The sequence below is a fragment of the Sphingobium sp. OAS761 genome (assembly GCF_024168485.1).
Classification (GTDB): Bacteria; Pseudomonadota; Alphaproteobacteria; order Sphingomonadales; family Sphingomonadaceae; genus Sphingobium.
On the sequence record NZ_JALJVY010000001.1, the window covers coordinates 279,737 to 332,936 of the forward strand.

The 53,200-nt window shown below is 66.5% G+C and carries 61 protein-coding genes, 1 tRNA gene and 1 pseudogene (1 of these 63 only partly in view); 23 read left to right on the plus strand and 40 right to left on the minus strand.

The genetic code is table 11. The features are described 5' to 3' along the window. Nucleotides 1–96: 96 nt before the first annotated feature. From J3E64_RS01405 to J3E64_RS01420, 4 genes are all read right to left on the minus strand, one after another. Nucleotides 97–375 (minus strand): ETC complex I subunit, encoded by a 279-nt coding sequence (locus J3E64_RS01405; protein WP_253338833.1) that lies wholly within the window; start codon nt 373–375, stop codon nt 97–99. 55 nt (nt 376–430) lie between these two features. Next, nucleotides 431–2,875 (minus strand): ATP-dependent helicase HrpB, encoded by a 2,445-nt coding sequence (hrpB, locus tag J3E64_RS01410; protein ID WP_253338835.1) that lies wholly within the window; start codon nt 2,873–2,875, stop codon nt 431–433. Between the two features lie 46 nt (nt 2,876–2,921). Then, complete coding sequence (locus J3E64_RS01415; protein ID WP_253338837.1) at nt 2,922–3,701, minus strand: TSUP family transporter; 780 nt, start codon at nt 3,699–3,701, stop codon at nt 2,922–2,924. A gap of 121 nt (nt 3,702–3,822) precedes the next feature. Then, a complete protein-coding gene (locus J3E64_RS01420; RefSeq protein ID WP_253338840.1) occupies nt 3,823–4,851 on the minus strand; it encodes a polyprenyl synthetase family protein in 1,029 nt (342 codons plus the stop codon). 104 nt (nt 4,852–4,955) lie between these two features. Between J3E64_RS01420 and J3E64_RS01425 the strand changes: the two genes are divergently transcribed. Further along, entirely contained in the window at nt 4,956–5,234 is a 279-nt protein-coding gene (locus J3E64_RS01425; protein WP_253338842.1) for a chorismate mutase, read from the plus strand. Between the two features lie 2 nt (nt 5,235–5,236). Here J3E64_RS01425 and J3E64_RS01430 read toward each other — a convergent pair whose 3' ends face one another. The 3 genes from J3E64_RS01430 to radA all read right to left on the minus strand — a co-directional run bounded on the left by J3E64_RS01430 (nt 5,237) and on the right by radA (nt 8,445). After that, on the minus strand, nt 5,237–6,190 hold the full coding sequence (locus J3E64_RS01430) for a cupin-like domain-containing protein (protein WP_253338844.1): 954 nt from the start codon (nt 6,188–6,190) through the stop codon (nt 5,237–5,239). 339 nt (nt 6,191–6,529) lie between these two features. Next, nucleotides 6,530–7,066, minus strand: coding sequence for a CvpA family protein (locus J3E64_RS01435; protein ID WP_253338846.1), 537 nt, complete (start codon nt 7,064–7,066; stop codon nt 6,530–6,532). Between the two features lie 11 nt (nt 7,067–7,077). Then, nucleotides 7,078–8,445, minus strand: a complete 1,368-nt coding sequence (radA, locus tag J3E64_RS01440; protein ID WP_253338847.1) for a DNA repair protein RadA — start codon at nt 8,443–8,445, stop codon at nt 7,078–7,080. A 173-nt stretch (nt 8,446–8,618) separates the two neighbouring features. Between radA and J3E64_RS01445 the strand changes: the two genes are divergently transcribed. From J3E64_RS01445 to J3E64_RS01460, 4 genes are read left to right on the plus strand one after another with little or no spacing between them, the layout of a single operon-like run. After that, on the plus strand, nt 8,619–9,656 hold the full coding sequence (locus tag J3E64_RS01445; protein WP_253338848.1) for an endonuclease/exonuclease/phosphatase family protein: 1,038 nt from the start codon (nt 8,619–8,621) through the stop codon (nt 9,654–9,656). A gap of 46 nt (nt 9,657–9,702) precedes the next feature. Further along, complete coding sequence (locus J3E64_RS01450) at nt 9,703–10,404, plus strand: endonuclease/exonuclease/phosphatase family protein (protein WP_253338850.1); 702 nt, start codon at nt 9,703–9,705, stop codon at nt 10,402–10,404. Between the two features lie 42 nt (nt 10,405–10,446). After that, entirely contained in the window at nt 10,447–12,780 is a 2,334-nt protein-coding gene (locus tag J3E64_RS01455; RefSeq protein WP_253338852.1) for a patatin-like protein, read from the plus strand. A 23-nt stretch (nt 12,781–12,803) separates the two neighbouring features. Then, the gene (locus J3E64_RS01460) at nt 12,804–13,307 is read left to right on the plus strand and encodes a hypothetical protein (protein WP_253339383.1); all 504 of its coding nucleotides are present in this window, start codon (nt 12,804–12,806) and stop codon (nt 13,305–13,307) included. Between the two features lie 12 nt (nt 13,308–13,319). Here J3E64_RS01460 and J3E64_RS01465 read toward each other — a convergent pair whose 3' ends face one another. After that, a complete protein-coding gene (locus tag J3E64_RS01465; RefSeq protein WP_253338855.1) occupies nt 13,320–13,613 on the minus strand; it encodes a 4a-hydroxytetrahydrobiopterin dehydratase in 294 nt (97 codons plus the stop codon). A 40-nt stretch (nt 13,614–13,653) separates the two neighbouring features. On the opposite strand from J3E64_RS01465, the gene J3E64_RS01470 reads away from it, so the two are divergent. Genes J3E64_RS01470 through J3E64_RS01480 form a run of 3 tightly spaced genes read left to right on the plus strand, consistent with a single transcriptional unit; the run spans nt 13,654 to nt 15,322 of the window. After that, nucleotides 13,654–14,061, plus strand: a complete 408-nt coding sequence (locus J3E64_RS01470; RefSeq protein WP_253338857.1) for a metallopeptidase family protein — start codon at nt 13,654–13,656, stop codon at nt 14,059–14,061. Further along, the gene (gene ccmA / locus J3E64_RS01475) at nt 14,058–14,678 is read left to right on the plus strand and encodes a heme ABC exporter ATP-binding protein CcmA (RefSeq protein ID WP_253338859.1); all 621 of its coding nucleotides are present in this window, start codon (nt 14,058–14,060) and stop codon (nt 14,676–14,678) included. The genes J3E64_RS01470 and ccmA overlap by 4 nt, the downstream gene beginning before the upstream one ends. Further along, nucleotides 14,675–15,322 carry a heme exporter protein CcmB gene (locus J3E64_RS01480; protein WP_253338861.1) on the plus strand — a complete coding sequence of 216 codons (648 nt, stop codon included), beginning with the start codon at nt 14,675–14,677 and terminating at the stop codon, nt 15,320–15,322. The genes ccmA and J3E64_RS01480 overlap by 4 nt, the downstream gene beginning before the upstream one ends. 4 nt (nt 15,323–15,326) lie before the next feature. Here the strand turns inward: J3E64_RS01480 and J3E64_RS01485 are convergent, their stop codons facing one another. From J3E64_RS01485 to J3E64_RS01500, 4 genes are read right to left on the minus strand one after another with little or no spacing between them, the layout of a single operon-like run. Beyond that, the gene (locus J3E64_RS01485; protein ID WP_253338863.1) at nt 15,327–16,223 is read right to left on the minus strand and encodes an SDR family oxidoreductase; all 897 of its coding nucleotides are present in this window, start codon (nt 16,221–16,223) and stop codon (nt 15,327–15,329) included. Nucleotides 16,224–16,246: 23 nt separating this feature from the next. Next, the gene (gene proB, locus J3E64_RS01490) at nt 16,247–17,377 is read right to left on the minus strand and encodes a glutamate 5-kinase (RefSeq protein ID WP_253338865.1); all 1,131 of its coding nucleotides are present in this window, start codon (nt 17,375–17,377) and stop codon (nt 16,247–16,249) included. A 36-nt stretch (nt 17,378–17,413) separates the two neighbouring features. Beyond that, nucleotides 17,414–18,508, minus strand: a complete 1,095-nt coding sequence (gene obgE, locus J3E64_RS01495) for a GTPase ObgE (RefSeq protein ID WP_253338867.1) — start codon at nt 18,506–18,508, stop codon at nt 17,414–17,416. A gap of 30 nt (nt 18,509–18,538) precedes the next feature. Continuing rightward, nucleotides 18,539–19,165 carry a TetR/AcrR family transcriptional regulator gene (locus tag J3E64_RS01500; protein WP_253339385.1) on the minus strand — a complete coding sequence of 209 codons (627 nt, stop codon included), beginning with the start codon at nt 19,163–19,165 and terminating at the stop codon, nt 18,539–18,541. A 63-nt stretch (nt 19,166–19,228) separates the two neighbouring features. Between J3E64_RS01500 and J3E64_RS01505 the strand changes: the two genes are divergently transcribed. Then, on the plus strand, nt 19,229–19,765 hold the full coding sequence (locus tag J3E64_RS01505; protein ID WP_253339387.1) for a GNAT family N-acetyltransferase: 537 nt from the start codon (nt 19,229–19,231) through the stop codon (nt 19,763–19,765). 16 nt (nt 19,766–19,781) lie between these two features. Here the strand turns inward: J3E64_RS01505 and J3E64_RS01510 are convergent, their stop codons facing one another. From J3E64_RS01510 to rplU, 3 genes are all read right to left on the minus strand, one after another. Then, nucleotides 19,782–20,354 (minus strand): GNAT family N-acetyltransferase, encoded by a 573-nt coding sequence (locus J3E64_RS01510; RefSeq protein WP_253338869.1) that lies wholly within the window; start codon nt 20,352–20,354, stop codon nt 19,782–19,784. A 274-nt stretch (nt 20,355–20,628) separates the two neighbouring features. Further along, nucleotides 20,629–20,898: a 50S ribosomal protein L27 gene (gene rpmA, locus J3E64_RS01515; RefSeq protein ID WP_066763545.1), complete on the minus strand. Its 270-nt coding sequence runs from the start codon at nt 20,896–20,898 to the stop codon at nt 20,629–20,631. Nucleotides 20,899–20,930: 32 nt separating this feature from the next. Then, complete coding sequence (rplU, locus tag J3E64_RS01520; RefSeq protein ID WP_253338871.1) at nt 20,931–21,227, minus strand: 50S ribosomal protein L21; 297 nt, start codon at nt 21,225–21,227, stop codon at nt 20,931–20,933. 184 nt (nt 21,228–21,411) lie between these two features. Between rplU and J3E64_RS01525 the strand changes: the two genes are divergently transcribed. From J3E64_RS01525 to ybaL, 3 genes are read left to right on the plus strand one after another with little or no spacing between them, the layout of a single operon-like run. Next, nucleotides 21,412–21,810 carry a hypothetical protein gene (locus J3E64_RS01525; RefSeq protein WP_253338873.1) on the plus strand — a complete coding sequence of 133 codons (399 nt, stop codon included), beginning with the start codon at nt 21,412–21,414 and terminating at the stop codon, nt 21,808–21,810. A 54-nt stretch (nt 21,811–21,864) separates the two neighbouring features. Then, entirely contained in the window at nt 21,865–21,990 is a 126-nt protein-coding gene (locus J3E64_RS20605) for a hypothetical protein (RefSeq protein WP_301286864.1), read from the plus strand. 50 nt (nt 21,991–22,040) lie between these two features. Next, on the plus strand, nt 22,041–23,675 hold the full coding sequence (gene ybaL, locus J3E64_RS01530) for a YbaL family putative K(+) efflux transporter (protein WP_253338875.1): 1,635 nt from the start codon (nt 22,041–22,043) through the stop codon (nt 23,673–23,675). Between the two features lie 161 nt (nt 23,676–23,836). On the opposite strand, the gene J3E64_RS01535 is transcribed toward ybaL, so the two are convergent. From J3E64_RS01535 to J3E64_RS01580, 10 genes are all read right to left on the minus strand, one after another. Beyond that, nucleotides 23,837–25,375, minus strand: a complete 1,539-nt coding sequence (locus J3E64_RS01535; RefSeq protein WP_253338877.1) for a cryptochrome/photolyase family protein — start codon at nt 25,373–25,375, stop codon at nt 23,837–23,839. A 71-nt stretch (nt 25,376–25,446) separates the two neighbouring features. After that, the gene (locus J3E64_RS01540; protein WP_253338879.1) at nt 25,447–27,180 is read right to left on the minus strand and encodes a DEAD/DEAH box helicase; all 1,734 of its coding nucleotides are present in this window, start codon (nt 27,178–27,180) and stop codon (nt 25,447–25,449) included. Between the two features lie 235 nt (nt 27,181–27,415). Then, entirely contained in the window at nt 27,416–28,114 is a 699-nt protein-coding gene (gene rplA, locus J3E64_RS01545) for a 50S ribosomal protein L1 (RefSeq protein ID WP_253338881.1), read from the minus strand. Between the two features lie 4 nt (nt 28,115–28,118). Continuing rightward, nucleotides 28,119–28,550 carry a 50S ribosomal protein L11 gene (gene rplK / locus J3E64_RS01550; protein WP_253338883.1) on the minus strand — a complete coding sequence of 144 codons (432 nt, stop codon included), beginning with the start codon at nt 28,548–28,550 and terminating at the stop codon, nt 28,119–28,121. Between the two features lie 189 nt (nt 28,551–28,739). Then, nucleotides 28,740–29,276 (minus strand): transcription termination/antitermination protein NusG, encoded by a 537-nt coding sequence (gene nusG / locus J3E64_RS01555; RefSeq protein WP_253338885.1) that lies wholly within the window; start codon nt 29,274–29,276, stop codon nt 28,740–28,742. A gap of 35 nt (nt 29,277–29,311) precedes the next feature. Then, nucleotides 29,312–29,515: a preprotein translocase subunit SecE gene (secE, locus tag J3E64_RS01560; protein ID WP_253338887.1), complete on the minus strand. Its 204-nt coding sequence runs from the start codon at nt 29,513–29,515 to the stop codon at nt 29,312–29,314. A gap of 170 nt (nt 29,516–29,685) precedes the next feature. Further along, a tRNA-Trp gene (locus J3E64_RS01565) sits at nt 29,686–29,761 on the minus strand. A gap of 53 nt (nt 29,762–29,814) precedes the next feature. After that, entirely contained in the window at nt 29,815–30,732 is a 918-nt protein-coding gene (locus J3E64_RS01570; protein WP_367398591.1) for a YihY/virulence factor BrkB family protein, read from the minus strand. Nucleotides 30,733–30,880: 148 nt separating this feature from the next. Continuing rightward, complete coding sequence (locus J3E64_RS01575) at nt 30,881–32,104, minus strand: dihydroorotase family protein (RefSeq protein WP_253338892.1); 1,224 nt, start codon at nt 32,102–32,104, stop codon at nt 30,881–30,883. Further along, nucleotides 32,101–33,096: an aspartate carbamoyltransferase catalytic subunit gene (locus tag J3E64_RS01580; RefSeq protein WP_253338894.1), complete on the minus strand. Its 996-nt coding sequence runs from the start codon at nt 33,094–33,096 to the stop codon at nt 32,101–32,103. Before J3E64_RS01580 ends, J3E64_RS01575 begins: the two co-directional genes overlap by 4 nt. Before the next feature lie 104 nt (nt 33,097–33,200). Here J3E64_RS01580 and J3E64_RS01585 point away from each other — a divergent pair, with 104 nt between their 5' ends. The 3 genes from J3E64_RS01585 (at nt 33,201) to J3E64_RS01595 (ending at nt 36,931) form a co-directional block, all read left to right on the plus strand. Beyond that, nucleotides 33,201–34,187 (plus strand): threonine/serine dehydratase, encoded by a 987-nt coding sequence (locus tag J3E64_RS01585; protein WP_253338896.1) that lies wholly within the window; start codon nt 33,201–33,203, stop codon nt 34,185–34,187. A 93-nt stretch (nt 34,188–34,280) separates the two neighbouring features. Next, nucleotides 34,281–34,751: a (2Fe-2S)-binding protein gene (locus J3E64_RS01590; protein WP_253338898.1), complete on the plus strand. Its 471-nt coding sequence runs from the start codon at nt 34,281–34,283 to the stop codon at nt 34,749–34,751. Then, on the plus strand, nt 34,748–36,931 hold the full coding sequence (locus tag J3E64_RS01595; RefSeq protein WP_253338900.1) for a xanthine dehydrogenase family protein molybdopterin-binding subunit: 2,184 nt from the start codon (nt 34,748–34,750) through the stop codon (nt 36,929–36,931). The genes J3E64_RS01590 and J3E64_RS01595 overlap by 4 nt, the downstream gene beginning before the upstream one ends. Nucleotides 36,932–36,963: 32 nt before the next feature. On the opposite strand, the gene J3E64_RS01600 is transcribed toward J3E64_RS01595, so the two are convergent. The 4 genes and pseudogenes from J3E64_RS01600 to J3E64_RS01615 all read right to left on the minus strand — a co-directional run. Further along, nucleotides 36,964–37,725, minus strand: a complete 762-nt coding sequence (locus J3E64_RS01600) for a TIGR02186 family protein (RefSeq protein ID WP_253338902.1) — start codon at nt 37,723–37,725, stop codon at nt 36,964–36,966. Beyond that, the gene (locus tag J3E64_RS01605) at nt 37,725–38,639 is read right to left on the minus strand and encodes a sulfite exporter TauE/SafE family protein (RefSeq protein WP_253338904.1); all 915 of its coding nucleotides are present in this window, start codon (nt 38,637–38,639) and stop codon (nt 37,725–37,727) included. Before J3E64_RS01605 ends, J3E64_RS01600 begins: the two co-directional genes overlap by 1 nt. 57 nt (nt 38,640–38,696) lie before the next feature. Beyond that, a complete protein-coding gene (locus J3E64_RS01610; RefSeq protein WP_253338906.1) occupies nt 38,697–39,758 on the minus strand; it encodes a hypothetical protein in 1,062 nt (353 codons plus the stop codon). Further along, nucleotides 39,755–40,693: pseudogene (locus J3E64_RS01615) on the minus strand (glycosyl transferase family protein); the annotation flags it as partial. The pseudogene J3E64_RS01615 and the gene J3E64_RS01610, both read right to left, overlap by 4 nt. 68 nt (nt 40,694–40,761) lie before the next feature. On the opposite strand from J3E64_RS01615, the gene J3E64_RS01620 reads away from it, so the two are divergent. Then, nucleotides 40,762–41,235, plus strand: coding sequence for a hypothetical protein (locus tag J3E64_RS01620; RefSeq protein WP_253338908.1), 474 nt, complete (start codon nt 40,762–40,764; stop codon nt 41,233–41,235). A 37-nt stretch (nt 41,236–41,272) separates the two neighbouring features. Here J3E64_RS01620 and J3E64_RS01625 read toward each other — a convergent pair whose 3' ends face one another. Together J3E64_RS01625 and J3E64_RS01630 are read right to left on the minus strand one after the other, a co-directional pair. Further along, a complete protein-coding gene (locus J3E64_RS01625) occupies nt 41,273–41,443 on the minus strand; it encodes a DUF1508 domain-containing protein (protein WP_253338910.1) in 171 nt (56 codons plus the stop codon). Between the two features lie 639 nt (nt 41,444–42,082). Then, nucleotides 42,083–43,039, minus strand: a complete 957-nt coding sequence (locus J3E64_RS01630; protein ID WP_253338912.1) for an IS1595 family transposase — start codon at nt 43,037–43,039, stop codon at nt 42,083–42,085. A gap of 106 nt (nt 43,040–43,145) precedes the next feature. Here J3E64_RS01630 and J3E64_RS01635 point away from each other — a divergent pair, with 106 nt between their 5' ends. Continuing rightward, nucleotides 43,146–43,370, plus strand: a complete 225-nt coding sequence (locus J3E64_RS01635; RefSeq protein ID WP_253338914.1) for a DUF6471 domain-containing protein — start codon at nt 43,146–43,148, stop codon at nt 43,368–43,370. Between the two features lie 68 nt (nt 43,371–43,438). Here J3E64_RS01635 and J3E64_RS01640 read toward each other — a convergent pair whose 3' ends face one another. Further along, nucleotides 43,439–44,299, minus strand: coding sequence for a hypothetical protein (locus J3E64_RS01640; RefSeq protein WP_253338916.1), 861 nt, complete (start codon nt 44,297–44,299; stop codon nt 43,439–43,441). A 69-nt stretch (nt 44,300–44,368) separates the two neighbouring features. After that, entirely contained in the window at nt 44,369–44,863 is a 495-nt protein-coding gene (locus J3E64_RS01645; RefSeq protein WP_253338918.1) for a glycosyltransferase, read from the minus strand. Nucleotides 44,864–44,945: 82 nt separating this feature from the next. On the opposite strand from J3E64_RS01645, the gene nhaA reads away from it, so the two are divergent. Together nhaA and J3E64_RS01655 are read left to right on the plus strand one after the other, a co-directional pair. Beyond that, nucleotides 44,946–46,163 carry a Na+/H+ antiporter NhaA gene (gene nhaA / locus J3E64_RS01650; protein WP_253338920.1) on the plus strand — a complete coding sequence of 406 codons (1,218 nt, stop codon included), beginning with the start codon at nt 44,946–44,948 and terminating at the stop codon, nt 46,161–46,163. Between the two features lie 103 nt (nt 46,164–46,266). Further along, nucleotides 46,267–46,446, plus strand: a complete 180-nt coding sequence (locus tag J3E64_RS01655; protein ID WP_253339413.1) for a hypothetical protein — start codon at nt 46,267–46,269, stop codon at nt 46,444–46,446. Nucleotides 46,447–46,454: 8 nt separating this feature from the next. Here the strand turns inward: J3E64_RS01655 and J3E64_RS01660 are convergent, their stop codons facing one another. After that, on the minus strand, nt 46,455–46,853 hold the full coding sequence (locus J3E64_RS01660) for a low affinity iron permease family protein (RefSeq protein WP_253338922.1): 399 nt from the start codon (nt 46,851–46,853) through the stop codon (nt 46,455–46,457). A gap of 63 nt (nt 46,854–46,916) precedes the next feature. Here J3E64_RS01660 and J3E64_RS01665 point away from each other — a divergent pair, with 63 nt between their 5' ends. The 4 genes from J3E64_RS01665 to J3E64_RS01680 all read left to right on the plus strand — a co-directional run bounded on the left by J3E64_RS01665 (nt 46,917) and on the right by J3E64_RS01680 (nt 50,381). After that, complete coding sequence (locus tag J3E64_RS01665; RefSeq protein ID WP_253338924.1) at nt 46,917–47,246, plus strand: hypothetical protein; 330 nt, start codon at nt 46,917–46,919, stop codon at nt 47,244–47,246. A 146-nt stretch (nt 47,247–47,392) separates the two neighbouring features. After that, complete coding sequence (sucC, locus tag J3E64_RS01670; protein ID WP_253338926.1) at nt 47,393–48,592, plus strand: ADP-forming succinate--CoA ligase subunit beta; 1,200 nt, start codon at nt 47,393–47,395, stop codon at nt 48,590–48,592. Nucleotides 48,593–48,705: 113 nt separating this feature from the next. Beyond that, nucleotides 48,706–49,455 (plus strand): electron transfer flavoprotein subunit beta/FixA family protein, encoded by a 750-nt coding sequence (locus J3E64_RS01675; protein ID WP_253338928.1) that lies wholly within the window; start codon nt 48,706–48,708, stop codon nt 49,453–49,455. Next, complete coding sequence (locus J3E64_RS01680) at nt 49,452–50,381, plus strand: electron transfer flavoprotein subunit alpha/FixB family protein (RefSeq protein WP_253338937.1); 930 nt, start codon at nt 49,452–49,454, stop codon at nt 50,379–50,381. Before J3E64_RS01675 ends, J3E64_RS01680 begins: the two co-directional genes overlap by 4 nt. A gap of 71 nt (nt 50,382–50,452) precedes the next feature. Here the strand turns inward: J3E64_RS01680 and J3E64_RS01685 are convergent, their stop codons facing one another. The 6 genes from J3E64_RS01685 to J3E64_RS01710 all read right to left on the minus strand — a co-directional run. Continuing rightward, complete coding sequence (locus J3E64_RS01685) at nt 50,453–50,797, minus strand: glycine zipper 2TM domain-containing protein (RefSeq protein WP_253338938.1); 345 nt, start codon at nt 50,795–50,797, stop codon at nt 50,453–50,455. Nucleotides 50,798–50,904: 107 nt separating this feature from the next. Continuing rightward, a complete protein-coding gene (locus tag J3E64_RS01690) occupies nt 50,905–51,108 on the minus strand; it encodes a hypothetical protein (protein ID WP_253338940.1) in 204 nt (67 codons plus the stop codon). A 115-nt stretch (nt 51,109–51,223) separates the two neighbouring features. Beyond that, nucleotides 51,224–51,427 carry a hypothetical protein gene (locus J3E64_RS01695; RefSeq protein ID WP_253338942.1) on the minus strand — a complete coding sequence of 68 codons (204 nt, stop codon included), beginning with the start codon at nt 51,425–51,427 and terminating at the stop codon, nt 51,224–51,226. 266 nt (nt 51,428–51,693) lie between these two features. Beyond that, on the minus strand, nt 51,694–51,906 hold the full coding sequence (locus J3E64_RS01700; RefSeq protein ID WP_253338944.1) for a cold-shock protein: 213 nt from the start codon (nt 51,904–51,906) through the stop codon (nt 51,694–51,696). Between the two features lie 188 nt (nt 51,907–52,094). Continuing rightward, nucleotides 52,095–53,099 (minus strand): hypothetical protein, encoded by a 1,005-nt coding sequence (locus J3E64_RS01705; protein WP_253338946.1) that lies wholly within the window; start codon nt 53,097–53,099, stop codon nt 52,095–52,097. A gap of 93 nt (nt 53,100–53,192) precedes the next feature. Continuing rightward, nucleotides 53,193–53,200 carry the final stretch of a hypothetical protein gene (locus tag J3E64_RS01710; RefSeq protein ID WP_253338948.1) on the minus strand. 172 nt of this gene lie beyond the right edge of the window, so 8 of the gene's 180 nt are visible here — the last part of the coding sequence; the start codon falls outside the window, past its right edge — the gene reads right to left on this strand; its stop codon occupies nt 53,193–53,195.

The following is a 53,200-nucleotide window of genomic DNA, read 5'->3' on the forward strand; positions in this document are numbered from 1 at the left end:
AAAATGCGGCTTTTGCCGCTTCGACCTGTCCTTTGGCAAGGGAATAAGGCCGCAATCGGGCAGCATCGCGCCCGATTGTGCCAAGGACCGGCCGGGTCAGCGGAAATTGTCGGCGTAGGCCTGAAGCTTCAGCGTCTTGGGGGGCGTTGCGATCAGCGTGTAGGCGATGGCTTCGCGCTCGGCATAGGCGATGGCGGCCTCCTGCGAAGGAAAGGTCAGTTTCAACTGCTGCCTGGTATCGCCCGAACCGGCCCATCCGGTCAGCGGATCGGGCTTCTTCGCTTCGGCGGGCACATATTCCAGCACCCATTTACGGGTCAGCGCCTTGCCGGATTGGAGGGCGTTTTTCTGGATCTGATAGATGCGCGCGGTCATCGCGGTGGGACTCCGTTTGTCGTGATGCTGCGTTGCACCAGCGGGCGCCGCGAAGTCAAGACTTGGCGCGGGCGTCGGCACGCTTGGTTCGCAAGGTTGCGCTGGCCGCGGCGGGATCGTCGGGCCATGGGTGGCGCGGGTAGCGCCCGCGCATTTCCTTCGCCACGTCACGCCAGTTGCCGGCCCAGAAGCCCGGCAGGTCGCGCGTGGTCTGGATAGGGCGGCCTGCGGGCGACGTCAGCGACAGCACCAGCGGGATGCGCCGGCTGCCGATGACGGGATGGTGCGACAGGCCGAACAGTGCCTGGACGCGCAGCTCGACGCGCGGACCGCCTTCGGCCGCGTAATCGATGGCGTGGGTCGACCCGGCGGGCGAACGGAAATCCGGCGGGGCAAGGCGGTCGAGCTGCTGCTTGCCGTCCCAGCCGATCAGGCCTTCCAGCACGCCCGACAATTGCGACCGGTCAATGTCTGACAGGCGGCGTCTGCCGGCAAGCAGCGGCGGCAGCCAGTCGTCGAGTGTGTCGAGCAAGGTCGCGTCGGAAAGTGCGGTCAGGTTCGCGAAGCCCGCGCGGGTGCGCAGGGACAGCGCGGCTTCCGACCAGGGCAGCAGGGCAAGCCCTCCCTGCCGCACGCCGTTCGTCAGGGCCCCTGACACGGCTTGCGGATCGGGGCTGTCGTCCGGCCCTGTCGAGAGGGGCACCGAACCGAGGCGCTTTTCGCGGCGCGCGTCTATTCCCTTGTTGTCGGGGCGGAACGCGACGGTCCTGTATTCCACGACCCGGTCGGCAAAAAGGGCGCCTATGTCCGCTTCGGCAAGCGGCGCGGCGGACAGGATGCGTGCTCCCGCCGCGCTGCCCTGCACCTCTCCCACGGCCAGCCATTCCTCGCGCGCGAGGGCGGAATGCGGATCCAGCCGGAAGCCGCGTCCGCCCACGCTGGCCCAGTCCGCGCCGTCGGCCGACCGCCGCCTCGCCACCCGGTCGGGAAAGGCGAGGGCGAGGCAGACGCCGACCGGATGATCGGTCGACAGCGCGTCCCGGGCATCGGGCGCCATCCTTGCCCAGCGTTGCGCGAGCGCGCGCGCGGTGTTGGCGCGCCGGTCGCTTTCCCGCCGCCAGCGTTGCCGGCGCGACGGCAGGTCGACATCCTGTCCGCCGATCCCCCGTTCGCCGAGCAGCACCGCAATATCGGCCGCGACATCGGCCAGGCCGATTTCTCCCGCACGCACCAGCATGTGCGCGATGCGCGGCGCGAGGGGCAGCTTCGCCAGCGCGCGGCCGTGCGCCGTGATGCGTCCGTCGGCATCGAGCGCATCCAACGTCAGCAGCCGCGTCCGCGCCTCGGCCACGGCGGCGGCAGGGGGCGGATCCAGCCAGCGCAGCCCGCCCGGGTCGGCGAGACCCCAAAGGGCGCAGTCCAGCAGCAGGCTGCTGAGGTCGCTTTCCAATATCTGGGGCGGATCGAACGGGGGCATGCCGGCCGTCGCCGCCGCCTCCCACAGGCGATAGGCCACGCCCGGGCGCTGCCGCGCGGCACGGCCCGCGCGCTGGGTCGCGGCCGCCTGGCTGGCACGCTCCGTCACCAGTCGGGTTACGCCGGCCGCCCGGTCGTAGCGGGGGCGGCGTGCGAGCCCCGAATCCACCACGATCCGCACCCCCTCGATCGTCAGGCTGGTTTCGGCGATGGAGGTGGCGAGAATGATCTTGCGGCGGCCGTCGCGCGCGGGGCGGATCGCGGCGCGCTGGGCCGCCGGGTCCAGACTGCCGTGCAGCCGGTGCACCGTCACATCGCCGCCGTCGAGCCGTTCGGCCGTGCGCTCGATCTCAGCGACGCCGGGCAGGAAGGCGAGCAGGTCGCCCTCGCTTTCCTCCACCAGTGCCCTGCGGATGGCGGCAGTCATTTCGTCCTCGATCCGCTTTTCGGCGGCGCGGCCGATGTGGCGCAGGTCCAGCGGCTGGATGCGGCCCTCGCTCTCGATCACGGGCGCGTCGCCCAGCAACGCGGCGAAGCGCGCGCCGTCCAGCGTGGCGGACATCGGGATGATGCGCAGGTCGGGGCGCAGCGCGCCCTGCGCGTCGAGCGCCAGCGCCAGCCCGAAATCGCTGTCGAGGCTGCGTTCATGCACTTCGTCGAACAGCACCGCCGAAATGCCTGACAGTTCCGGGTCGTCCTGGATGCGCCGGACGAAAATTCCCTCGGTCAGGACGAGGATGCGGGTGCGCGCGGACGAACGGCTGTCCATCCGCGTGGCGTAGCCGACGGTGCCGCCCGGCTGCTCGCCCATCAGTTCGGCGATGCGTTCGGCGGCGGCGCGCGCGGCGAGGCGGCGGGGGGAAAGCAGCAGCACCTGCCCGTTGCACCACGGCTGGTCCAGCAGGGCAGGGGCGACGGCTGTGGTCTTGCCGGCGCCCGGCGGCGCGACCAGCACGGCGTTGCTGCCCGCCCGCAGCGCGGCGAGCAGGTCGGGCAGGACGGCGTGGACGGGCAGGGCGGTCATTGCCGCTTCCCTCGCGCCTTTTGCCGCCGGGCGCAAGGCAGGGCGATCAACCGAACAGGTAGATGTGGATCGGGTTCTTCGGATCCAGCAGCATCTTCGCTGTCAGCGCCAGCGACATGATGATCAGCAGCGGCTTGATGAGGCGCGAGCCGAAACGCATGGCCAGGTGGGATCCGATCTGTCCGCCGACGATGCTGCCCACCGCCATGGCCAGCCCCGCCACCCACAGCACATGCCCGCCCGCCAGCATGGTCAGCAGCCCGGCGATGTTGCTGGCGAAATTGGCCGCCTTGGTCTGGGCGGTCGCGCGCAGGATAGACAGGCCCCCCAGCGCCAGGAAGATGGTGGTGTAGAAGGCGCCGGCGCCCGGTCCGAAAAAACCGTCGTAAAAGCCGACCACCCCGATCAGGCCCGACAGTCCGGCCATCCCCACTCGGGCGTGGCGGTCGGCGTCGCCCAGGCGAGGTGAGAAGGTGAAATAGGCGGCCATCGCGATCAGCAGCGCGGGCATCAGCCCGGCCAGGATCGACGGGTCGACCCTTTGCAGCAGCCATGCCCCGCCGACCGACCCGATGAAGGCGGCGATGACCGGCGCTTTGTAGGTCCTGAGGTCCATGTGCCCGCGCCGCGCATAGGCGATGCAGGCGCCGAAGGTGCCGAAACAGCTTTGCAGCTTGTTGGTGGCGACCGCCGGCACCGGCGGTATGCCGGCCGCCAGCAGTGCGGGCAGGGTGATGAGGCCGCCGCCGCCCGCCATCGCGTCGATACAGCCTGCGGTCAACGCGGCCGCCATGAGGAAGGCGATGGTTTCGGGGGACAGGATCATGAAAGGGCGGGCCTCGATAGCGGTTCGCAGGCCGCCGGTCGCAGCGTCCTTTGCCGTCGCGGCGGGGCTTCGACAGGCTCAGCCCGAACGGTGACTGGAACGAGCGAAGCGGCCCGTCCCCTCAATAGGCGCGTGCGATAGCGAATTCGACCGCTTCGGTAAGGGCGGCTTTCGCCTTGCCGGACTCGAACATGCCCAGTGCGTCGATCGCGCGCTGGCCGTAATGCCGTGCGCGCGCCAGCGTGTCGGCGATGGCACCAGTCCCGCGCAGCAGCGCCGTGGCATGCGCCAGGTCCGCATCGCCCACGCGATGACCGGCGATCGCCGCTTTCCAGAAGGCGCGGTCCTCGGCCGACCCGCGCGCATAGGCGAGGATGACGGGCAATGTCACCTTGCCGTCGCGGAAGTCGTCGCCGGCATCCTTGCCCATCGTCGCCTCGTCCGATTCATAATCGATCGCGTCGTCGATCAGCTGAAAGGCGATACCGAGGTTGCGGCCATAGACGTCCAGCGCCTGTTCCTCCGTCTCGCTGCGATCGGCGACCACTGCCGATATGCGACAGGCGGCGGCGAACAGGGCGGCGGTCTTTGCCCCGATGATGTCGAGATACTGTTCCTCGCTGGTGTCGATCTTGCGCTGGGCGGTGAGCTGGTTCACCTCGCCCTCCGCGATCACTGCGGAGGCGCCCGACAGGATTTTCAGCACCTTGAGCGATTCGGCTTCCACCATGAGTTCGAAGGAGCGGGAAAAGAGGAAGTCGCCCACCAGCACGCTGGCGCTGTTGCCCCATATGATGTTGGCGGTCCTGCGGCCCCGGCGCATGCCCGACCCGTCGACCACATCGTCGTGCAGCAGCGTGGCGGTGTGGATGAATTCGACTGCGGCGGCCAGCTTGTAGTGGCGCGCGCCCGCATAACCGACCAGGTCGGCACAGGCCAGCGTCAGCATCGGCCTCAGCCGCTTGCCCCCGCCTGCGATCAGATGGCCCGCCAGTTCGGGAATCAGCGGGATGCGCGATTGCATCCGGTCCAGGATCACGGCATTCACATGGTTCATGCCGTCGGCGACCAGCGACATGATGGGGGCGAGAGAGGGCGCGTTCTTGCCGCGACCGATCGGATGGACGTTGCCGGGGACGGATGCTGTCATGACCGCGTCCATGTGGCGGTGCAAAAAGCCAAAGGCAAGCGGGAATAGCTTGCCACGCGGCCCGGATAACGCAAAAAGCGCGCGATTCGACCGGAGGATGCCCCATGGACCAGACCCTGCAGCGCTACCGCGAAAGCATCGACAATATCGACGCGGCGCTGGTGTTCATGCTGGCCGAACGGTTCAAGATCACCCAGGCGGTCGGCGAATTCAAGGCGACCCATGAGCTGCCCCCCGCCGACCCGGGCCGCGAGGAAAGGCAAATTAGCCGCCTGCGCCAGCTGGCGCTCGACGCGAAGCTGGACCCGGACTTCACCGAGAAATTCCTGCGCTTCATCATCGACGAGGTGATCCGCCACCATGAGAGCATCCGCGAGGGATAGCGTCAGTCCGCAGGATAGCTTTCATGGCCGGCATTGGGCCAGCGGAAGCCGGTATAGGTCAGCATGGTCGAAAAGCTTTCCGACCGCACCTGATGCCACCAGCCGATCGGGATGAAGAGCAGGTCGCCCGGCGTCAGCCGCACCTCATAGCGGGGCACGTCGCGTGCCTTGGGGAACTGGGCGAGCCGTGCCGGATCGGTCAGGTCGACGACGTCGCTGAACACATGGCGGTGATGCGCCAGACGGCCGGTCTGCGACGGCGGGACGAGGATGACCTGCTTGGTGCCGGTCACCTGCGCCAGCAGATTGTTGGTCAGGTCGAAATGCAACTGTGTGAAGGTGGCCGCGCCGCCGATCCACACCATGCCCGGCGCGCGCGTCAGATAGGCGTCGAGATGGCCCAGATCGTCGTGCAGGGGCGCCAGCGCGGGCGCGTTCCGGGCGCTGTTATAGGCAGTCAGATAGGCGTCGTTGCCGCCGTCGCGGACCATGTCGATGAACGTGCGGAAGGGTGCGCGACGCCTGTGCCTGTCCTTGCGGATCTCATAGTCGGCGGCACTTTTGCGGCCGCCCTGAAATTCGACCTCCGCATCGCCGATGCGCTCGGCGAGATAGTCGGGCGTCCAGCGGTCCAGCGCAGGCCAGCCCGCCATCGCCCCCTTGATCAGGACGGGTCGGCCGGGGGCGTAGAAATTGTCGAGAAATTCATCGCCCGAGAGATTTTCGGCGGTGAGCAGGCCCGAGGCATAGGCGGACAGCGCGCGCTGCCGCTCCATGACGTCGAGCAGCCATTCGCGTCGTTTCAGGGCAAGCAGTTCCTCGGCCGGGGTCGCTTTCGCCTTGACCGGTTGCGGGCGGGCGGGCGCGGCGGGCCGGCCCGGCTGGAAGCCGGTCTGGCGCAGCGCCATTTGCAGGCGCATCGAATCGGCATCGGAGAAGGGCGGTGTCTTTGCCATGATGCCGCGCTAATCCCCGTTCATGACGGGCCTGTTGCACGGCATGACATTATCATGACGGACCGGGCAGGCTCGATCCGGGCCATCTGGCCTGCGCGGCCCGTCGGGGCGGAGGCGAATTTTGCAAGTCGGTCGATCTTGCCAAGTTCACACCGTCGCGGCCTTCGCGAAATCGTGGATCGAGACCCGTGGCGTCGATTTCGCAATAGGAGATTTTTTGCAAAGTCGCGCGCGCCGGAGCGGCGGGCGGCGCGGGACGGGATGCGGACGGTGGGAAAGAGCCGTCGCCGGAGATAGCATGGAAGCGCACCGGTAGGACAGGGGAACGGTCGGGCGTCCCTATGGCGCCTCCGGACCCGAAGCGTCGGCCGCGGCAGGTGCCTTCGCGCGCTGCCGGGCGAGGAAATCGCTGATCGCCTGGCCGCTGGCGTTGAGCAAAGGATAGGTGCGGGCATCCGATAGCCAGTCGGGCCGGCGCGCGCCCGCGCCGTAGAGCGTATCGTAGACAAGGCTGAAGGCAAGGAAGAGGATGGTCGCGCCGATCAGGCCCTTGACCGCGCCGAACCCCGCGCCCAGCACCCGGTCGACCGGACCCAGCACGGACTGGCGGGTGCGGCGGCCGATCGCGTGGGCGAGCATCTTGCCCGCGCCGAAGGTCGCGCCGAAGACGAGGATAAGGGCCAGCACCGCCGCGCCGCCCGGCGTGCCCACGAAGGCGGACAGCAGGTCGGTGGCCGAGGCGTGGAACAGGCGGACCGCGAAGATTGCCAGCACCCAGGCCATGAGCGAGAGGGTTTCCAGCACGAAACCCCGCATGAGGCCCAGGACGGCGCAGCCGCCGATGGCGAGCAGGACGAGAATGTCGATGGCGTTCATCGCCTGCGTGGCTATCCGCGCCCGAGCATCTGGTCAACAAGCTGGGCAAGCGTGCGGTAGCCGCTGACGGCGATGCCCTTCACCCCGTCCGCCGCCGACGCGGGGATGAAGGCCCGGGTGAAGCCGAGCTTGCCCGATTCCCGCAGCCGCAACGGCGCATGGGCGACCGGACGCACTTCTCCCGACAGCGCGACTTCGCCGAACAGCACGACATCGGCCGGCACCGGCCGTTCGGACAGGGCAGACACCAGCGCGGCCGCGACGGCCAGGTCGGCGGCGGGGTCCGACAGGCGATAGCCGCCCGCGACGTTCAGATAGACTTCGGCGGTCGAGAAGCTGAGCCCGCATCGCGCCTCCAGCACGGCCAGGATCATCGCCAGCCGGCCGCTGTCCCACCCCACCACGGCGCGCCGCGGCGTCGCCCCGCTGGACAGGCGCACGACCAGCGCCTGGATTTCGACCAGCACCGGCCGGGTGCCTTCCAGTGCGGGAAAGACGGTCGCGCCGGTGATGCTGTCGTCGCGATGGGTCAGGAACAGCGCGGACGGGTTGGCCACTTCCTCCAGCCCTTCGGCCACCATGGCGAAGACGCCGATTTCGTCGGTGCCGCCAAAGCGGTTCTTGATCGCGCGCAGGATACGATATTGATGGCTGCGCTCCCCTTCGAAGGCGAGCACCGTGTCGACCATATGTTCCAGAACGCGCGGCCCGGCGATGCTGCCGTCCTTGGTCACATGACCGACCATGATGAGCGCGGTGCCGCGCTGCTTGGCGAAGCGGATCAGTTCCTGCGCGGCGGCACGCACCTGGCTGACCGTGCCCGGCGCCCCTTCGATCAGGTCGCTGTGCATCGTCTGGATCGAATCGATGATCAGCAGGTCGGGCGGCGATCCTTCGCCCAGCGTGGTCAGGATGTCGCGCACGGACGTGGCGCTGGCCAGCCGGACCGGCGCGGTGCCGAGGCCGAGTCGCCGGGCGCGCAGCCGCACCTGATCGGCCGCTTCCTCCCCGCTGATATAGACGACCTGGCGTCCGGTCGTCGCGATCAGCGCCGCCGCCTGCAACAGCAGCGTCGATTTGCCGATGCCCGGATCGCCGCCGATCAATGTCGCCGATCCCGCGACGATGCCGCCGCCCAGCGCGCGGTCGAATTCGGCGATGCCGGTGCCGGTGCGCGGCGGAAGTTCGACCGCGCTGTCCAGGCCGATCAGGCTGATCGCCCGCCCGCCGCTGTGCAGGTCGTGCCGGGCGGAAAAGACGGTTTCGGCGGCCTCCTCGACGATGCTGTTCCATTCGCCGCAATCGTCGCACTGTCCCTGCCACCGCCCGCTGACGGTGCCGCATTGCTGACAGACGAATTTTCGCTTTGCCTTGGCCATGGCGCCTTATGAATGGAACGAATGGGGAACGCAAGCAGTCACGAAACCGACCTTTTCCTGTCATCGCGCCGGCATCGCCGCGTCATCGGGGCGACGTGTCCGCCGACTAGGGCGGGGTCGACGCCGGATCATGCGGATTTGGGGAAGTCCTCCGGCGTCGGGAGGGTCGGTCCATGAATCGCAAGCGTATGGTCCTGTCGCTGATCGCGCTCGGGGCATTGGGGGGGTTTTCGTCCATGGTGCCCGGGTCGGTGCCGCCGCCCCTGACCTTGGCCGCCGCGCCCGACACCCTGCCGCCCGGATATCTGTCTGTCCTGACCTATAATGTCGGCGGGCTACCTTGGCCGGTCGCGCGCGACAGGCCGCAGGCGCTGGCCGCCATCGGCGACCGGCTGGCGCAGATGCGTGCGACCGGCGCCGCGCCGCAGGTCGTGGTGTTGCAGGAAGCCTTCACTACCGATGCCGAGGCGATCGCCAGACGGTCGGGATACGGTTTCGTCGCCTTCGGCCCGGGGGCCGGCATGGCGCAGCCCGCGCTGCCGGGATACGCCCCCGCGCGGTCGATATGGAAAGGCGAGACGGTCGGCCCGCAACTGTCTTCCGGCCTGGTCATCCTGTCCGACTACAGGTTGAGCGACATCCGTCGCCAGCCTTTCCCAAAGGGCGCCTGTGCGGGTTATGACTGCCTGGCGAACAAGGGGATGCTGTCCGCCCGGGTCGCGGTGCCGGACGCGCCCGCGCCGGTCGAGATCATAGCCACCCACATGAACAGCGCCGGGCCATCGGGCCAGCCCGAAATCGTCAGCCGCGCCGCCTATGCCCGCCAGATCGACGCGCTCGACCGGTTCGACGACCGGCCCGAAAGCCATCGCACTATCCGCCTGTTCGCCGGCGACTTCAACATGGGCCATTCGCCCGGCCGCCTGGAATTGCTGATGGGCTATATCAAGAAGCGGAAGGCCAAGGTCGCCACGGCGATGGGGCGCGACAAATATGCGGACGGTTGCCGGGCGATGCGATCGCTGTGCGGCGCGCAATTCGCCATGGCGGCGAACGTGCCTGCGCAGCACGCCAATGACTGGCAATTCTACGCCGCCCCCGACATGCGGATGTTGGCCGCCGTATCGCGCGAGGTGATGTTCAAACCCGACGCCAACGGCAAAACGCTGTCCGATCATCTGGGGCTGAAGGTCACTTATCGGTTCCAGTGAATGGGAAAGGCTGGAAACCCGCGCGCGGCTGGCGCATTGATGTCCCATGTCCCCGACCGTCCGCGTTGCCAGCTACAATATCCGCAAGGCCATAGGCACCGACCGGCGCCGCGTCCCCGAAAGAGTGCTGGAGGTGCTGGCCGAGGTGGATGCCGACGTGATCGCGTTGCAGGAGGCGGACCGCCGCTTCGGCGTCCGGTCGGCGGCCATTCCGCCGTTGCTGCTCGATAATCAGAGCAAATACAAGCCCGTGCCGCTGAATGTTCAGACGGATTCGATGGGATGGCACGGCAATGCCATATTGGTGCGCAAGGAGGCCGAACTGCGCGCGCACGATGTGCTGCACCTGCCCTATCTGGAGCCGCGCGGCGCCACGATGGCAGAAGTCGCGGTGAAGGGCGCGACGTTGCGCGTTTTCGGGATGCATCTCGACCTGTCGGGCCTGTGGCGGCGGCGGCAGGCGGCCGCCGTCATCCACGCTGCGGGGCAGGGGACGGCGATGCCGACGGTGCTGATGGGCGACCTCAACGAATGGAGCGCGGAACGCGGTTGCCTCGCCGACTTCGCCCGCCACTATAGTTTCGCGCCGTGCGGGCGCAGCTTCCATGCGCGCCGCCCGGTCGCCCGGCTGGACCGGATCATGCATTGCGACCGGCTGACGCTGCGCGACTGCGGCGTCCACGAAAGCGCGGCGGCGCGCAAGGCATCCGACCATCTGCCGATATGGGCGGATTTTACGGTTGCGTAACATCCCCTCGACAAGGGCGCCGCGCTCTGCGAGCCTGCGGCCATGAAGGAGAGGGAATTGCGCCTCGCGCTGGTCTGCTATGGCGGCATCAGCCTGGCCGTGTACATGCACGGCATCACCAAGGAGATATGGCGGCTGGCGCGCGCCAGCCGGGCCTTTCACGACGGCGCGCCGGCCGGCAAAGGCAGCGAGGCCGTCTATCACCGGCTGCTGGCCGCGATAGAAGACAGCAGCGGCGTGCGGTTGCGGGTGTTGCCCGACATTATCGCCGGTGCCAGCGCGGGGGGGATCAACGGTATCTTCCTGGCGCAGGCGATCGAGACAGGCCAGTCGCTGGAGCCGCTGACCGACCTGTGGCTGGACAATGCCGATGTCGACCGCTTGCTGGACCCGGACGCCCGGCCGGCGCGGGCCTTGACCAAATTCTGGGCGACGCCGCTGGTGTGGATGGTGGCGCGCCATCCCGGCGATGCGGTCGAGCGCACCGTCGCGCCGGGCACGCGCGAGGAGGTGCGGATGAAGCTGTCCCGCTTCATCCGGTCGCGCTGGTTCGAGCCGCCCTTCGGCGGAGACATCTTCACCGGCATGATATTGGACGCGTTCGATGCCATGGCCGCATCCGACCTGGGGTCGCCGCTGCTGCCGGACGGTCACCCGCTGGACCTGTTCGTCACGGTGACCGATTTCGAGGGGCATCCCCAGAGCCTGACCCTGAACAGCCCGGCGCAGGTGATCGAGACCGAACATCGCCTGTCCATCGGCTTTCGCGCGCGCGGGAGCGGCGCTCGGCCCTTCGCCGATGCGGCCGAACTGACCTTCGCCGCGCGGGCCACCGCCAGCTTTCCCGGAGCCTTCCCGCCCTTTACCGTGCGCGAATTGGACCGGGTGCTGAAACGCCGCCATCGCGCCTGGCCGACGCGGCAGGACTTTCTGGCCCGCGCCCTGCCGCGCCACAGCGCGCGGGGCACGGCCGAGGATGCGGTGCTGATCGACGGATCGGTCCTGGCGAACGCGCCCTTCGCCCCGGCGATCGGCGCGCTGCGCAACCGGCCGTCGCGGCGCGAGGTCGACCGGCGGTTCGTCTACATCGATCCGAAGCCCGGCCATCGATCGATCCGGCTCAACCGGCACGGCGAACAGGAAGAGGCGCCGACCGGCGAGGACGCGCCGCTGCCCGGCTTTTTCCGCACGATCTTCGGCGCGCTGTCCGACATTCCGCGCGAACAGCCGATCCGCGACAATCTGGATGCGATCGATCGCCATTCGGCGCGCATCCGGCGCTTGCGGCGCATATTGGACGCGCTGCGGCCGGGGATCGAGGCGGAAGTGGAAAATGCGGTCGGGCGGATGCTGTTCCTGGACCGGCCCACGGCCGCGCGCCTGTCCGCCTGGCGGGCGAAGGCGCAGCAGCGCGCTGCGAGCGCGGCGGGTTTCGCCTTTCCTGCTTATGGTCATATGAAGCTGTCGGGCATTGTCGAGGCGCTGGCCGGGTTGCTGTTTCGGCTGAGCGGCGAGGATGGCGCGGCAGTGCGCGAGGCGTCGCGGCGGGCGATCTGGGCGCAGGTGCGGGCGGACGGTGCCGACCGGCTGACCGAACAGGGCGGATCGGCGTCCGCCCCCGTATCCTTCTTCCGCACCCATGACCTGTCCTTTCGCATCCGGCGCCTGCGCTTCCTGGCGCGGCGGCTGGCCGATACGCTGGAGATCGACGCGGAGGTCGACGATCCGGCGGTGCAGGCGATGCATGACGCCATCTATGCCGCGCTGGCGCTCTACGCGGAATGCGAGGATGCCGAATTTCACGGCGCGGATACCGCCGCCGCCGCGCGTGCGCTGCGCGACGAGCCGGCCGCCGCGCTGGCCGCGGTGGCCCGCGATCGCCGGCTGGATCGCCGCGACCAGGCCGCCGACGAGATATTGGCGGAGGCCTTCGCCGGCCTGCCCAAGGGGGGACGCCGCACGATGCTGCTCGCCTATCTGGGCTTTCCCTTCTACGACATCGCGACGCTGCCGTTGCACCAGGGTGACAGTCTGGACGAATTCGATCAGGTCAAGGTGGACCGGATTTCGCCGGAAGATTGCGTGGCGATCCGCCCGGGTGGTGCCGAAGCAACTTTGAAGGGTATAGAATTCAATAACTTTGGAGCATTTTTTAGCAGGGTTTATCGGGAGAACGACTATCTGTGGGGCCGTCTGCATGGCGTCGAGCGGCTTCTGGACATCGTGATTTCGACAACACCCGTAGCAAGCCGCCTTCCGCCCGAGACGCTGCGCGATTATAGGCGAACCGCATTTCTGGCGATCCTGGAAGAAGAGGAGTCGCGGCTGCCGCATATCGCGGACCTGATCGCCAGCTTGCGGGAGGAAATCGGGTGAGCAGGCGTTGCGTTCTGGTGCCGATGGTTGTGATGCTGGCGCTGGTCGCCGGCTGCCGTGCGTCGGACGACAGCGCGCAGGCGGACAATGGCGTCGTAACCCCGCTGCCGGCCCAGGCCAAGGCGCCGGTTGCGCCCGCGCCCCCGGTGGCCGATGCCGAACCGGCCGCCCCCGCACCTGTCGCCGTCCCGCTTCGCAACAATCCGCAAGTGACCGTGCGGGCGCAGCCGGCACCCTATTTCCCGCTGGACCTGCCGCCTTCGGACGTGGCCGCCAGTGCCGAGCCTTTCCCCCGGGAGGTCACGGAATTCATGGTCGGCCGCGACGGATGCGACCATTTCCGGGGCGAGGAGGCCTATAACGCCGAACGGCGCGCCTATATCGCCGAAAATGTCGCCGAACTGTGCCAGGGCACCGATGCCAAGCTGGCGATGCTGCGCCGACGCTATGCCGGCGACGCGTCCGTGCTGGAAGCGCTCAAGGGCTATGACAGCCATATCGAGACGGCAGCCGCCAACAGCTTCTGAACGCCCGCCGGGTCAGTCGACCAGTGCCTCGATCGCTTTCGCCATGTCGATGTCCCGTTGCGACAGGCCGCCTGCGTCATGGGTGGTCAGCGTGATGTCGACCCGGTTGTAGACGTTCGACCATTCGGGGTGATGGTCCGCCTTTTCCGCCAGTATCGCGACACGGGCCATGAAGCCGAAGGCGGCGACGAAATCGGGGAAGGTGAAGCGGCGGGCGATTCCGTCCGGGCCGTCCGCGGTCGTCTGCCACAGCGGCAGCCCGTCCAGCGCCTGTGCCCGCGCGTCGCCATCCAGTTTACCAATCATGTCCCTATCCTCGTCATGGGCTTTCGCTTATGTGGCAGGCATGTCGCATGAACGTCAATCGTCGCGGACCGCGCCCGGCAAGCATGAGATCGAGGCGCTCGCGCTCGACGCGCTGTCCCGCCTGCCCGAACCGTTCCGCCAGCATCTGTCGAACGTCGTCCTGTTCGTCGAGGAATTCGCCGATGCGGACATCTTGCGGGAGATGGAGATCGACGATCCCTTCGGCCTGACGGGCCTTTATAGTGGCCGCCCGGTGGGGCAGGAAGCGCAGACGGGCGATGCGCCGCCCACCGTGCATATCTTCCGCCGGCCGCTTCTGGACGAATGGGTGGAAACCGGTGTGCCGCTGGACGCGCTGATCACCCATGTGGTCGTGCATGAGATCGGCCATCATTTCGGCCTGTCGGACATCGACATGCATGTGCTGGAGGACATGGTCGCTTCATGAGCGGCGCGGCCCTGCGGCTGAGCGACGTCGCCTGCGTGCGGGGCGGGCGGATGCTGTTTCGCGGCGTGTCGATGGCGCTGGAAGCGGGGGGCGGCGCGCTGCTGAGCGGGCCGAACGGCATCGGCAAATCCAGCCTGCTGCGGCTGTGCGCGGGCCTGCTACCCACGTTCGCGGGTCAGGTGACGCGGACGGGCGGCGTGGCGCTGGCCGACGAACGGCTGGCGCTGGACATGGACCTGCCGCTGCACCGGGCGTTGGCTTTCTGGGCGCGGCTGGATGGGGCCGGGCCGGACGCGCTGGCAGGCGCGCTGGCCGCCATGGACCTTTCGGCTCTGGCCGACATTCCGGTGCGGATGCTGTCCACCGGGCAGCGCAAGCGGGCGATGCTGGCGCGCGTGATCGCGGGCGGAGCGCCGATATGGTTGCTGGACGAGCCGGGCAACGGACTGGACAGCGCATCGCTCACCCTGCTGGGCGAGGCGGTGGAGCGGCATCTGGCGGGCGGCGGAATCGTGGTTGCGGCCTCTCACCAGCCGCTGCCCGTCGCCGCGCCGGTGACGCTGGCGCTGGCCGATTATCCGCCTTTCGAACCGAATGACGCGGAGGCGGCGGCATGAAACTGCTCTGGCTGCTGGTCGGCCGCGACCTGGCGCAGGGATGGCGTTCCGCCGGGCTGTGGCTGCCGGTCGCCTTCCTGTTGCTGGTCGCCAGCCTGTATCCGTTCGCCGTCGGCCCCGATGCGGCCCTGCTGGGGCGCACGGGCGGCGGCATGTTGTGGATCGCCGCGCTGCTGGCCAGCCTGTTGCCGGTCGACCGGTTGATCGCGCCGGACCGGGACGCCGGAATATTGGATCAGATCGCGTTGCGCGGCGTCGGCGAGGAAATGGTGGTGATCGCGCGGCTGGTCGCGCACTGGCTGAGTTTCGGACCGCCGCTGATGCTGGCGACGCTGCCCGCCGCCGCGCTGTTGAAGCTGGATGGGGGGACGATCGCGAAGCTGGAAACGGGCCTGCTGGCGGGCACGCCCGCGCTCGCGGCGCTGGGCTTGCTGGTCGCGACACTAACGGCGGGGCTGCGGTCGAGCGGCGCGCTGGCGGGGCTGCTGGCGCTGCCGCTGGCGGTGCCGCTGCTGATCTTCGGCGCGGGGACGCTGGGTGACGGCAGCGGCGCGGCGATCAAATTCCTGGCCGCGGCCTCGCTGCTGCTGGTCGCGATTACGCCGTTCGCCGGTGCCGCCGCGATCCGCGCCGGGCGCGAATAGCGTTCTAGAGCCAGCCCTTGGCGCGATAGGCGTCGGCGGTCGCGCGCAGTCCTTCGGGCGTGGCGATGTGCGGCATCCATAGCTGGCGGGGAACGTGCCGGCCGGTGGCCGCGACCCAGTCGGGATGACAGAAATAGTCGACGCGGTCCTGCGTCAGCCGGGCATTGCGGCCGCGCACCATCCGGTCGACCCGCGCGGCGAATGACAGCAACCAGGACGGCGCCGCGAGCGTGCGGACCTGCCGTCCGACCGCATGTCCGATGGCGGTGCCGAAATCCTTGTGATCCCAGCCGTCCGCCACCCCGTCGTCGACTTCATAGACCTGGGCCAGGCTGGCGTCGCGATCTGCGCCCAGGTCCAGCAGCAGCCGGGCGAGATCGGCGACATGGATGACCGACAGGCGGCCGCCCGGCGGCAGCATGACGAGACCGCGCTTCGCCATGCGGAACAGTTCCAGCATTTCCCGGTCCTGCGGGCCGTAGATGGCGGGCGGGCGCACGATCGTCCAGTCCAGCCCGCTGGCCTTCACATGGCGCTCGGCAAGCTCCTTGGACCAGCCGTAATCCGACAGTTGCGGTTCGCGCGCGGCGAGGGAGGATACGTGGATCAGGCGCCGGACACCGCGTTTGCGCATCGCGTCGACCACGGCCATGGTGCCGCGCGCGTTGCCGGCTTCGAACCCGTCCCGGTCCGGCGCGTTGACCACGCCGGCGATGTGGATCACCAGATCGGCATCGCGTATCAGTGCGTCGAGCGCGGCCGCGCTTTCCAGCGATCCGGGGACCCATTTGAGATGCGCGCGGGGCGGCTGGGCGCGGCGGGTGAGGGCGTTGGCATGATGGCCCGCCGCCAGCGCCTGCTCCAATGTTTCGGCCCCGACGAACCCGGTCGCGCCGGTCATGGCGATTTTCATATGCATCGCGGTCAGACCATCGCCATATGGTCGCGATGGACCAGCACGGAACGGGGCATCTCGCCCAATATGCCTGCAATGTCCTCGCTGCGGCGGCCGGCGATGCGGAGTGCGGCCTCGCTGTCATATTCGACCAGGCCGCGGGCGATGACGCGGCCGTCCTCCGTCACGATGTCGACTACGTCGCCCCGCGCGAATACGCCCTCGACCTGCGCGACCCCGGCGGGCAGCAGGCTGTTGCCCTTGCCCAGCGCGCGTTCTGCGCCCGCGTCGACGATGATGCGGCCGCGCGTCGTCAGCCGCCCGGCAAGCCAGCCCTTGCGCGCGCCCTGGCCGGGCGCGGCAAGGAAGATCGAACCGGGACCGCCCTCGGCCCAGCGGGTCAGCGGTGCGTCGACCTTGCCGGAGATGATGGCCAGATGCGCGCCCGCGCCGGTGGCGATGCGCGCGGCCTCGACCTTCGACACCATGCCGCCCGATCCCATGCCCGACGCCGAGCCCGTGTCGGCCATGGCCATGATCCGCGCATCGATGCGCTCGATTGTTTCTATCCGCATCGCGCCCGCATCGGCGTGCGGGTTCGCCGTGTAAAGCCCGTCCACGTCCGATAGCAGGACTACCGCGTCGGCCCGAGCCGCCTGGCCGATTCGCGCGGCAAGCCGGTCATTGTCGCCGAAGCGGATTTCGGCGGTGGCGACGCTGTCATTTTCGTTCACCACCGGTACCACGTCCAGCGCCATCAGCCGTTCCAGCGTGGCCGACGCATTGAGGTAGCGACGGCGGTTTTCCAGGTCGTCCAGCGTCACCAGCATCTGCGCGGCGGTGATCCCCCGTTCGTGCAGCAGGCTGGCCCAGCATTGCGACAAGGCGATCTGCCCGGTCGCGGCGGCGGCCTGCGCATCCTCCAGGCTGCCGCGACCGCCCTTGGGCAGGCCGAGCCGCCGGGCACCGAGCGCGATCGCCCCCGACGACACGATGATGACCTGCTGCCCTGCGGTCTTGCGCGCGGCGACATCGGCGACCAGCGTGCGCAGCCAGTCGGTGCGCACCTGTCCCGCCGGATCGACGAGCAACGCCGACCCGATCTTCACCACCAGGCGGCGGACCAGGGCAGGGGGAAAGCCGGAAAGAAGGTGTGTCACTTGGCCATTTGTCCGAACGGGTTGATCCGACGCGCCCTAGATGGGCGACCATTCCGCCGGCCCGTCGCCGCCGGCTTCCTCCTCGTTCGCGACACCTTCGTCCAGCAACGGCAAGACGGCGTCCAGCAGGGCGCCCACGCCTTCGCCCGTGGCGCCGGAAATGATGAACACGTCCTCCACGCCCGCTTCGTCGCGCAGCTGGGCGGCGATGTCCTCCATCAGATCCTGGCCCAGCAGGTCGCCCTTGTTCAGCACGATGAGTCGCGGCTTTTCGTCGAGGCCGCCGCCATAGGCCGCCAGTTCGTCGGTGACGATGCGGAAGGCGTCGGCCGGGTCGTCGGCGGTCGCGTCGATAAGGTGCAGCAGCACCCGGCAGCGTTCGATATGGCCAAGGAACCGGTCACCGATCCCCGCGCCCTCGGCCGCGCCCTCGATCAGACCCGGAATGTCGGCCAGCACGAATTCGCGGTCACGGTGCAACACGACGCCCAGTTGCGGCTTGGTGGTGGTAAAGGCGTAGGCGCCGACCTTCGCCTTGGTATTGGTCACCTGGTTGATCAGCGTCGACTTGCCCGCATTGGGCATGCCCACCAGGCCGACATCCGCCAGCAGCTTGAGCCGCAGCCACACCCACATTTCCTGCCCCGGCCAGCCCGTGCCATGCTGGCGCGGGGCGCGGTTGGTGCTGGTCTTGTAGGACAGGTTGCCGCGACCGCCGTCACCGCCACGCAGCAGCACGATCCGCTGGCCGACCTCGGTAAAGTCGGCCAGCAGTTCCTGTTCATATTCCATGCTGCCGTCTTCCTCGTCCTCCGTCCCCTCGACCGGGGTCGGATCGGACAGGATCTGCGTGCCCACCGGCACCTTGACGACAAGGTCTTCGCCGCCCGCGCCGAAGCGGTTCTTGCCCATGCCGGGCTGGCCGCGCTGCGCCTTGAAATGCTGGGTATAGCGAAAGTCGATCAGCGTGTTGAGGCCGGCCACCGCCTCGAAGATGATGTCGCCGCCCTTGCCGCCATTGCCGCCGTCAGGGCCGCCATATTCGACATATTTTTCACGCCGGAAGCTGACCGCGCCGGGGCCGCCCCAGCCGGACTTGATATATATTTTGGCCTGATCGAGAAAATGCATGGGCGGCCCTTAGCGCTATCGGCGGCAAAGTTAAACCTCGGCTTGCGCAACGGCCGAAGGGATGTCCCGCGCCAGCGCCAGGGTCAGGCTGCGGGTCGCGACATCGCGCGCCTTTTCCCGCGACAGGCCCAGCGCGGCCGCCATCGGCCCGCCCACCTGCGAATCGCCCAGCGCCAGCAGGACCAGCATCAGCGTATGTTCCCGGATCAGGTCCGCGACATCGGGCGTCGCGGCACTGGCGGCGAGCTTGTCGACCAGGCGGTGGATCGCGCCGACGATCGGGTCCAGCGCGTCCTCGTTGCCCGATGCGAGCATCCAGCTCGCCAGCGCGCCCGCGCCTTCCCGGTCGAACGCGTCGAAGGTCATGTCGACGATCGTGCGCGGGCTGACCGCGCCGCGCCGGGCGCCGTTGACCGCAGCGCCGATCTTGGCCGTGATCGTTTCACCCAGATGCCCGGCCAGCGCCTTTTGCAGGCCCGCGGCCGAACCGAAATGATGGAGCAGGTTGGCGTGGGTCCGCCCGACCCGCGCGGAGACCGCCTTGAGCGTCACCGCCTGCGGCCCGGCCTCGATCAGCAGGTCGCGCGCCGCCGCGATGGCGGCCTGGCGGCTCTCGTCCGGGCTGAGGCGTGCGCGCTTTATGGCGATATCGGGCATGGAACGGGCATGGCGCATGCCGGGCCGCTTGACCAGAGGCGTGCGCGCGTTTCTTATTCCCGCATGACGACCGCGCCCGTTCTGGAAACCGACCGCCTGATCCTGCGCCCCCACGTCCTGACCGATTATCCTGCCTGTTGCGCGCTCTGGGCGGACGAACGGGTCGTGCGCCACATCGGCGGGGTGCCGCAGGACGCGCAGGCGGTCTGGTTCCGCCTGCTGCGCTATGCGGGCATGTGGGCGATGCTGGGCCATGGCATGTGGGTGGTGGAGGACCGGGCGAGCGGTGCTGTCCTGGGCGAGGCGGGGCTGCTGACCGCGGCGCGCGGGCTACCCGAACTGGAGGCGGTGCCGGAGGCAGGATGGGTGCTGGCGCCGCCGGCATGGGGACGCGGTATCGCGACCGAGGCCATGAGCGCGGTACTGGCGTGGGCCGACCTCCATGCCGGGGCGCCGTCCGTCCGCTGCATCATCGATCCCGGCAATGACGGCTCGATCCGGGTGGCGGAAAAGCTGGGCTTCGCGCCGTTAGTCGACACGATGCTTGGCGACCGGCCGACGCGCGTGTTCGACCGGCCCCGGGCCGCCCCTCCCGGATGAAGGAGGGGCGGGTCGGTCAGGCAGCGACAGGGATCGCGTCGCGATAGAGATCCATCGCCGGGTCGTCGTTCATGCCGGTGTCGGCGCCTTCCTCGAACAGCAGGCAGTCGACCATGGTATCCCGGCTGCGGCTGTAGCGGGGTTCGACCCGGCCGGTGAAGCGGAAGCCCAGTTTGCGCAGGACATTGCCCGACGCGGGATTGTCGGCGAAATGGCAGGCGCGGACATTGGCGATGCCGTTGGCGCGCGCCATGCTCAGCACGGCACGGGCCGCTTCGGTCGCGAAACCCAGCCCCCAATAGGGACGGGCGATCCAATAGCCGAGTTCGGGCGTGCCGGCATCGTCCACATGGATGCCGCACCCGCCGACCAGGCGGGGGGCGCCCTGAGTCCGGGTGAAGGCGAGCAGGCGAGGCAGCTGCGGATGTTGCGGCAGCGCCAGGAAGGCTTCGGCATCGTCCAGGCGATAAGGGTTGGGCGCGCGGGCCAGATTGCGCAGGACCGCGCCGTCGTTGATGGTCCGGGCCAGGGCAGGGGCGTCCTCTGTCCAGCCGGGACGCAGAAGCAGCCGGGGGGTGCGGGCGAACATATTTGTCTCTCCTCTTGTATCGCGCCCCTAGCCGCCGATCATGACGACTTCGCGACGCTTTGCCTCTGGCTGATTCTCCGCCCGCAAGACGCGCGAAAAGGCGTTGAGTTCCAAAGATTTGAGGGAATTTCGAGGGGAGTTCGCCCAACGAAAAAAGGGGCGCTCCTCTCATGGAAGGAGCGCCCCTTTTTCCCTCGGATACCGGTGTCAGGCGCTGTGCCTGAACCCCGGGAGGATCGCCCCATGCGGAGGACGATCCGTCATCGATCGTCCGTTATTCGGCGGCTTCGGCCACGGCGTCGACCGACACATATTTGCGGCCGAGCTTACCGGTGTGGAATACCACCTTGCCTTCGCCGAGCGCGAAGAGGGTATGGTCCTTGCCCATGCCCACATTGCGACCCGGATAGACGCGGGTGCCGCGCTGGCGAATGATGATGTTGCCGCCGATCACGTCCTGACCGCCGAACTTCTTCACGCCAAGGCGCTTCGACTCAGAATCGCGACCGTTGCGCGACGAACCGCCGGCTTTCTTATGTGCCATGACCTAAACTCCTTGAAATTCTGCGCTGCGGCTCAGGCGATCGACACGATCTTGAGGATCGTGTGATTCTGGCGGTGGCCGTTCTTGCGACGATAGTTGTGGCGGCGGCGCTTCTTGAAGACGATGACCTTCTCGCCCTTCGCCTGCGCGACGATTTCGGCTGCGACGGTCAGCTTCGACGCGTCCTTCAAGTCGCCGCCTTCGCCGGCCAGCAGGACGTCGCCCAGCGTGACCTTGTCGCCGGCATCGCCAGCCAGCTTTTCAACGACGATCTTGTCTCCGGCGGCGACGCGATACTGCTTGCCGCCCGTGCGCACGATAGCGAACATGGCTTGTCTCTTCTCGTTCAAATCTGCTTTACGCAGATCATCGAGGACAAATCCTGTCGACCCGCGCGGGAATGTGGCCCGTTAGTGGAATGACTCGGCCCTGTCAACCAATCTGGACCGCCGCCGGGCTGGTTTTCTGCCTTTCGCTCCCCTATCGTCGGGTCCTCGGGAGCACAGGCGCGACATGCATATCATCGGTATCGGCAACGGCAGGAAAAAACGGGGCGCACGCCGGCCCGTCATTTTCGCTGCGCTGTGGATGCTGATCGCGCTGACGCTCCTTTCCGCGCTGGTGCCGATCGGCCCGCCGCTCAGCCGTCCGCGCGGATCGGCCTTCAACCCGGCGACGAGCGAAGTGGTCGTGCAGGCGCGGCGCGTCGAAAGGGCGCGGGCGAAGAATGCGGTCCAGCCCGATTCGCGGCGATTGCCACCGGTCGTCCTGCTGTCCTGCCTGGCGGCCATGCTGCCTGGCTGGATTGCCCTGGCAACGCCCGGCCTCTTCCGGCCGGTAGTGCGCGCCCGCGTCGTGCGGTTGGCGCTGGCGACCGTTCGCCGGGCACGCGCGCCGCCGACCCTGTCCTGACCAACATGCCCTGCCCGCCGCCGTGCGGGCGCCTGCCGGACAGAGGATTTATCCATGCCTGCTGAAAACAAGCCGGGCCGCCGACGCGGTCGCCCGCCCTGGTGGTTCATGCCGCTGGTCCTGATCGTCGCGGCCGCCGCGGCCGTCATCCTGGCGCGCCTCCTGATGCCGTCCGCCTGATCGGCGGCGGCATCCGCCCGGCTCCACCCGCTTATCCTGAAAGCCCGCTCATGCCCCACCATACACCCCTGATCGGCACGATTGTCGCCGGTCTCGTCGTCGCCTTCATCATGGGATCGATCGCCCACCGGCTGAAGCTATCGCCGCTTGTCGGCTATCTTGTCGCCGGCATCCTCGTCGGCCCTTTCACCCCCGGCTTCGTCGCCGACGCTGGGCTGGCCAACGAACTGGCGGAGATCGGCGTCATCCTGCTGATGTTCGGCGTCGGCCTGCATTTCTCGCTCAAGGACCTGCTTTCGGTCAAGAATATCGCCGTCCCCGGCGCCCTCGTCCAGATCGCCGCCGCCACGCTGATGGGCGTGGGTCTGGGGCAGTTGATGGGCTGGCCGCTGATGGGTGGCCTCGTCTTCGGCCTTGCCCTCTCCGTCGCAAGCACCGTCGTGCTGCTGCGCGCGCTTCAGGGGGCGGATCTCGTCGATACGCGGCGGGGGCGGATCGCGGTCGGCTGGCTGATCGTGGAAGATCTGGTGATGGTCCTCGCGCTCGTCCTGCTGCCCGCGCTCGCGGCGGTGATGGACAATGCCGATGGCAGCGGCGCGTCGGCGCTGCTCGCGCCGCTGCTCGGCACCCTGCTCAAGGTCGTGGGCTTCGTCGTCGTCATGCTGGTGGTGGGCCGGCGCGTTATCCCCTGGGCCCTGCACTGGGTGGTGCATACCGGCTCGCGAGAGCTTTTCCGCCTCGCCGTGCTCGCGATCGCGCTCGGCGTCGCCTTCGGCGCGGCCTATGTCTTCGACGTCTCCTTCGCGCTCGGCGCCTTCTTCGCCGGGATGATCCTGGGCGAAACACCCTTGAGCCGCCGCGCGACCGAGGAGACGCTGCCGCTTCGCGACGCCTTCGCCGTGCTCTTCTTCGTGTCGGTGGGGATGCTTTTCAATCCCGCCATCGTCGTCGAACAGCCGCTGCCGTTGCTGGCGACGGTGCTCATCATCGTCATCGGCAAGTCGATCGCCGCCTGGGGCATCGTGCGCGCCTTTGGCCATCCCAATGTCACCGCGCTGACGATCGCGGCCAGCCTGGCCCAGATCGGCGAATTTTCCTTCATCCTCGCGTCGCTGGGCAGCGGGCTGGGGGTGTTGCCGGCGGACGCGCGGGACCTGATCCTGGCGGGCGCGATGGTGTCCATCTTCCTCAACCCCATCCTCTTCTCGATGATCGTGCGCGACCACAGCAAGGATGAGGACGGACCCGACGCCGAGGTGGACGATGCGGACGGGCCGCGGATCGGCCATGTCATCCTGGTCGGCTATGGCCGCGTCGGCAAGCTGATCGCCACGCATCTGGTCGCGAAGGGGGTCCAGTTCGTTGTGATCGAATCCAGCGGCGACCGGGTGGAGCAGGCGCAGGAGGATGGGCTGTCGGTCGTCCGGGGCACCGCGCTTGACGACCGGCATCTGCTCGCGGCGGGGATTTGCGAGGCGCGCCGGATGCTGATCGCGGTGCCGGAAGGCTATGAGGCAGGCGCGATCCACGAACATGCCCGCCACCTCAAGCCCGATCTGCACGTCATTGCCCGCGCCCACAGCGATGCTGAAGTCGCGCATCTGGAACGGCTGGGCGTGCCCGATGTCGTCATGGGCGAACGCGAACTCGCCGGGCGCATGCTCAATCTCTGCGGCGTGTCCTAATGGATCGATTTTGCCATGTGCATCCCCTGGCGGCTTGGCGGGGTCTGCGGATGTCAAAATCATGAAATCCAATATAATCAGATATTTCCGGTGGTTCGAAGTCATTCCGACATGCGAGCAAACCTTGGCCTCGAACGGTATCGAATGTCAGAATCGGAACACTAGGTCAGCGCGTCCAGCACCCGCGCCGCCTGTTCGCGGATGGCGGCGCGGTCCTTTTCCGCCATTCCGGCCCAGTTGCGGTAGGGCATGGCGAGGCGCGGATTGCGTGCCAGCTTCTTCTCGTTACGGGCCAGGAAATCCCAATAGAGGCTGTTGAACGGGCAGGCATCATCGCCCGTGCGCTGTTTCACGTCATAGCGGCACGTTCCGCAATAATCCGACATGCGGTTGATATAGGCGCCGCCCGACGCATAGGGTTTCGATCCCAGCAGGCCTCCGTCTGCGAACTGGCTCATGCCCAGCGTGTTGGGCAATTCGACCCATTCATAGGCGTCGGCATAGACTTCCAGATACCAGACATGGACCTGATGCGGATCGATGCCCGCCAGCAGCGCGAAGTTGCCGGTGATCATCAGCCGCTGGATGTGATGGGCGTAGGCGTGGTCGATGGTCTGGCCTATGGCCTGCCGCAGGCAATGCATGTCTGTGTCGCCGGTCCAGTAGAAGCCGGGCAAGTCGCGGGTCGCGTTCAGCGCGTTGCGCCGCGCATAGTCCGGCCCTTCGTGCCAGTAGATGCCGCGCACATATTCGCGCCATCCGATGATCTGGCGGATGAAGCCCTCGGCGCAGTTGAGCGGCGCCTTGCCCGCCCGGTATCGCCGCTCCACCTCCTCGCACAGCGCCAGCGGGTCGAGCAGCCCGGCATTGATGTAGGGCGACAGGACCGAATGCCACAGGAACGGCTCGCCGGTCATCATCGCGTCCTGATAGTCGCCGAAGCGGGGCAGGGCCTCGTCCAGGAAGCGGCGTTGCTGCCGCATGGCCTCTTCGTGCGTGACCGCGAAATGGAAATGGCCGAGGCCGCCGATATGGTCGGCGAAGCGCTCCGCGACCATCTCCAGCACCTCCTGCGTCGTCGCGTCGGGCCGGAAACGGACAGGCTGCGGCATCAGCAGGTCGCGGGCAGGCGCGGGCTTGCGATTGTCCGCGTCGTAATTCCACTGACCGCCCTCCGGCCCGCCATCGGCGTTTAGCAGCAGCCCGGTCTTGCGTCGCATGTCGCGATAGAAATATTCCATCCGCAACTGCCGGCGCGCGGCCGCCCATGCGTCGAATTCCGCATGGGAACACAGGAAACGGTCATCCTGGTGGATGGTGACGGGGATGGCGAAGCGATCCGACCAGCCGTCCAGCATGGCCTGCACCCGCCATTCGCCCGCTTCGGTGACGTGGATCGCGCGGGGGCGGTGCCGGTCGACCGCGCGGGCGACTTCGCCTGTAAGGCTGCCGCTGTTCCCCGGATCGTCCAGCCGCACATAATCGACGTACCAGCCCAGATCCCGCAGCCTGCGCGCATGATGCCGCATGGCCGAAAGGATGAAGGCGATCTTGGCCTTGTGATGCTTCACATAGGTCGTCTCGTCGGCGACCTCCATCATCAGGACGACGGCATCCTTTCGGTCGGACGCCCGCAGCGCGGCGATGTCGGGCGTCAGCTGATCGCCAAGAACGGGAATGAGCAAGGGGGCATCGGTCATCCGTCAGGAATGACCGATGCCCCCTTCCTATCCCAGCCTGTCCCAAGGGGTATGTCCGTCCCCCGCGACGCTCAGCCCCGGCCGCGAGGCGGCCCCTTGCGGGCGCCGCCGCCCTTGAACGGGCGGGGCGCGTAGCCACCCGGGCGCGGGCCGCGATCGTTGGGGCGGCCGCCTGCACGCTTGTGCTGGCGGGCTTCCTCGCGCGGGCTGCCGTCGACCGTCTCGAACGCCACGTCGGCGCCTTCGTCATTCGCTTCGCCGGTGCGCTTGAGCGCTGACATGAAGCGGCTGACGATCGCCTTGGGGATTTCGAACATCGTTTCGTTGGCGGCGATGCGGATGGCGCCGATGTCCTGGCGCGACACATGGCCCCGGCGGCAGATCAGCGGCAATATCCAGCGCGGATCGGCATTCTGGCGACGACCGATGTTCATGCGGAACCATTGCGTATCCTCGAATCCCGGGCGCGGCCCGTCCTGGCGCGGCGGCGCTTCGCTGCGGTCGAGCAACTCCTCCGGCGCGGGCAGGGCGGCACGGGCGCTTTTCACCAGCATCGCCGCGATTTCCTTGGCGCTTTTTTCCGCCAGCAATTCGGCGCCCAGCGCCCAGTCGGCCTCGTCCAGTTCCGAGCGTTCCATCAGGCTGGCGCGCAGTCGGGCATTGTCCTGCTCCAGGATCGCCTCCCGGCTGGGCGGGGTGCCCCACTCGACCGGGATCTGCGCCCCACGCAACATCGATTCGACGCGGCGGCGGCGGGGATAGGGAACGATCAGCACGGCGGTTCCCTTGCGGCCCGCGCGGCCGGTGCGGCCCGACCGGTGCTGCATCGTTTCGGCGTCGCGCGGCAGTTCGACATGGACGACCAGGCTGAGCGAGGGCAGGTCGATGCCGCGCGCGGCGACGTCGGTCGCGACGCAGACCCGCGCGCGCTTGTCGCGCAGCGCCTGAAGCGCATGGTTGCGTTCATTCTGACTATGTTCGCCCGACAGCGCCACCGCCGCGAACCCGCGTTCGGTCAGGCTGGCGTGGAGATGGCGGACATTGTCGCGGGTGGCGCAGAACAGCATCGCCGTTTCCGCCTCGTGATAGCGCAGCAGGTTGACCACCGCATTCTCTATGTCCGACGGAGCGACCGTGACCGCCTGATAGCTGATGTCGCCATGACCGCGTTCCTCGCTCATGGTCGAGATGCGCAGCGCATCCTTCTGGTAGCGCTTGGCCATCGCCACGATCGGTTTTGGCATGGTGGCGGAAAAGAGCAGCGTGCGCCGTTCCTGCGGCGCGCTGTCGAGGATCGCTTCCAGATCCTCGCGAAAGCCCATGTCGAGCATCTCGTCCGCTTCGTCCAGCACGGCGGTGCGCATGGCGGAAAGGTCCAGCGCGCCGCGCTCCAGATGGTCGCGCAGGCGGCCGGGCGTGCCGACGACGATATGGGCGCCATGGGAAAGGCTGCGGCGTTCCTTGGCGGCGTCCATGCCGCCCACACAGGTGGCGATGCGGGCGCGCGCCGCGCCATAGAGCCATTCCAGTTCGCGGCTGACCTGAAGCGCCAGTTCGCGCGTCGGCGCGATCACCAGCGCGAGCGGCAGGCCCGCGACCGGCAGCCGTTCGGCATCGCCCAGCAATTCGCCCGCCATGGCGAGCCCGAAGGCGACGGTCTTGCCCGAACCGGTCTGCGCGGACACCAGCAGGTCGCGTCCGTGCGCTTCCTGCTGCGTCACTTCCGACTGGACGGGGGTGAGCGCCTCATAGCCCTTGGCAGTCAGCGCCTGGGACAGGAGGGGAGAGAGAGTTTCAAAAGCCATTTTATTGTTTTCCATCGGTAAAAGCGACCCGCCTTCGTCCGACGGATACAAACGACCAGCCAAGGCGCCCATGGGATGCGGGTGCCCCGGGGCGACGGTCCTGCGCCCCGTTTTTCCTGCTCCCGCCATCGGCGGGAGCGTGGCATCGGCTCACGATAAGCCATGCCGCAAACAAGAAAGCCTCCTTCCCGCGTTCCCGAGGAAGGAGGCTTTCCTATCGCTTATACAGCAAGGATCAGACGCTGGCGACTTCCGCCACGTCGACCTTAACGCCCGGGCCCATCGAGGACGACAGAGCGATCTTGCGGACATATTTACCCTTCGAACCCGACGGCTTCGCCTTGACGATGGCGTCGACGAAGGCGTCGAAATTCTTGCGCAGATCGTCGGCGGAGAAGCTCGCCTTGCCGAGGCCCGCATGAATGATGCCGGCCTTTTCGACGCGGAATTCGATCTGGCCACCCTTGGCGGCCTTCACGGCTTCGGCCACGTTCGGCGTCACGGTGCCCAGCTTCGGGTTCGGCATCAGGCCCTTGGGACCAAGCACCTTGCCGAGGCGGCCGACCAGGCCCATCATGTCCGGCGTCGCGATCACGCGCTGGAAGTCGATATTGCCGGCCTGGATCGATTCGAGCAGGTCTTCGGCGCCCACGACGTCGGCACCTGCATCCAGAGCGGCCTGCGCCTTGTCGTTGCGGGCGAACACGGCGACGCGGACGTCCTTGCCGGTGCCGGCGGGCAGGGTTACGACGCCGCGGACCATCTGGTCGGCGTGACGCGGGTCAACGCCCAGGTTGATGGCGATTTCGACGCTTTCGTCGAACTTTGCGGTCGCGTGGGTCTTGATCAGGCCCAGCGCCTCATCAACGCCGTGCAGCTTTTCGCGGTCGACCGCGGTGGCGAGAGCCTTCGCCTTCTTCGTCAGCTTTGCCATGGTCTTAGCCCTCCACCACTTCGAGGCCCATCGCGCGAGCGGAGCCTTCGATGATCTTCGTTGCAGCGTCGATGTCGTTCGCGTTGAGGTCAGGCATCTTGACCTGCGCGATTTCAGCGAGCTGCGAGCGCTTGATCTTGCCGGCGGTCACCTTGCCCGGTTCCTTCGAACCCGACTTCAGGTTGGCGGCCTTCTTGATCAGGTAGGTGGCAGGCGGCATCTTCGTGATGAAGGTGAAGCTGCGGTCCGCATAGACGGTGATGACGGTGGGCAGCGGCGTGCCCTTGTCCATCTTTTCCGTGGAGGCGTTGAACGCCTTGCAGAATTCCATGATGTTCACGCCGCGCTGACCCAGGGCAGGGCCGATCGGCGGCGAGGGGTTGGCGGCTCCGGCGGGCACCTGGAGCTTGATATAGCCCGTAATCTTCTTGGCCATTGTCACTCACTCTGTTGCTGGGCGTGCCCGTAGGCCCGCCCGGTTCAAGTTTAGCGGTTCATGCAGCGGACTTAAAATCCGCCTCCCGCACTTTCCCTTCATTGTCATCCCAGCGAAAGCTGGGATCTCAGGGCGCCGGGGGAGCGATCTGAGGCACGAGACCCCAGCCTTCGCTGGGGTGACGCGCAACTATTTCGACAGTTCGACCTGTTCGAAATCCAGTTCGACCGGGGTGGCGCGGCCGAAGATCGACACCGACACCTTGACCCGGTTCTTTTCGAAATCCAGTTCCTCGACCACGCCGTTGAAGCTGGCGAAGGGACCGTCCAGCACCTTGACGCTGTCGCCGATCTCGTAATCGACGCTGATCTTGTGCTTGGGTGCGGCCTCCGCTTCCTTCTGCGCGCCGAAATAGCGGGCAGCGTCCGCTTCGCTGATCGCCTGCGGCTTGCCGCTTGATCCCAGGAAGCCGGTAACCTTGGGCGTGTTCTTGACGAGGTGGTAGATGTCGTCGTTCATCGCCAGCTTGGCCAGGACATAGCCGGGCATGAACTTGCGTTCGACCTGCACCTTCTTGCCGCGCTTCACCTCGGTCACGGTTTCGGTGGGCACCTCGACCTGCTCGACCAGCTGGGACAGGCCCATGCGCTCGGCTTCGGCGAGGATCGATTCCTTCACCTTGTTCTCAAAGCCCGAATAGGCGTGGATGATGTACCAGCGCGCCATGTTACCGTTTCAAACTCCTGTTCAGAGCGTTTCGCTCAGCGTCCCGTCGCAAAGCCCAGCAGCCACTGGACGATCGCGCCGAAGAAGGTGTCGATCCCGAAGAAGAAGAGGCCGAGCAGCGTCGTCATGATCACGACCATCACGCCGGTCATCACTGTTTCGCGACCGGTCGGCCAAACGATCTTCTTCGCTTCGGTCTGCACCTGATTGACGAATTCGCCGGGGGTAACCTTCGCCATCGCCTGCCTTCTTCAAACCTTCGTACCAACGCCAATTCGCGAAGCAACAGTCCGCCCTCCCGATCCTGCCATTCGGCATCCGGGGGATGCGGCCGCATGCTTCGCGACACATGTTCGCCGGCGCACCTAGCCGCGAAGCCCCGAAAAATCAAGGTTCCACGGCAGGATATTGGCAGGAGTGGAGGGACTCGAACCCCCGGCATTCGGTTTTGGAGACCGACGCTCTACCAGCTGAGCTACACTCCTGTACCGGCGAAGGCGTGCCCTTTAGCGTGGCCCGTGTGGCAGGGCAAGCGCGTTTATGCGGCGACGGCGTGCGGATCGGCGACGCTGGTGTCGACGCTGGTCTGCCGTTCCGCCTCCGCGTTCACCTGGGCGCCGATCAGCACGACATAGGCGGACACGAACAGCCAAAGCTGCAAAACGACCACCGCGCCGAGAGATCCGTAGGTCTCGTTATAATTGCCGAAGCGCGAGACATAGAAGGAGACGCCCAGCGTCGCGAGCAGCCAGAAAAGGGTCGCGGTCACCGACCCTATCGTCAGCCATTGCCATCGCGCACGGCGCCGGTGCGGACCGAAACGGTAGATCAGCGCGAAGATGGCGCTGGCGAGCAGCCCGGCGCAGATCCAGGTCGCCGCCTTGATGACGAACAGGACGCCGGGGCCCCATCCGGTGAGCAATGTCTGGACCAGGCCGATGATCGTGGCGGTCACGACGCCCGATACGACCACCAGCACGGCAGAGAAGGTGATGCCCATCGATACGCGGTAGAAGGCGATGATGCCGCGCGATTCCCGCGAGGCGTAGACGATATTGAGCGCCTCCATGATCGCGGAGGCGGCGCGGGTGGCGCCGTAGATGGCCAGGCCCAGCGCCAGTACGAGGCCAAGCCCGGTCGTGCCCTTCGCGGCGGATACCACGCCGATGAGCTGGTCGTTGATAAGCCGGGCGGCATCGGCGGGCACCACCGTGATGATGGCGGCCATGTGCCGCTGCACCAGGGCGGGGTCGCCGATCAGGCCGTAGGTCAGCACCACGGCGGCCAGCAGCGGCGCGATCGACAGGAAAGCATAATAAGCGACGCCCGCGGACAACAGGCCCAGATGATTGGCGGACATGCCGACATGGACGCGCTTCAATATCTCCCACCAGGCGCGCGGCGGTATCTTCCACGGCGCATCGACATGCACCTGCTGCGCTACCGGCTGCTTCATCATGGTCCCCTGATTGCCCTGAACAAAAGGCAAGCGCATGAGTGCGGGACGGGTTCCGAAAAAGACGTCGCGTGCCTAGCGGCCGGGATAGGCTTCGCAGGCCGGGACGGGCGACTTCCGTTCCGCGCGTGGACGGTCGATCACATGGTCAGAGAAAGGTGCCGCCCTTCATCAGGCGGCGCACCCGGCCCTGCACCGGCACCTTGTCGAAGGGTGTGTTGCCCGCCGCCGCCGCCATCCTGCCGCTGTCGACGATCCAGGGCGCATCGGGATCGATAAAGATCAGGTCTGCGGCCGCGCCCGGCGCGAAGCGGCCCGCGTCCACGCCCAGGATGCGCGCGGGATTGGCGCAGAGCAGGGTCATCAGGCGCCCCATCGTCACCCGGTCTTCGCGCACGAGGTTGAGCGACAGGGCAAGCAGCGTTTCCGCCCCGGCCATGCCGGGCGCGGCATCGGCGAAAGGCAGTCGCTTGTCCTCCGGTCCGCGCGGGTCGTGGCCGGACGTGATGACGTCGACGGTGCCGTCCGCGACCGCCGCCAGGCTCGCCTGCCGGTCGCGTTCGCCGCGCAGCGGCGGGGACAGGCGGGCGAAGGTGCGGAAATCGGTCACTGCCTGATCGTTGAGGAACAGATAGGCGGGGCTGATGCCGCAGGTTACGCGCAGCCCTTCCGCCTTCGCCGCGCGGATGAGGTCGAAACCCGCCCCGGTCGTCACCAGCCGGAAATGGATCGCCGCGCCGGTTTCCCGCGCCAGCATGATGTCGCGGGCGATCGCCATCGCTTCGGCACTGGCGGGGGCATGGGGCAGGCCGAGCCGGGTCGCCGTCTCGCCGCTGGTCGCCACCGCCTTCGCCGTCAGCCCGCCATCCTCGGCATGGGCGATGACGGTCAGGCCAAGGCCGCTGGCATAGGTGAGCACGCGCAGCATCACGCCCGAATCGGCGATCCAGTGGCGGCCGGTGCTCACGGCCCGCGCACCTGCGGCCTGCATCAAGCCCATTTCCGCCATTTCCGTGCCTTTCAGACCCCGCGTCGCGGCTGCGATGGGGTGGACCCAGAAGTCGGGCTTGCCCGCACGCGTCGCTTCCCGGATCAGCCCGGCCTCGTCCAGCGGCGCCCGCTGGTCGGGCATCAGCGCGGCGCGCGTGATGCCGCCGAAATGAAAGGCGGGCTTGTCGGTGGCGAAAACGCCCAGATCGACCAGGCCCGGCGCGACGACCAGGCCCTGCGCATCGATCCGGTCGGCATCGGCGGGAATGTCGATTGCGCCGGTGGCGACGACGCGGTCGCCGTCTATCAGGACAATGCCGGGAACGGGCGCGTCCCCGCACGGGTCGGCCAGCCGGCCGTTGACGATGGCGATCCTGCTCATGCCCATCCCTCCACGCCGCGGGCGCCGCGCGTCAGCACGTCCAGGCATGCCATGCGCACCGCTACGCCCATCGCCACCTGTTGGGTGATGGCGGACCGGTCGGGATGATCGGCGACGGTGCTTGTGATTTCCACCCCCCGGTTCATCGGGCCGGGATGCATGACGAGCGCGTCAGGCTTCGCCAGGGCCAGCCGTTCCGGCGTCAGCCCGTAGAGCGCGTGATATTCCCGCGCCGACGGGATGAAGGCGCCGTCCATCCGCTCGTTCTGGAGCCGCAGCATCATGACCACGTCGGCGCCGTCCAGTCCTTCGTCCATCCGGGTGAAGGGCGTCGCGCCCAGCATGTCCACGTCCGGCGGCAGCAGAGTGGGCGGGGCGACCGCGCGCACCTGCGCCCCCAGCGCGGCGAGGCACAGCATGTTGGACCGTGCCACCCGGCTGTGCAGCACGTCGCCGCATATAGCCACGACCAGCCCTTCGAAACCGCCCTTGCGGCGGCGGATGGTCAGCGCGTCGAGCAGCGCCTGCGTCGGATGCTGGTGCCAGCCGTCGCCCGCGTTCAGCACCGGGCAGTCGACCTTGTCCGCGATCAGCGCCACCGCGCCGGAACTGGCGTGGCGGATAACGATCACATCGGCGGCCATGGCGTTCAGCGTCATGGCCGTGTCGATCAGCGTTTCGCCCTTCTTAACGCTGGACTGGCCGGCGTGCATGTTGACGACGTCCGCGCCCAGCCGCTTGCCCGCGATCTCGAACGACAGCAGCGTGCGCGTGCTGTTTTCGAAAAAGGCGTTGATCTGCGTCATGCCCGCCAGCCGGTCGTCATGCTTGCGCGCGCGGCCCTCGTTGGCCTGCGCCCACTGTTCCGCCTCGTCGAGGAGGAAGCGGATTTCCCAGGGCTTCAGGTCGGCGATCGACAGCAGGTGCCGATGCGGAAACAACGCCCGGCCGGTCAGGTCGGTCGGTGGCGGCGCGGCGGTCATGTCGGGCATGAGCGACCCTTTAGGCGAGGGCGCGGAGGAGGGCAAGCTGTCGCCGGACCAGTGCCGCGCGACCGGCCCGTTGCGGGGGCCGGGGAAAGCGCTAGGAAAGGGGCATGACAGACGATCCCGCCATCCGTTTCGACGACATAGTGGATGCCGCGCGGGCCATAGCGCCCGCGGCGGTGCGCACGCCGCTGATCGAGAATATGCGCCTCAACGAACAGTGCGGCCGGCGTGTTCTGGTGAAGTTCGAGGGCGCGCAGCACACCGGGTCGTTCAAGTTTCGCGGCGCCTATAACCGGCTGGCGCGGCTCGACCCGGCGGAGCGTGTGGCCGGCGTCGTCGCCTGGTCGTCGGGCAATCATGCGCAGGGCGTGGCGGCGGCCGCGCGGATGCTGGACATGCCGGCCACCATCGTGATGCCGGCCGACGCGCCCGCTATCAAGATCGCCAACACCCGTGCCCTGGGCGCCGAAGTCGTGCCCTATGACCGCTTTACCCAGAGCCGCGAGGAGATTGCCACCGGCCTGGCCAGGCGGCGCGGCGCGGTGCTGGTGCCGTCCTTCGACGATCCGTTCGTCATCGCCGGGCAGGGAACGACGGGGCTGGAGATCGTGGCGCAGGCGCGGGAAGCGGGTGCCGACATCGGCCAACTGCTCGTCTGTTGCGGCGGCGGCGGCCTGTCCGCCGGGGTCGCGACGGCGGTCAAGGCACTGGCGCCGGAGGTCGATATCCACACCGTCGAACCGGCCGCGTTCGACGATACCGCCCGGTCGCTGAACAGCGGCGTGCGCGAAGGTGTGTCGCGCGATGCGCGGTCGATCTGCGACGCGCTGATGGCGCCCAGCCCCGGCGCGCTGACTTTCCCGATCCTTCGTGCGTTGGCATCGGATGGCCTGTCGGTCACCGACGACCAGGTACGCGATGCCATGCGCTTCGCCTTCTCGACACTCAAGCTGGTGGTGGAACCCGGCGGCGCCGTGGCGCTGGCCGCGCTGTTGGCGGGGATCGCGCCGCCGAGCGACCGGCCCGTGGCCGTGGTCCTGTCGGGCAGCAATGTCGACCCGGTGGATTTTGCCGCGATACTGGGCGGCGACTGAAAGGCGGTGAATCGGCGCTGCGGAACACCGATCCTGCTGGACAGGAGCGTGCAGATCGGCATCTAATCGCGTCACCGCAACATGGGGGTAGGCATGGCGATCAGCTTCACGGTGAACGGGGAAAAGCGGCGGGTCGACGGCGATCCGGCCAAGCCCCTGCTATGGGCGCTGCGTGAGGATCTGGACATGGTCGGCACCAAGTTCGGCTGTGGCGCCGGGCTGTGCGGCGCGTGCACCGTTCATCTGGACGGCGTGGCGGTGCGGTCCTGCCAGACACCGGTGGGCGATGTGGCGAACATGGCGGTCACCACCATCGAAGGCGTGCAGGCGAGCGATGCGGGCAAGCGCGTCGCGGCGAGCTGGGTGAAGCTGGACGTGCCCCAGTGCGGCTATTGCCAGGCGGGCCAGATCATGAGCGCGACGGCGCTTCTGGCACAGACGCCCCGGCCCAGCGACGAGGAGATCGACGCGGCGATGATGGGCAATCTGTGCCGCTGTTCAACCTATGTCCGCATCCGCGCCGCCATCAGGGACGCCGCCGGCATCGCGGAGACGCAGGCATGAGCGCCGCCCTTCTTTCGCGCCGGGGCTTCATTTCCGCGTCGCTGCTGGCGGGCGGCGGCCTGCTGTTCGACCTCCGGCTGGCAGTGGCACGGGCGGCGGACGGGTCGCCGGTGGTCCTGACCGCCTTCATCCGCATATTGCCCGACAATCGCGTCGTCATCGGCGCGAAGAACGCGGAAATCGGGCAGGGCGCCAAGACGATGCTGCCGATGCTGATCGCCGAGGAACTGGATGTCGACTGGAGCCAGGTAACCATCGAACAGACCCATGCCGACAGCAAGATTTTCGGCGGGCAGAGCGCGGGCGGCAGCCGGACGACGCCGCGCGAATGGCTACCCACGCGGCAGGCGGGCGCGGCGGCGCGGGCCATGCTGGTCGCGGCTGCGGCGCAGGACTGGGGCGTGGCGACCGGAACGTTGCGCACCGGCGGCGGCATGGTGCGCGATCCCGCTTCGGGCAAGACCGCCAGCTACGCATCGCTGGCCGCCGTGGCGGCGAAACTGCCCGCGCCCGATCCGGCGACGCTGACGCTCAAGGACGCGGCCGATTTCCGTATCATCGGCCGGTCGATAGGCGGCATCGACACGCCGGCCATCGTCGCGGGCAAGCCTTTGTTCGGCATCGATTTCAAGCTGCCGGGCATGCTCTATGCCGTGCTGGAAACCTGCCCTGCTTTCGGCGGGACGTTTTTGTCGGCCAATCTGGACGAGGTGAAGGCCTTGCCCGGTGTCGAGCGGGTACTGACGATCAGGGGCGACGGCACACCCGAATCCCTGTTCGACGGTGTGGCGATCCTGTCCCGCAGCTGGTGGAGTGCGAACAAGGCGCGCGAGGCGCTGAAGGTCGAATGGGACGCGGGCGCGGTCAGCGGCTTTTCGAGTGCCGGCTATGCCCGACAGGCGGCGGAAAAACGCCTGGCGAAGGCGGACGCCGACATCATCCGCACAGGCGATGTGGATGCGGCCTTTGCCGGCGCTGCGAAAACAGTCAGCGCCGACTACAGCTACCCCTTCCTGGCGCATGGCACGCTGGAACCGCAGAACTGCACCGCGCTGTTCGCCGATGACGCGATCGAAATATGGGCGCCCACCCAGAATCCCGAAAGCGGACGCGCGCTGGTGGCCAAGGCGCTGAATCTGCCGCCCGACAAGATCCGGATCAACTTCACCCGGATCGGCGGCGGGTTCGGACGGCGGCTGATGAACGATTATATGGTGCAGGTCGCCGCCATCGCCGCGCAGGTGCCCGGCGTGCCGGTCAAGCTGCTGTGGAACCGGCAGCAGGATATCCAGCGCGATTTCTACCGTCCCGCCGGATGGCACGGTTTCCGCGCGGCGCTGGACAAGGACGGCCGGCTGACGGCCTTTCACGACCATTTCGTCACGTTCGGCAAGGACGGCAAGCCGGTGCGCGCCGCCGAATTGTCCGCCACCGAATTGCCGGCGGGCCTGATCGATCATGTGCTGCTGGAGCAGAGCTTCATCGCCACCAACATGCCGACCGGCTGGCTGCGCGCGCCCGGTTCGAATGCCATCGCCTTCGTCTACCAGGCATTTCTGGACGAGGTGGCGCTGGCCGCCGGCAAGGATCTGCCGACCCTGATGCTGGACCTGCTGCGCCAGCCGAGGGAACTGGATCGCGGCAAGAACGCGCCGCCGTTCGTGACGGCGCGGGCGACGGCGGTGATCGAGAAGGTGCTGGCGATGGCGGGTTGGTCCGAACGCGCCGCGCTGCCCAAGGGCACGGGCAAGGGCTTCGCCTTCTACTACAGCCATATGGGCTATTTCGCCGAAGTGGTGGAAGCGGTCGTCGCCGACGGCCTGCCCCGGGTGAAAACCGTCTGGGTCGCTGGCGATGTCGGCAGCCAGATCATCAATCCCCTCAACGCGCTGCACCAGGCGCAGGGATCGGTGATCGAGGGGCTGGGCCAGGCGCTGGCCGGGCAGCAGGTCACGCAGGCGGACGGCGCGGTCGAGCAGGCCAATTACGATACCCATCCCTATATGCGCATCACGGATGCACCGGAGATCCATGTCGAATTCGTCCGGACCGACTATCCGCCCACGGGGCTGGGCGAACCGGCATTGCCGCCGGTCATCCCCGCGCTGGTGAACGCGATTCACGCGGCGACGGGGAAGCGCGTGCGCGCTTTGCCGATCACGGCGGAGATGCTGGCCTGAACAACCGGCGGCGCGCGCGGGCACCGGGGCGATCAGATGCGGCGGGCGATCGCCCCGGCCGCCCAGCCCATGCCGAAGGCGACGGCGATGGCGGTCAGGCCGTAGAAAAACGACCATTGTTCCGCCGCCACCGCCATGAAGCGTTCGAAACCGGATTTGCGCACCGTGATGTCGCGCACGGCGGCGGCGACCACCCGGCCGTCCTGCACCAGGAAGGTTTCGGCGGTATAGTCGCCCACGATCACGCGCGCCGACAGGGGCAGCCGCGCGCGGTAGAGAAGGCCGTCGGTGATTTCGACCGCGCCCGGCCGTTCCACGAACAGCCCGGCCCGTTCGCGCAGGTCCACCAGCCCGGCCTGAAACCGCTTTAGTTCCGCGCTCTCGTTGAGGGACGAGGGGGAGAGTTGAAGCTTGTCCACGCCCAGTTCGTAGATGGCGGCGGTGCGTTCGTCCACGATCTGGCCGATGGGCCGGGACGAGGCCATGGCATAGAAGCTGGGCGCGGATTCGAAACGGGCGCTGTCGGCATTGACCCAGATGCCGGCGACCTTCTGCTTTTCGCGCATGGTGATGGACTGTTCCGGCCCCTTCAGCACGACCACGATGTCGGCCGGCTTGTCGGGCTTGCGCCCGTCGGGATAGGCGATGGCGCCGAACAGCAGCAGGTCGGCGCCGGTGAAGCTGTACTGTATCTCCACGTCGCGCTGGGACACGTCGGGCACGAGCTGCGGCTCGTCCGCGCCGGCAAGCAGCAGCAGCGCCGGCAGCAGCGCCAGGCGGGCGCGGACGCCCATCAGCGTACCCCGATCGTGTAGATTTCGTCGGGGCGCCAGGCGAGGCCCAGCAACATGCGCGCCGCGACCAGCAGCACGATCGCGGCGAGCAGGACGCGCAGATATTCGGGACGCAGCTTCATCGACAGGCGCGTCCCGATCTGGGCGCCTGTCACGCTGCCGATCAGCAGCAGCATCGCCAGCACCAGATCGACCGCCTTGGTCGTCATCGCGTGCATCATCGTGGTCGCGGCGGTCACGAACAATATCTGGAACAGGGACGTGCCGACCACCGACTGGGTCGTCATGCCGAGCAGGTAGAGCATCGCGGGCACGAGGATGAAGCCGCCGCCGACGCCCAGCAGCATGGTGAGGATGCCGGTCGCCATCCCCAGCAGCAGCGGGGCGAGCGGCGAGATGTAAAGGCCCGAGCGGTAGAAGCGCCAGCGCATCGGCAGGGCCGCGACCAGCGGGTGATGCCTGCGCTTGCGGGCCTGGGCCTTGCGTCCGGTCTTCAGCGCGATCAGCGCCTGAATGGATTCCTTCGCCATCAGGCCGCCGATGCCGCCCAGCATCAGCACGTAGAGAATGCCGATCACCGTGTCGATCTGGCCCAGGCTCTGCAACAGGCGGAACAGCAGCACGCCCATCCCCGCCCCGGCGACGCCGCCCGCGATCAACACGCCGCCCATGCGAAAATCCACCGTGCCGCGCGCCATATGGGTGACCACGCCCGATACGCTGGCGCCCGTGACCTGCGATGCGGCGGACGCGGCGGCGACTGTAGGCGGAATGCCGTAGAATATCAGCAGCGGCGTTGTCAGGAAGCCGCCCCCCACGCCGAACATGCCGGACAGCAGGCCGACCACACCGCCCAGGCCGATGATGACGAGCGCGTTCACCGACAGATTGGCGATGGGCAGGTAGAGATCCATGGCATGTCGGCCTAATAGCAAAGCGCGGCGATATAAAGACGCTAGCGCCGGGCGGACTCAAAAATCGGCGGCGATCGTGACGGCAAGGCCGGACACCGGGCGGGCATGACCGGCGACCCGCTGTCGCCATTCGACGGAAAGGCGTGCGGGCATCCGTGGCAGGGGCAATCGAAGCCGGATTTCGGGGCCGATGTCCAGGCGACCGATGCCCGGTTGTACCCCGCCGGACAATGTCGCGCCGATGCGCAGCCCGGTGCCGGGCAGCGGATGCAGCAGCGACAGCTTGCCGTCCACGAATATATCGCGCTGCCGCAGTCCGACCACGCCCGCCTGGGCATATCCGTCCGCCGCGATTCCGGCGGTCACGGGCGTAGGACCGAAGCCGCCGACCGCCATCAGCGCGAAGGCATCCCGCCCGCCTTTGCCCAGGGCAATCCGTCGTTCGGCCGCGATACTGACGGGAATGGCGCTGTCGGGTTGCAAGGCGATCCCGGCCGCGAGTTCGGGCGCGGCGGGCTGTTCCAGGGCGACGCTCGCGCGTGCGTAGGCGCTGGCGGGGGCATGGGCGCCTGCGGTCAGGCGATAGGCGATGCGTGTGCCGGCTTGCGACGCACCCAGTCTTCCGGCGGTTGCGATGTCGGTGACATCGCTGTGATCCGGGCGCCAGAGCAGCCAGGCGCTGGCCTGCCAGCGATCGGTCGCGGCGCCGAGAGGAGCGGGCAGCGGCGGCCCCATGGCGGGGAACCCGATCGGCCTGCCCAGGCCGACCGGCCGATCATCGCCATAATGGCGGTTGGCGAAGGCGACGGAGAAATGGATGAAGTCGAGCAGGTCGACCGGTGCGCCGACATTGATTCGGGCCAGAGGCGCGGCTTTGATCCACGCGCCGGGAACCGGCGTCGCCACGGCCGCTCCCGCGCGCGCGCGCAGCGGTCCTGAAGGCGATGCGGGGAGGAGGAGCGGCGGCCGAACCACAACCTGCCCCGTCGATGTCGTGCGTGTGCGGGCCATGTCGGGCGGCAATGGCAGGTCCGGATCCGACGCCAGACGAATGCCGATCCAGGCAAGCATCAGCAGGGCGAAGAAACGCAGTGGTCTTCCCCGCCCGGCGCGCGTCACGGCTCGGTTCGCAGGTCTGGAAAGCGATGGCGCGTCTTGTCCCAGCGCAAAGGCGCGCCCAGCAGCGAGCGCACATAGAGGGTTACGGCGCGCCGGGCCGCCAATATCGCGATATAGTTGGCGATGACCGTGCGCGGGATGGCGGCCAGCCCCTGTCGCCACCCATAGATACGGCCGCTGAAGATGGCGCGCATCAGCGTCCGCCAGCCCATCAGCCCTCCGTTGAGCCACAGCAGCGCGACCATGGACGGAGGCACGGGGCGGGCGGGCACGGGCATGAATAGCGCCATCACCAGCAGCAATGCCCAGAGTAGCAGCGCGACATAGGCCGCGAACAGGACCAGGGCCGCCATCGCCGCACGCCGGTCGCGCAGGCGCATCCACCATTCGGCAGGGCCGCCGCGCCAGCCCAGCCGGTCCCATCCGGCGAGCGAGATGCCGACCATCCAGCGGGCCTTCTGGCGCACGGCCGCGTCGATTCTGTCGGGGAAATATTCACGCGTCGCGACCAGATCGCCGGTCGCGTCGCGCATCCGTACGAAAATGCCTCGCCCGCCCAGGTCGCGGATGCGCAGTCCCGCTTCATAATCCTCCGTCAGCGAGGACGGGTCGAACGGCCCCGGTCCGTCCTTGTCCGCCAGACGGGCGAGCATGCCCCGCGCGAAGGCGCAGGCCACCCCCGCCGACGGGACCGACGCTCCCAGCGCTTCGCGCACGGTCAGTGCCTTGCCATGGCTTTCCGCGAATTCGTCGCCATAATGACCGGCGATCGCCCGCGCCAGCCAGCGGCCCCGGCCGGGCAGCGGCAGGACGGGCAGTTGCACCAGTGCGAACCGGTCGATCAGCAGGTCGAACAGGCGGATCTCGTCGGCATGAACCACGTCTTCGGCATCATGCAGCAGGATCGCCTTGTATCGGAATCCGGCGGCATCCTCCGGCATTATGTAGCAAACGCACCAACGTAAGGATAGATGCAATCGCCCGCGTTGCGTAATGTCATCATATGAAACTCGTTGTGCATGGCCTGATCGACAAGCGGGCGGAGATCGTCGGGAAGATAGAGGCGCTACAGGCGCAGCTTGCCCAGCACATGGCGGACCTGGACAGCCTTGAGCGCTCCATCCGCATATTCGAACCCGACATCGACCTATCAGACGCGCCGGTCAAACCCGTGCCGCCGCCGAACGCTGCCTTTCGTGGCGAGGTTCAACGCTTCCTACTGGACACGATCCGCAAGAGCGACGTCGCATTGACGACGCTGGACCTTGCCAGACTGGTGATGGAGGTGCGGGGCCTGAATACCTCCGACAAGGCCCTCAGGAAGCTCATAGCGACGCGCACAGGGCACAGCCTCAAGAAGCTGCGGGACAAGGGCTTCGTGTGCTCTGAGAAAGCCGCAGCGGGCGGGCTGCTGCGATGGCAGCTAACCGGGAAGCCGGGGGAGCCTACGGGCGAATGGCGGAATGGGAGTGGGTGAGGCGCGTGCCATCTAAGACGGAACGCGCCTCGCCTCTTTACTCGATAACGGGAGAGTTATACGAGCCTTTCAAAAGGTTGATGCCGTTTATGGCATCCTGCTTATTCCAGTAGCCTTCTGCACTGTCGGCGATGGTGCGGCCGTTAGAGGACACATAACGCCACCGCCACTGACTAGCTGCATCTTTGTAAAGCTTGTAATAGGCCATGGGAGGCCCTTTCATGTCAGAGTTCAAAAAATATCTGGTGAGCTATCGTCATGACGGTGCGCAATGGAACGTAGAACTACAGGCCACATCTTTTGAGGACGCAGAGCGCCGTCTCGGTCAACTTACTTTTGGCCGAGTGGACGGAGAGCTTATCGCTTCCGTGCCAAGTTCGTTTGGTCCATTGGCGATGTTTGCAGCGAGAGTCAGAAACCTGCTCTCAGGTGCAAACCGATAGCGCCGTCTTAATTTGAAATGGGAACTAGCGTCGTTTCCTTTCGGGCCTAGAGGCTCCGAGGATGTTGACGAGTGTATCAGTCTGGGCTATATGCCGCTTCGTGATCACAAGCGCCAACGGCCCTCGGAGCCGGTGGTATTGCAAAATGGGCTGGTAGGGATTCGCACTCCCTGCCGGCCTATTTTTGTCTCTAGCCGATTTTTGATTCGTTGCCAATACGGTTTCATCTTCTCAACGATTTGAGGGGCCGTACAGGCGAAACTTTGTTTGGGGGCGCCCTACCCTATTGGCGGTTGTTGCCGCCCCTCCAAGGGTGCTTAACGGGCAATCTATGGCATAAATTGTGGGGCAGGGACGGATTGCGCCTGAGAATTGTTCTCAACACGTTAATGTTCGCAACTTGTTCATGCGCTGCGCTGCCAGTAACCCTTCCACTGGCGGCTAACCCGCGAAGCCATCGCCGCAGCCGTCACCATCGCAGCCTGTCCACCGTTCGCAACGCGGCGATTATCTTCGCGCCAAGAAGCCTCACCAGCGTAGGCGTTCAGATAGGGGCCAGCGATATGATGATGCGTGCCGACTTCCATGCGGCGCAGACGGCTGAAATAGCTTTCGGCCTGATTGGTGCAAACGCCCTTGTCCATGAAACGGAACGAGTGATTGACCCGGCCAGTCTCATAGGAGGCGTGAAGCACGTCCCACGCGCTGCCTTCGTCGGCATGGACGATAGCGCCTTCCTCGACCACAGAACGGATGAAGGGGACGCCCTGAGCCTCTGAGCCGGTGACGGTCGAGAGAGTGCGGCCATCACGCTCGCGGGCCACGACGACGACCTGACGCTTTCCTGTCTTGTTCTCCAGTAGGCGGCGGTCCTTACGGTCGGCCTTCTCGTTGGCGGGCTTGCTATAGCCACCGAAATAAGCACCATCGACCTCGACAACGCCGCCGATGGTCGCACCCATATTCTCGCGGGCCATGGCTTCGCGAAGCTTGTGGGTCAGGACGAACGCCGTCTTATACTGGCAATCCAGATCCCGGCTCAATTGCAGGGCGGCGACACCCTTGGCGCCGTTCACGAAAATGACAATCGCGGCCAGCAGGTCGGTGAAGGACATTTTGCGGCTGGCGAAGATCGTGCCGCTGGTGACGCTGAACTGGTGATAGCAGGCAACGCACTTGAACTTGCGGCGTGACGTGATGTTGTAGGTTTCGACGCAGCCGCAGCGCGGGCAAACCGCTTCACCGTCATTCTCCGGCCAACGCATTTCGCAGAAGGTCCGGTAAGCCTTGTCCTCACCCATGGAGAAAACAGCCTTGAGGCTGATCGTGCGGGCCTGGGCAGAGAGGAGAAAGTGCTGCATGTCATCGTATCCGTTTCTTATGCATTGCATATAATGGCATTCATGCACTATTGTCAATGGAAAACGTATCGTATATGATGCACATAACATCATAGGAGATACGACCATGCCTAAGACAGCGAAGGATTGGGAAGATCAGGTTAAGGGGCTGCTCAAGGCTGAGCTGAAGCGCCGTGGGCTGTCCTATGCCGACCTGGTGGGAAAGCTGGCCGACATAGGAGTGATGGACTCTGAGCCGAATATCAGGAACAAGCTGAGCCGGGGCAAATTTACAGCGGTGTTTCTGGTCCAATGTCTGGAAGCGATAAGAGCCGACACGTTGCGGTTATAGGGGCATCACTTGCCGCAATCGCCGTATTGAGCGGGACGCTTACTTACACCTTCCATATCGGCGAACTATCAGGTCGTAATGATGCTCAAGCCCAAGGCTACGCCGCCGCCTATCCCTATGACACCAGCAAGCAAATAGCCGATTGCTGGGCCAAACCCGATACGACCGCCATTCAGGAATGCGTAGCAAGCGCTATACAAGCCAGCCATGAGGCACAGCGCAGCGAGGCCGATCTTAGCGCCCAACGGCAGATGTCCGATTGGGCTTTTTGGGCTTTGATAGTCGGCATCGCAATGGCCTTCATTACGACGATAGGCACTTATCTGATATTCCGACAAGTTGAGCTTACCCGTAAGGCCGTTGAAGACACCGGAAACGCGACTGATGCGATGTTGGAAGCCAACGAAATTGCTAGGGCGCAATCTAGTCCATACATTATGCTCGAAGATATACAGGTATCTTATACGCGCCAATGGGACAGTCTTATCGAAGAGTTCATGGGCTACATAGATAGCACGTTTAGATTTAGGAATGTCGGCGGCTCCGTTGCTATAGTTGAACGATACCAAATGAAAATAGCCGCGATGCCCTACATGGGCAGAACAGGTTTTAGTTGTGGAGGCGGTGGGATACCCACCAATTTTGCCCTGCAAAGCGGGGATGTTTCCGAGATTATGCGTGGCGCGGGGGGTGGCTTCAACCATAGTTCGCTGGCCAAATATTTCGAAGGCCATGATCCTCGGCGCTGTATCGTTGAGGGATGGGTCCAATGCCGGAATGTTCACGGCGTTAGCCGTAGATATCCGTTCAAATATCGCACGCAAATGCAAGACGGGGAAGTAATCTGCCTCCCTATGACCGATCCCGTGGCTTGGCGGGAATACCAAACACCCAAGGATGAGCGAGATCGCTTTTACTAACTCGATCACGCTACACCACCATCTGCGATACGTCCGCCATCGCAGGAAAATACAGACGTAATCGCGTTGGTGCGTTTGCTACATAATGCCGGCATCCTCCTGCGCGATCATGGCCCGCCAGAGCAGGTTCAGGCAATCGGCCTTGGTGGTCGGGCCGGGGCAGGAATTGACGGCGAGCACCAGGCGCGGGTCGTCCTGCGCCACCGATGCGATGGCATCGATCGTGGCGGGATCGTTGGGATAGGCGCCGACGAAGATGCGATACCGGTCATGGCCCCAGCGGGACAGCGCATGGCGCAGCATCGGTGCGATAACCTCCGCCTCCTGCCAGGCGGGGACGAATACCGCGATCCGGCCAGGATCGCTTGAAACAGGCAGGAAAGCGGTCGTCATCCGGGGAAATCGTGTATAGACGGCTGCGTCGCGCCACGCCTTGCGGGCCAGGAACAACAGGTCGACGATCAGGTCGTCGATGCCACCGATGGCCAGCCCGACGGCGGCGAAGAGCAGGATTTCATGGTGCAGTGCGGCAAGCAATGCGACCGGATTGTCCCCCAAAGGCTTGACCCCCATGCCCAATCAGGGAAGAGGATGCCACTGGTCCCTGTCGCTTCCAAGCGAATTGCAGCCGCTCCGGCAAAGGAATTTCCGCACGATGCAAAATCGCCCCGCCTCCATCCTCCGAGAATTCCTGGCCGGGGAGGCCGGTGGCGCGATCCTGCTGATGGCGGCGGCCGCGCTGGCGATGCTGCTGGCGAACCTGCCGGGCGAGGCCGGCCATATCTATCATGACATGATCCACGCCGAACTGGGGCCGACGCTGTCGTCCAAGCTTGGCGCGATGACCGTGCATCTGTGGATCAACGATGGTCTGATGGCGATCTTTTTCCTGGTCGTCGGGCTGGAGATAAAGCGCGAGTTCCTGGACGGCGGGCTTTCCACCTGGGACCGGCGACGGTTGCCCATCCTGGCCGCCGTCGCCGGCATGGCGGCACCCGCTATCGTCTATCTGGTGGTGACCGGCGGCGACCCGGCGCTGATCCGGGGATGGGCGATACCGGCGGCCACGGACATCGCCTTCGCCATCGGCGTGCTCGCGCTGCTGGGCGACCGCGCGCCCGCGTCGCTCAAGCTGTTCCTTACCGCCGTGGCGATCGTGGACGACATGGGCGCGGTCGCGATCATCGCGCTGGTCTATACCCAGGGGCTGGACCTGCCGGCGCTGGGCGCAGCGGCGCTGGTGCTGGCGGCGATGTACGGAATGAACCGGGCGGGGGTGAAGGCGCTGTCGCCTTATCTGATCGGTTTTGCCCTGCTGTGGTACTTCACGCTGCTTTCCGGGGTCCACGCCACCGTGGCGGGCGTGCTGGCGGCGATCACGGTCCCGATCCGCTGCACCCCCGGCGCGCCGGATGCCGTCGACAGTCCGCTGCACAAGCTGGAACACCGCGTTCATCCTTGGACCGCCTATCTGATCGTGCCGCTGTTCGGCTTCGTCAATGCGGGCCTTACCATCAACGGCGCCACATTGGGCGCGCTGCTGGCGCCATTGCCGCTCGGCGTCGCGCTGGGGCTGTTCCTGGGCAAGCAGATCGGCGTGTTCGGCGTCATCTGGGGCGCGGCGCGGCTGGGCATCGCCGAGCGGCCTGCCGGCGCAAGCTGGGTCCAGCTCTACGGTACCGCGATGCTGTGCGGTATCGGGTTTACCATGAGCCTGTTTATCGGCGGACTGGCATTCCCGGCCGATCCGCTGCTGGTGGAGGAAGCGAAGGGTGGCATATTGATGGGATCGATCCTGTCGGCGCTTGCAGGGTTCGCCGTCTTGCGCTGGGCCGCCCCGACCCCGCGCCGGGTTGCGGCGGTGGCGGAATAGACGATTTCGATCCTGCGTCATTCCGTGATACAAGGGTGTCTGCCGGTCGGGCCATGTGGTCACGGTCAGGCCAATCAATCTCTTGCGCTGACAGGAGGGCGAAATGAGTATGGAGACGGACGTAAACTACCTGCTGTGTCGTCAGCAGATATCATTGTTCCGCGCGCAGGGTAGCGCGTCGCGGGAGGTGCGCGCAGCCTATGAAGGCATGGCGCGCGGATATGGCGAGCGCATCGACGCCTATCGCCGCGAAAATGTAAAGCTGACCGCGCACGCGCACTGACTGGCGGTTCAACGCCGCCGGATCAGCCGGTCGAACGCCAGTCGATGGGTTTCGTCGTCGCCGCATTCGCGTTCGATGACCCGTTTGATGCTTTCCAGTTCGGTTTCGGTCAGATGCTCGATACCGATGAAGTCGTTGCGCGCATTGTCGATCGCGCGGATCAGTTCGTCCAGCTTCGCTTGGATGGCGGCCCCGTCACGGTTCTGCGCATTCTGGATCAGGAACACCATCAGGAAGGTGATTATGGTCGTCCCGGTGTTGATGACCAGTTGCCAAGTGTCGGAATAATCGAACAGCGGCCCGGTCACCACCCAGACTATGATGGTTCCGAACGCAAGGATGAAGGCGAAGGGCTGTCCGGTCCATCCGGCAACCCGATGGGAAAGAGCGGTGAAGAACCTGTCCATGAACCGACTCCGTCCATTACGCCATTTAGCTTCTGTTCAGCCGCCTCTTGCCATGACGCGGCGATGATCGCCACTCCCGCCTTGCGCCCGCGCCGTTTCCTTTCGACAGCCCTTGTCCTGTTGGCCGGCTGCGCCAGCGTGACGCCCGAATCGCGCCTGCGTGCCGGGCTGCTCGATGCGGGCCTTTCTCCCCGGATGGCGGGATGCATGACGCAGCATATGGTCGACCGGCTGAACCTGGCACAGTTGCGCCGGCTCCAGTCGCTGGCATCGCTCCGCAAGTCCCACTTGGGCGAGATGACGGTCGACAGGTTCCTGTACAAGGTGCGGGCGCTGGAGGATCCGGAGATATTTCTGGTCACCAGCAAGGCGGCGATCCGCTGCGCGATCTAGCGCCAATCCGCAATAAAATGGCGGCCGGGGCGTTTTCCGATTTGCAATTTTGCAAAGTGATTTTGCGAAATCTGGCTGGCCTTCGAAAATGGGCTGTGCTTTAGCGGGCATCGATACGGCGACACCCGAAAAGGACGGTACGACCCATGAATATTCACGAATATCAGGCGAAGGAACTGCTCGCGAAATATGGCGCGCCGATCGCGGCGGGCTATGCCGCCTTCTCGGTCGATGAGGCTGTCGAGGCCGCCAAGAAGCTGCCCGGGCCGCTCTATGTCGTGAAGTCGCAGATCCACGCCGGCGGCCGTGGCAAGGGCAAGTTCAAGGAGCTCAGCCCCGAAGCCAAGGGCGGCGTCCGCCTGGCTTTTAACCTGGACGAGGTGAAGGCGCACTCGGCCGACATGCTGGGCAACACGCTCGTCACCATCCAGACCGGCGAAGCGGGCAAGCAGGTCAACCGCCTCTACATCACCGACGGTGCCGACATCGCCAAGGAATTCTACCTTGCGCTGCTGGTCGATCGCGCCACCAGCCGCGTCGCCTTCGTCGTGTCAACCGAAGGTGGCATGGACATTGAAGAGGTCGCGCATTCCACTCCGGAGAAGATCCACAGCTTCTCGGTTGACCCGGCTTCCGGTTTCCAGCCGCACCACGGGCGCGCCGTCGCCGCCGCGCTGGGCCTGACCGGTGATCAGGCGAAGCAGGCCGCCAAGGTCGCCTCGTCGCTCTATGCCGCGTTTCTCGACACCGATGCCGAGCAGATCGAGGTCAACCCGCTGGCGCTGACCGAGCAGGGCAAGCTGCTGGTGCTCGATGCCAAGGTCGGCTTCGACGGCAACGCCATGTTCCGCCACAAGGACATCGCCGAGCTGCGCGACCTGACGGAAGAAGACCCGGCCGAGGTGGAGGCGAGCGAATATGACCTCGCCTACATCAAGCTGGACGGCAATATCGGCTGCATGGTGAACGGCGCGGGCCTGGCCATGGCGACGATGGACATCATCAAGTTGAACGGCGAATTCCCTGCCAACTTCCTGGACGTCGGCGGCGGCGCCAACAAGGAAAAGGTGACCGCGGCCTTCAAGATCATCCTGAAGGACCCGGCGGTGAAGGGCATTCTCGTCAACATCTTCGGTGGCATCATGAAGTGCGACATCATCGCCGACGGCATCGTTGCCGCCGCCAAGGAAGTGAACCTGTCGGTTCCGCTGGTCGTGCGTCTGGAAGGCACCAACGTCCAGCAGGGCAAGGACATTCTGGCGGCTTCGGGCCTGGCCATCGTCCCGGCGGACGATCTGGGCGATGCGGCCAAGAAGATCGTGGCGGAAGTGAGGAAAGCAGCCTGAGGCGCGCTTTCGCCTGATCAGTGACACCAAGGGGTGCGGGTGGTCCGGGAACGGACTGCCCGCGCCCGTGTCCGCATTGGCGGGCATGGCGTAAATGAAGGAAGGATGTTGAAATGAAGATCCTTGTGCCCGTGAAGCGGGTGATTGACTATAATGTGAAACCGCGCGTGAAGGCGGACGGGACGGGCGTCGATCTTGCGAACGTCAAGATGAGCATGAACCCTTTCGACGAGATCGCGGTGGAAGAAGCGATCCGCCTGAAGGAAAAGGGCGTGGCGACCGAGGTGATCGCCGTTTCGATCGGTGTCGCCAAGGCGCAGGAAACGCTGCGCACCGCGCTCGCCATGGGTGCCGACCGGGCGATCCTGATCCAGACCGACGATGAGGTCGAACCGCTTGGCGTGGCCAAGCTGCTCGCCAAGGTGCAGGAAGAGGAAGGCGCTGGCCTGATCATCCTGGGCAAGCAGGCGATCGACGACGACAGCAATCAGACCGGCCAGATGCTGGCCGCGCTGCTGGGTCTGCCGCAGGGCACCTTTGCCTCCAAGGTCGAGGTCGAGGGCGACACTGTCAGCGTCACCCGCGAAGTCGATGGCGGTCTGGAGACGGTGAAGCTCAACACACCGGCGATCATCACCACCGACCTGCGCCTCAACGAACCGCGCTATGCGTCCCTGCCCAACATCATGAAGGCGAAGAGCAAGCCGCTCGCGACCAAGGCGCCCGCGGATTACGGCGTGGATACGAGCGCGCGTCTGGAAACGCTCAAGGTCACCGAGCCGGCCAAGCGCTCGGCTGGCGTGAAGGTTGCCGATGTCGATGAACTGGTCGCGAAGCTGAAAGCTCTGGGAGTTGCCGCATGAAGACGCTTGTCTGGGTTGAACATGAGGGCGGCGCCGTCAAGGACGCGACCCTTTCCGCCGTCACCGCTGCCGCGAAGCTGGGTGAAGTGCATCTGCTGGTTGCCGGCGCGGGCGTCGACGGCGTGGCCGCCGAAGCCGCGAAGATCGCCGGCGTGGGCAAGGTCCATGTCGCCGACGACGCCGCTTTCGGCCATGCGCTGCCGGAGAATGTAGCGCCGCTGGTCGTCGAACTGATGGGCCATCACGACGCGTTCGTCGCGCCCGCCACCAGCAACGGCAAGAATATCGCGCCGCGTGTGGCGGCCCTGCTCGACGTGATGCAGATCAGCGACATTCTGTCGGTCGAGAGCGAAGACACCTTCACCCGCCCGATCTATGCCGGCAATGCGATTGCGACCGTCAAGTCGAAGGACGCCAAGATGGTCATCACCGTGCGCGGCACGGCTTTCGAGAAGGCGGCCAAGGAAGGCGGCAGCGGCACGGTGGAAGCCGTGGCCTCGACGGGCGACAAGGGCATCTCCTCCTTCGTCGGCGCAGAGATCGCCAAGCTGGAGCGTCCGGAGCTGACCTCTGCGAAGGTGATCGTGTCGGGTGGCCGTGCGCTCAAGGACGGCGAGACGTTCGAGCAGGTCATCTTCCCGCTGGCGGACAAGCTGGGCGCGGCAGTCGGCGCGAGCCGCGCGGCGGTCGATGCGGGCTATGTGCCCAACGACTATCAGGTCGGGCAGACCGGCAAAATCGTGGCGCCGGAAGTCTATATCGCCGTTGGTATCTCCGGTGCGATCCAGCACCTGGCGGGCATGAAGGATTCGAAGACCATCATCGCCATCAACAAGGATGAGGACGCGCCGATCTTCCAGGTCGCGGACGTCGGGCTGGTCGGCGACCTGTTCAAGGTGGTGCCGGAACTGACCGAGAAGCTGTAAGGTTTTTCATCGGCATGCGAAAAGGGCGCGGGATCGACGATCCCGCGCCCTTTTTCGTAGGCTTGAAGCGTCTATTCGCAGTTGATGTCGTTCTTGTCGATGGCCCTGCCGGCCAGTGCGCCGCCGCCTGCGCCAAGGATGGTGCCAAGCGTCTTGGAACCGCCGGGCGCGATGAGGTTGCCCAGCACGCCGCCGGCGATGGCGCCGACGATGGTGCCGGTGGTGCCGTCGTCGCGCTTGCAATAATAGCGGCCGTCATTGTCGCGGTAGATATAGTCGTTGTTGCCCAGGCGCCGGTGATGGGCACCGTGTGGACGGGGGGCGGGGCGGTTGTACCCGTTGCCATAATTATCGGTGGCACAGGCGCCGAGCGGCATCATCGCCACCATGGCGACCGCGATCAGGGGTTTGCGCATAACTTTTTCCTTTTGTTCATCCTCTGCCCCGGGACAGCTGTAACGCGGTCCCGTGACCAAGGTTGCGCGCCGGACGGGGCGGGGTCGCCCGATCCGGCCGGCCCGGGTCAGTTGGGCAACGGATGCGCAGGAGTGGTCGCGGTGCCGGCGGGCACGGTGCCGATGCCGGTGTCCTGCGACTGCGCAAGGCTGGTGCGGGCATCGTTGTAGCGGGTGACGAGATCATTCTTGAACTCGGTCAGCTTGCCCTCGTCATAGAGCTTCTTGCCGACATAGCCGGCGATGGCGCCGAAAATCAGGGTGCGGATCATGCTAATCTCCTCGGTGGATTTGGAGGAGATAACCGGCGGCGGCGCGGCAGGTTCCGGAGCGGACCGCCCGTGCGACACATTCCGCCAGGCTTGCGACAAACGGCGGAGGGCCGCGTCAGAGCATGGGGGGCGGCGCATCCTCCCGATCCAGTCCGGCTTCGCGGCGGGCGCGGTTGCGTTCGCCCAGATCCTGCCGCTGGGCCATGGCGAGAAAGGCGGCTTTGGATCGCAGCGCGCGGTCGCGGACGTTGGCGAGCGTGGCGGCGGCGGCTTCGTCATGCGCCTTGGCGGCGAGCGCGCGATAATCGGGATTGGCCATGGATCGGTTTCCTTCCATCCCCCGCAGGGGCGGTTTCCGGTCGGGCTGCGCCGGGCCGACCGCTCCATCGGTGTGTGATGGCATGTCTTCGGGGTTTCGGGGCGTTATGACCCGATGCGAAAACAGGCCGTAAAATGGGCCGGGCGCCATGGAACACGACGCCCGGCCGGCCCACACCGCCCCTGACGCCGCGAAGCGGAGGGGGCGGGGGCCTTTCGGGTGCGGGGCGGGGCGGCACGCGGCCCCCCTGCGCCCCGCCGGGCCGGTTATTCGGCGGGCTGGATGTTCACGGCCGCCATCTTGCCGCGACGGTCCTGCTCCAGATCGTAGGAGACGCGGTCCTTGTCACGCAGGGTCGCGAGACCCGCACGCTCAACGGCGGTGATGTGGACGAACGCGTCCGGGCTGCCGTCATCGGGGGCGATGAAGCCATAGCCCTTGTCGGCGTTGAAGAATTTGACAGTTCCGGTGATGCTCATGATGAGTCCTTCTTTCGTTGCGGCCCGTCCCGTGTGAACGGGCCAAGGGCTAAAGGGGCAGGGAAAGAAGGAAACAGGTGCCGCAAAGCGCCGTAGACCGTCGATTTGCGACTGTAGCCCGATCCCTATAGGCGATCGGTCCGGAAATAGCAAATGGGCGGGCGCGGGGGGCGTTCCGGCGGCGGCGATCATCCCGCCTGTTCGAGCGCCGCGAAGCCGAAAAAGGCGTCGCGGGCGCGGGCGGCGGCATCTTCATAGGGGCGGCGCTGCACGGCGGCGATGGCGGCCAGCGCCTGCTGTTCCTGCGTGGTCAGGTCGCGCTCATAACAATCTATGTCGTAGAGGCAGTCGCTCTCTTCGCCCGCGAAACCGGGCGGGGCGGGATAGTCGGTGCGCCAGGTTTCCCGCTCCTCATCCCACCATGTGCCGCGCAGGCGGGCGGCGGCTTCGTCGGGTGGAAGGGTGGCGCGATCGACGATGGGAGGGCGAAGTTCACACCGTTCATGGGTCGCGTGGGGATCGGCCCCTTTGCCGTTCTGCAACGCCATGCGCGCGGCGATGAAGAGCGCGGCGGAGGCTCCGGGAGAGAGGGCGGTGGCGGTGGCTTCGATGCGGTCGGGGAGGGCGGGATCGAGCGCGGCAAGATCGGCCAGGGCGGCTTCGTCCATGTCTGGCGCGTGCGCGTGCGCGGGGGCGGAGGCGGGCTGGTCCGCCTGATCCGCTATCCGGTCCTCCGGGCAGATGAGGTCGAGATAGGCGGCGAAATCCTGCGCGACGACGCGGGCGAGGGCGGCGTCGGAGCCTTCGGGCGGGGTGTCGGCCATGCGGTCGAGGCGGGAGAGCATCGACATGGCGAGGCGGTTATCGTGGCGGTGGCGGGTGATTTCGCCTGCGTCGGCGTCCTTGCGGATCACTTCCTCATGGCCGGTGAGGGCGCGGGCGAGCAGTTCGTCGGCGAGGCGCGCGCGGGCGATGAGGATGGCCGCGTCCCAGCCGAGGCGAAAGGCCGCGCCGTCGCGGCGGATGCGCAAGGCATAGGCCGAGCGCGGGGAGATGTGCGCGGCATCGCAGGCCGTGGTGATGACGCCGGTGGCGGCGAGGGTTTCAAGGAAGAGCCGTTGACGCGCGGGGCTCCAGCCGTCGGCGCGGACTTGATCGGCGGGGGTGGGGAGGGAGGAGAAGTGGTAGGACATGGCAAAGCTCCGCTTTAGGGAGGGTTTGCCCGGGAGGGTATCAGGGGTGAGGGGGTGTAGGACAGAACAAAATGGGAACAATGGCAGGAGGGGCTACCAGT

Coding starts and splice junctions, on each gene's coding strand:
- J3E64_RS01485 (WP_253338863.1), bottom strand. CDS start 16,223: ATGACCGGCGCGACCGGGTTCGTCGGGGCCGAAACATTGGAGCAGGCG.
- J3E64_RS01430 (WP_253338844.1), bottom strand. CDS start 6,190: ATGGCAAAGACACCGCCCTTCTCCGATGCCGATTCGATGCGCCTGCAA.
- J3E64_RS01620 (WP_253338908.1), top strand. CDS start 40,762: ATGAAACTCGTTGTGCATGGCCTGATCGACAAGCGGGCGGAGATCGTC.
- J3E64_RS01580 (WP_253338894.1), bottom strand. CDS start 33,096: ATGCCCGACATGACCGCCGCGCCGCCACCGACCGACCTGACCGGCCGG.
- J3E64_RS01590 (WP_253338898.1), top strand. CDS start 34,281: ATGGCGATCAGCTTCACGGTGAACGGGGAAAAGCGGCGGGTCGACGGC.
- J3E64_RS01510 (WP_253338869.1), bottom strand. CDS start 20,354: ATGTTCGCCCGCACCCCCCGGCTGCTTCTGCGTCCCGGCTGGACAGAG.
- obgE (WP_253338867.1), bottom strand. CDS start 18,508: ATGCATTTTCTCGATCAGGCCAAAATATATATCAAGTCCGGCTGGGGC.
- J3E64_RS01500 (WP_253339385.1), bottom strand. CDS start 19,165: ATGCCCGATATCGCCATAAAGCGCGCACGCCTCAGCCCGGACGAGAGC.
- J3E64_RS01665 (WP_253338924.1), top strand. CDS start 46,917: ATGATCGCCACTCCCGCCTTGCGCCCGCGCCGTTTCCTTTCGACAGCC.
- J3E64_RS01660 (WP_253338922.1), bottom strand. CDS start 46,853: ATGGACAGGTTCTTCACCGCTCTTTCCCATCGGGTTGCCGGATGGACC.
- J3E64_RS20605 (WP_301286864.1), top strand. CDS start 21,865: ATGCCTGCTGAAAACAAGCCGGGCCGCCGACGCGGTCGCCCGCCCTGG.
- J3E64_RS01505 (WP_253339387.1), top strand. CDS start 19,229: ATGACGACCGCGCCCGTTCTGGAAACCGACCGCCTGATCCTGCGCCCC.
- J3E64_RS01675 (WP_253338928.1), top strand. CDS start 48,706: ATGAAGATCCTTGTGCCCGTGAAGCGGGTGATTGACTATAATGTGAAA.
- J3E64_RS01435 (WP_253338846.1), bottom strand. CDS start 7,066: ATGAACGCCATCGACATTCTCGTCCTGCTCGCCATCGGCGGCTGCGCC.
- J3E64_RS01525 (WP_253338873.1), top strand. CDS start 21,412: ATGCATATCATCGGTATCGGCAACGGCAGGAAAAAACGGGGCGCACGC.
- J3E64_RS01625 (WP_253338910.1), bottom strand. CDS start 41,443: ATGGCCTATTACAAGCTTTACAAAGATGCAGCTAGTCAGTGGCGGTGG.
- rplA (WP_253338881.1), bottom strand. CDS start 28,114: ATGGCAAAGCTGACGAAGAAGGCGAAGGCTCTCGCCACCGCGGTCGAC.
- J3E64_RS01690 (WP_253338940.1), bottom strand. CDS start 51,108: ATGATCCGCACCCTGATTTTCGGCGCCATCGCCGGCTATGTCGGCAAG.
- ccmA (WP_253338859.1), top strand. CDS start 14,058: ATGAGCGGCGCGGCCCTGCGGCTGAGCGACGTCGCCTGCGTGCGGGGC.
- nusG (WP_253338885.1), bottom strand. CDS start 29,276: ATGGCGCGCTGGTACATCATCCACGCCTATTCGGGCTTTGAGAACAAG.
- J3E64_RS01705 (WP_253338946.1), bottom strand. CDS start 53,099: ATGTCCTACCACTTCTCCTCCCTCCCCACCCCCGCCGATCAAGTCCGC.
- J3E64_RS01680 (WP_253338937.1), top strand. CDS start 49,452: ATGAAGACGCTTGTCTGGGTTGAACATGAGGGCGGCGCCGTCAAGGAC.
- J3E64_RS01465 (WP_253338855.1), bottom strand. CDS start 13,613: ATGATTGGTAAACTGGATGGCGACGCGCGGGCACAGGCGCTGGACGGG.
- hrpB (WP_253338835.1), bottom strand. CDS start 2,875: ATGACCGCCCTGCCCGTCCACGCCGTCCTGCCCGACCTGCTCGCCGCG.
- secE (WP_253338887.1), bottom strand. CDS start 29,515: ATGGCGAAGGTTACCCCCGGCGAATTCGTCAATCAGGTGCAGACCGAA.
- J3E64_RS01540 (WP_253338879.1), bottom strand. CDS start 27,180: ATGGCTTTTGAAACTCTCTCTCCCCTCCTGTCCCAGGCGCTGACTGCC.
- J3E64_RS01595 (WP_253338900.1), top strand. CDS start 34,748: ATGAGCGCCGCCCTTCTTTCGCGCCGGGGCTTCATTTCCGCGTCGCTG.
- ybaL (WP_253338875.1), top strand. CDS start 22,041: ATGCCCCACCATACACCCCTGATCGGCACGATTGTCGCCGGTCTCGTC.
- J3E64_RS01480 (WP_253338861.1), top strand. CDS start 14,675: ATGAAACTGCTCTGGCTGCTGGTCGGCCGCGACCTGGCGCAGGGATGG.
- J3E64_RS01420 (WP_253338840.1), bottom strand. CDS start 4,851: ATGACAGCATCCGTCCCCGGCAACGTCCATCCGATCGGTCGCGGCAAG.
- nhaA (WP_253338920.1), top strand. CDS start 44,946: ATGCAAAATCGCCCCGCCTCCATCCTCCGAGAATTCCTGGCCGGGGAG.
- J3E64_RS01605 (WP_253338904.1), bottom strand. CDS start 38,639: ATGGATCTCTACCTGCCCATCGCCAATCTGTCGGTGAACGCGCTCGTC.
- J3E64_RS01460 (WP_253339383.1), top strand. CDS start 12,804: ATGGTTGTGATGCTGGCGCTGGTCGCCGGCTGCCGTGCGTCGGACGAC.
- J3E64_RS01645 (WP_253338918.1), bottom strand. CDS start 44,863: ATGGGGGTCAAGCCTTTGGGGGACAATCCGGTCGCATTGCTTGCCGCA.
- J3E64_RS01470 (WP_253338857.1), top strand. CDS start 13,654: ATGTCGCATGAACGTCAATCGTCGCGGACCGCGCCCGGCAAGCATGAG.
- rplU (WP_253338871.1), bottom strand. CDS start 21,227: ATGTTCGCTATCGTGCGCACGGGCGGCAAGCAGTATCGCGTCGCCGCC.
- sucC (WP_253338926.1), top strand. CDS start 47,393: ATGAATATTCACGAATATCAGGCGAAGGAACTGCTCGCGAAATATGGC.
- J3E64_RS01575 (WP_253338892.1), bottom strand. CDS start 32,104: ATGAGCAGGATCGCCATCGTCAACGGCCGGCTGGCCGACCCGTGCGGG.
- J3E64_RS01455 (WP_253338852.1), top strand. CDS start 10,447: ATGAAGGAGAGGGAATTGCGCCTCGCGCTGGTCTGCTATGGCGGCATC.
- J3E64_RS01685 (WP_253338938.1), bottom strand. CDS start 50,797: ATGCGCAAACCCCTGATCGCGGTCGCCATGGTGGCGATGATGCCGCTC.
- J3E64_RS01445 (WP_253338848.1), top strand. CDS start 8,619: ATGAATCGCAAGCGTATGGTCCTGTCGCTGATCGCGCTCGGGGCATTG.
- J3E64_RS01535 (WP_253338877.1), bottom strand. CDS start 25,375: ATGACCGATGCCCCCTTGCTCATTCCCGTTCTTGGCGATCAGCTGACG.
- rpmA (WP_066763545.1), bottom strand. CDS start 20,898: ATGGCACATAAGAAAGCCGGCGGTTCGTCGCGCAACGGTCGCGATTCT.
- J3E64_RS01450 (WP_253338850.1), top strand. CDS start 9,703: ATGTCCCCGACCGTCCGCGTTGCCAGCTACAATATCCGCAAGGCCATA.
- rplK (WP_253338883.1), bottom strand. CDS start 28,550: ATGGCCAAGAAGATTACGGGCTATATCAAGCTCCAGGTGCCCGCCGGA.
- J3E64_RS01630 (WP_253338912.1), bottom strand. CDS start 43,039: ATGCAGCACTTTCTCCTCTCTGCCCAGGCCCGCACGATCAGCCTCAAG.
- radA (WP_253338847.1), bottom strand. CDS start 8,445: ATGGCCAAGGCAAAGCGAAAATTCGTCTGTCAGCAATGCGGCACCGTC.
- J3E64_RS01635 (WP_253338914.1), top strand. CDS start 43,146: ATGCCTAAGACAGCGAAGGATTGGGAAGATCAGGTTAAGGGGCTGCTC.
- J3E64_RS01655 (WP_253339413.1), top strand. CDS start 46,267: ATGAGTATGGAGACGGACGTAAACTACCTGCTGTGTCGTCAGCAGATA.
- J3E64_RS01405 (WP_253338833.1), bottom strand. CDS start 375: ATGACCGCGCGCATCTATCAGATCCAGAAAAACGCCCTCCAATCCGGC.
- J3E64_RS01700 (WP_253338944.1), bottom strand. CDS start 51,906: ATGAGCATCACCGGAACTGTCAAATTCTTCAACGCCGACAAGGGCTAT.
- J3E64_RS01415 (WP_253338837.1), bottom strand. CDS start 3,701: ATGATCCTGTCCCCCGAAACCATCGCCTTCCTCATGGCGGCCGCGTTG.
- J3E64_RS01425 (WP_253338842.1), top strand. CDS start 4,956: ATGGACCAGACCCTGCAGCGCTACCGCGAAAGCATCGACAATATCGAC.
- J3E64_RS01600 (WP_253338902.1), bottom strand. CDS start 37,725: ATGGGCGTCCGCGCCCGCCTGGCGCTGCTGCCGGCGCTGCTGCTGCTT.
- J3E64_RS01585 (WP_253338896.1), top strand. CDS start 33,201: ATGACAGACGATCCCGCCATCCGTTTCGACGACATAGTGGATGCCGCG.
- J3E64_RS01570 (WP_367398591.1), bottom strand. CDS start 30,732: ATGAAGCAGCCGGTAGCGCAGCAGGTGCATGTCGATGCGCCGTGGAAG.
- J3E64_RS01695 (WP_253338942.1), bottom strand. CDS start 51,427: ATGGCCAATCCCGATTATCGCGCGCTCGCCGCCAAGGCGCATGACGAA.